At 44.9% G+C, this 57,671-nt stretch carries 57 protein-coding genes, 1 pseudogene, 1 riboswitch and 2 other annotated features (1 of these 61 running past the window's edge); of the genes and pseudogenes, 39 read left to right on the top strand and 19 right to left on the bottom strand.

The window, feature by feature from the left end; genetic code table 11:
- The 3 genes and pseudogenes from FFM78_RS03600 to FFM78_RS13790 form a co-directional block, all read left to right on the top strand.
- A pseudogene (locus FFM78_RS03600) lies at positions 1–712 on the top strand (YhgE/Pip family protein) (it extends 2,497 nt beyond the left edge of the window).
- A 148-nt stretch (positions 713–860) separates the two neighbouring features.
- Positions 861–1,232, top strand: coding sequence for an HIT family protein (locus FFM78_RS03595; RefSeq protein WP_137637075.1), 372 nt, complete (start codon positions 861–863; stop codon positions 1,230–1,232).
- A 142-nt stretch (positions 1,233–1,374) separates the two neighbouring features.
- Positions 1,375–1,542 (top strand): hypothetical protein, encoded by a 168-nt coding sequence (locus FFM78_RS13790; protein WP_171001828.1) that lies wholly within the window; start codon positions 1,375–1,377, stop codon positions 1,540–1,542.
- 95 nt (positions 1,543–1,637) lie between these two features.
- On the opposite strand, the gene FFM78_RS03590 is transcribed toward FFM78_RS13790, so the two are convergent.
- The 6 genes from FFM78_RS03590 to FFM78_RS03565 all read right to left on the bottom strand — a co-directional run bounded on the left by FFM78_RS03590 (position 1,638) and on the right by FFM78_RS03565 (position 6,005).
- Entirely contained in the window at positions 1,638–2,093 is a 456-nt protein-coding gene (locus FFM78_RS03590) for a MarR family winged helix-turn-helix transcriptional regulator (RefSeq protein ID WP_137637074.1), read from the bottom strand.
- A 209-nt stretch (positions 2,094–2,302) separates the two neighbouring features.
- Positions 2,303–2,467 (bottom strand): FeoB-associated Cys-rich membrane protein, encoded by a 165-nt coding sequence (locus FFM78_RS03585; RefSeq protein WP_137637073.1) that lies wholly within the window; start codon positions 2,465–2,467, stop codon positions 2,303–2,305.
- A gap of 15 nt (positions 2,468–2,482) precedes the next feature.
- Complete coding sequence (gene feoB, locus FFM78_RS03580) at positions 2,483–4,480, bottom strand: ferrous iron transport protein B (protein WP_137637072.1); 1,998 nt, start codon at positions 4,478–4,480, stop codon at positions 2,483–2,485.
- Complete coding sequence (locus tag FFM78_RS03575) at positions 4,477–4,713, bottom strand: FeoA family protein (RefSeq protein WP_137637071.1); 237 nt, start codon at positions 4,711–4,713, stop codon at positions 4,477–4,479. The genes feoB and FFM78_RS03575 overlap by 4 nt, the downstream gene beginning before the upstream one ends.
- Before the next feature lie 252 nt (positions 4,714–4,965).
- Positions 4,966–5,652: a hypothetical protein gene (locus FFM78_RS03570; RefSeq protein ID WP_137637070.1), complete on the bottom strand. Its 687-nt coding sequence runs from the start codon at positions 5,650–5,652 to the stop codon at positions 4,966–4,968.
- Between the two features lie 119 nt (positions 5,653–5,771).
- Complete coding sequence (locus FFM78_RS03565; protein WP_137637069.1) at positions 5,772–6,005, bottom strand: hypothetical protein; 234 nt, start codon at positions 6,003–6,005, stop codon at positions 5,772–5,774.
- Positions 6,006–6,133: 128 nt separating this feature from the next.
- On the opposite strand from FFM78_RS03565, the gene FFM78_RS03560 reads away from it, so the two are divergent.
- From FFM78_RS03560 to FFM78_RS03545, 4 genes are all read left to right on the top strand, one after another.
- Positions 6,134–6,658: a helix-turn-helix domain-containing protein gene (locus FFM78_RS03560; RefSeq protein ID WP_137637068.1), complete on the top strand. Its 525-nt coding sequence runs from the start codon at positions 6,134–6,136 to the stop codon at positions 6,656–6,658.
- An 88-nt stretch (positions 6,659–6,746) separates the two neighbouring features.
- The gene (locus FFM78_RS03555; RefSeq protein WP_137637067.1) at positions 6,747–7,112 is read left to right on the top strand and encodes an iron-sulfur cluster biosynthesis family protein; all 366 of its coding nucleotides are present in this window, start codon (positions 6,747–6,749) and stop codon (positions 7,110–7,112) included.
- Positions 7,113–7,269: 157 nt separating this feature from the next.
- Positions 7,270–8,088, top strand: coding sequence for a Cof-type HAD-IIB family hydrolase (locus tag FFM78_RS03550; RefSeq protein ID WP_137637066.1), 819 nt, complete (start codon positions 7,270–7,272; stop codon positions 8,086–8,088).
- A gap of 51 nt (positions 8,089–8,139) precedes the next feature.
- The gene (locus tag FFM78_RS03545) at positions 8,140–8,991 is read left to right on the top strand and encodes an aldo/keto reductase (protein WP_137637065.1); all 852 of its coding nucleotides are present in this window, start codon (positions 8,140–8,142) and stop codon (positions 8,989–8,991) included.
- A 432-nt stretch (positions 8,992–9,423) separates the two neighbouring features.
- Here the strand turns inward: FFM78_RS03545 and FFM78_RS03540 are convergent, their stop codons facing one another.
- Both FFM78_RS03540 and FFM78_RS03535 read right to left on the bottom strand, forming a co-directional pair.
- Positions 9,424–9,807: a DUF1634 domain-containing protein gene (locus FFM78_RS03540; RefSeq protein ID WP_137637064.1), complete on the bottom strand. Its 384-nt coding sequence runs from the start codon at positions 9,805–9,807 to the stop codon at positions 9,424–9,426.
- Positions 9,807–10,652 (bottom strand): sulfite exporter TauE/SafE family protein, encoded by an 846-nt coding sequence (locus FFM78_RS03535; protein ID WP_137637063.1) that lies wholly within the window; start codon positions 10,650–10,652, stop codon positions 9,807–9,809. The genes FFM78_RS03540 and FFM78_RS03535 overlap by 1 nt, the downstream gene beginning before the upstream one ends.
- Before the next feature lie 246 nt (positions 10,653–10,898).
- On the opposite strand from FFM78_RS03535, the gene FFM78_RS03530 reads away from it, so the two are divergent.
- The 3 genes from FFM78_RS03530 (at position 10,899) to FFM78_RS03520 (ending at position 12,804) form a co-directional block, all read left to right on the top strand.
- Positions 10,899–11,579, top strand: coding sequence for a class A sortase (locus FFM78_RS03530; RefSeq protein WP_137637062.1), 681 nt, complete (start codon positions 10,899–10,901; stop codon positions 11,577–11,579).
- A 17-nt stretch (positions 11,580–11,596) separates the two neighbouring features.
- The gene (gene hemH / locus FFM78_RS03525; protein ID WP_137637061.1) at positions 11,597–12,538 is read left to right on the top strand and encodes a ferrochelatase; all 942 of its coding nucleotides are present in this window, start codon (positions 11,597–11,599) and stop codon (positions 12,536–12,538) included.
- Positions 12,539–12,609: 71 nt separating this feature from the next.
- A complete protein-coding gene (locus FFM78_RS03520) occupies positions 12,610–12,804 on the top strand; it encodes an LBP_cg2779 family protein (protein WP_137637060.1) in 195 nt (64 codons plus the stop codon).
- Positions 12,805–12,844: 40 nt separating this feature from the next.
- Here FFM78_RS03520 and FFM78_RS13785 read toward each other — a convergent pair whose 3' ends face one another.
- Entirely contained in the window at positions 12,845–12,994 is a 150-nt protein-coding gene (locus FFM78_RS13785; RefSeq protein WP_171001827.1) for a hypothetical protein, read from the bottom strand.
- 88 nt (positions 12,995–13,082) lie between these two features.
- Positions 13,083–13,183, bottom strand: a riboswitch (SAM riboswitch).
- Between the two features lie 399 nt (positions 13,184–13,582).
- Between FFM78_RS13785 and pnuC the strand changes: the two genes are divergently transcribed.
- The gene (pnuC, locus tag FFM78_RS03515; protein WP_137637059.1) at positions 13,583–14,338 is read left to right on the top strand and encodes a nicotinamide riboside transporter PnuC; all 756 of its coding nucleotides are present in this window, start codon (positions 13,583–13,585) and stop codon (positions 14,336–14,338) included.
- A gap of 103 nt (positions 14,339–14,441) precedes the next feature.
- Here pnuC and FFM78_RS03510 read toward each other — a convergent pair whose 3' ends face one another.
- Positions 14,442–15,047, bottom strand: a complete 606-nt coding sequence (locus tag FFM78_RS03510) for a CadD family cadmium resistance transporter (RefSeq protein ID WP_137637058.1) — start codon at positions 15,045–15,047, stop codon at positions 14,442–14,444.
- Between the two features lie 124 nt (positions 15,048–15,171).
- Positions 15,172–15,419 (top strand) — a binding site (T-box leader).
- Positions 15,420–15,475: 56 nt separating this feature from the next.
- Here FFM78_RS03510 and metE point away from each other — a divergent pair.
- Both metE and FFM78_RS03500 read left to right on the top strand, forming a co-directional pair.
- A complete protein-coding gene (gene metE, locus FFM78_RS03505) occupies positions 15,476–17,764 on the top strand; it encodes a 5-methyltetrahydropteroyltriglutamate--homocysteine S-methyltransferase (protein ID WP_137637057.1) in 2,289 nt (762 codons plus the stop codon).
- Between the two features lie 23 nt (positions 17,765–17,787).
- Positions 17,788–19,641, top strand: coding sequence for a bifunctional homocysteine S-methyltransferase/methylenetetrahydrofolate reductase (locus FFM78_RS03500; RefSeq protein ID WP_137637056.1), 1,854 nt, complete (start codon positions 17,788–17,790; stop codon positions 19,639–19,641).
- Positions 19,642–19,836: 195 nt separating this feature from the next.
- On the opposite strand, the gene FFM78_RS03495 is transcribed toward FFM78_RS03500, so the two are convergent.
- From FFM78_RS03495 to FFM78_RS03480, 4 genes are all read right to left on the bottom strand, one after another.
- Positions 19,837–20,529, bottom strand: coding sequence for a YjjG family noncanonical pyrimidine nucleotidase (locus FFM78_RS03495; RefSeq protein ID WP_137637055.1), 693 nt, complete (start codon positions 20,527–20,529; stop codon positions 19,837–19,839).
- An 80-nt stretch (positions 20,530–20,609) separates the two neighbouring features.
- Positions 20,610–21,422 (bottom strand): Cof-type HAD-IIB family hydrolase, encoded by an 813-nt coding sequence (locus tag FFM78_RS03490; protein WP_137637054.1) that lies wholly within the window; start codon positions 21,420–21,422, stop codon positions 20,610–20,612.
- 142 nt (positions 21,423–21,564) lie between these two features.
- Positions 21,565–22,365 carry a Cof-type HAD-IIB family hydrolase gene (locus FFM78_RS03485; RefSeq protein WP_137637053.1) on the bottom strand — a complete coding sequence of 267 codons (801 nt, stop codon included), beginning with the start codon at positions 22,363–22,365 and terminating at the stop codon, positions 21,565–21,567.
- Between the two features lie 78 nt (positions 22,366–22,443).
- The gene (locus FFM78_RS03480) at positions 22,444–23,640 is read right to left on the bottom strand and encodes an aminotransferase-like domain-containing protein (RefSeq protein ID WP_137637052.1); all 1,197 of its coding nucleotides are present in this window, start codon (positions 23,638–23,640) and stop codon (positions 22,444–22,446) included.
- 253 nt (positions 23,641–23,893) lie between these two features.
- Between FFM78_RS03480 and FFM78_RS03475 the strand changes: the two genes are divergently transcribed.
- The gene (locus FFM78_RS03475; RefSeq protein WP_137637051.1) at positions 23,894–24,787 is read left to right on the top strand and encodes a LysR family transcriptional regulator; all 894 of its coding nucleotides are present in this window, start codon (positions 23,894–23,896) and stop codon (positions 24,785–24,787) included.
- 85 nt (positions 24,788–24,872) lie between these two features.
- On the opposite strand, the gene FFM78_RS03470 is transcribed toward FFM78_RS03475, so the two are convergent.
- Both FFM78_RS03470 and FFM78_RS03465 read right to left on the bottom strand, forming a co-directional pair.
- A complete protein-coding gene (locus FFM78_RS03470; RefSeq protein ID WP_137637050.1) occupies positions 24,873–27,512 on the bottom strand; it encodes a cation-translocating P-type ATPase in 2,640 nt (879 codons plus the stop codon).
- A 266-nt stretch (positions 27,513–27,778) separates the two neighbouring features.
- The gene (locus tag FFM78_RS03465; protein ID WP_137637049.1) at positions 27,779–28,552 is read right to left on the bottom strand and encodes an SDR family oxidoreductase; all 774 of its coding nucleotides are present in this window, start codon (positions 28,550–28,552) and stop codon (positions 27,779–27,781) included.
- Positions 28,553–28,893: 341 nt separating this feature from the next.
- Here FFM78_RS03465 and lepB point away from each other — a divergent pair, with 341 nt between their 5' ends.
- The 12 genes from lepB (at position 28,894) to hisC (ending at position 38,361) form a co-directional block, all read left to right on the top strand.
- The gene (gene lepB / locus FFM78_RS03460) at positions 28,894–29,451 is read left to right on the top strand and encodes a signal peptidase I (RefSeq protein ID WP_137637048.1); all 558 of its coding nucleotides are present in this window, start codon (positions 28,894–28,896) and stop codon (positions 29,449–29,451) included.
- Positions 29,452–29,582: 131 nt separating this feature from the next.
- A complete protein-coding gene (hisJ, locus tag FFM78_RS03455; protein WP_137637047.1) occupies positions 29,583–30,416 on the top strand; it encodes a histidinol-phosphatase HisJ in 834 nt (277 codons plus the stop codon).
- Between the two features lie 54 nt (positions 30,417–30,470).
- Positions 30,471–30,732, top strand: a binding site (T-box leader).
- A 57-nt stretch (positions 30,733–30,789) separates the two neighbouring features.
- On the top strand, positions 30,790–31,932 hold the full coding sequence (locus tag FFM78_RS03450) for an ATP phosphoribosyltransferase regulatory subunit (protein ID WP_137637046.1): 1,143 nt from the start codon (positions 30,790–30,792) through the stop codon (positions 31,930–31,932).
- The gene (gene hisG / locus FFM78_RS03445; protein WP_137637045.1) at positions 31,929–32,561 is read left to right on the top strand and encodes an ATP phosphoribosyltransferase; all 633 of its coding nucleotides are present in this window, start codon (positions 31,929–31,931) and stop codon (positions 32,559–32,561) included. Before FFM78_RS03450 ends, hisG begins: the two co-directional genes overlap by 4 nt.
- A 3-nt stretch (positions 32,562–32,564) precedes the next feature.
- Positions 32,565–33,851, top strand: coding sequence for a histidinol dehydrogenase (hisD, locus tag FFM78_RS03440; RefSeq protein ID WP_137637044.1), 1,287 nt, complete (start codon positions 32,565–32,567; stop codon positions 33,849–33,851).
- Positions 33,852–33,853: 2 nt separating this feature from the next.
- Positions 33,854–34,441 carry an imidazoleglycerol-phosphate dehydratase HisB gene (gene hisB, locus FFM78_RS03435; protein ID WP_137637043.1) on the top strand — a complete coding sequence of 196 codons (588 nt, stop codon included), beginning with the start codon at positions 33,854–33,856 and terminating at the stop codon, positions 34,439–34,441.
- On the top strand, positions 34,441–35,052 hold the full coding sequence (gene hisH, locus FFM78_RS03430; protein WP_137637042.1) for an imidazole glycerol phosphate synthase subunit HisH: 612 nt from the start codon (positions 34,441–34,443) through the stop codon (positions 35,050–35,052). The genes hisB and hisH overlap by 1 nt, the downstream gene beginning before the upstream one ends.
- Positions 35,049–35,771, top strand: a complete 723-nt coding sequence (hisA, locus tag FFM78_RS03425) for a 1-(5-phosphoribosyl)-5-[(5-phosphoribosylamino)methylideneamino]imidazole-4-carboxamide isomerase (protein ID WP_137637041.1) — start codon at positions 35,049–35,051, stop codon at positions 35,769–35,771. The genes hisH and hisA overlap by 4 nt, the downstream gene beginning before the upstream one ends.
- Complete coding sequence (gene hisF, locus FFM78_RS03420; RefSeq protein WP_137637040.1) at positions 35,765–36,523, top strand: imidazole glycerol phosphate synthase subunit HisF; 759 nt, start codon at positions 35,765–35,767, stop codon at positions 36,521–36,523. Before hisA ends, hisF begins: the two co-directional genes overlap by 7 nt.
- Complete coding sequence (hisI, locus tag FFM78_RS03415; RefSeq protein ID WP_137637039.1) at positions 36,520–36,873, top strand: phosphoribosyl-AMP cyclohydrolase; 354 nt, start codon at positions 36,520–36,522, stop codon at positions 36,871–36,873. Before hisF ends, hisI begins: the two co-directional genes overlap by 4 nt.
- Before the next feature lie 12 nt (positions 36,874–36,885).
- Positions 36,886–37,206 carry a phosphoribosyl-ATP diphosphatase gene (gene hisE / locus FFM78_RS03410; protein WP_137637038.1) on the top strand — a complete coding sequence of 107 codons (321 nt, stop codon included), beginning with the start codon at positions 36,886–36,888 and terminating at the stop codon, positions 37,204–37,206.
- 78 nt (positions 37,207–37,284) lie between these two features.
- Entirely contained in the window at positions 37,285–38,361 is a 1,077-nt protein-coding gene (gene hisC, locus FFM78_RS03405) for a histidinol-phosphate transaminase (RefSeq protein WP_137637037.1), read from the top strand.
- Positions 38,362–38,525: 164 nt separating this feature from the next.
- Here the strand turns inward: hisC and FFM78_RS03400 are convergent, their stop codons facing one another.
- The 3 genes from FFM78_RS03400 to FFM78_RS03390 all read right to left on the bottom strand — a co-directional run bounded on the left by FFM78_RS03400 (position 38,526) and on the right by FFM78_RS03390 (position 41,134).
- A complete protein-coding gene (locus FFM78_RS03400; RefSeq protein WP_137637036.1) occupies positions 38,526–38,909 on the bottom strand; it encodes a hypothetical protein in 384 nt (127 codons plus the stop codon).
- Complete coding sequence (locus FFM78_RS03395) at positions 38,893–39,798, bottom strand: isoaspartyl peptidase/L-asparaginase (RefSeq protein ID WP_137637035.1); 906 nt, start codon at positions 39,796–39,798, stop codon at positions 38,893–38,895. The genes FFM78_RS03400 and FFM78_RS03395 overlap by 17 nt, the downstream gene beginning before the upstream one ends.
- A 475-nt stretch (positions 39,799–40,273) precedes the next feature.
- Positions 40,274–41,134 carry an NADP-dependent oxidoreductase gene (locus tag FFM78_RS03390; protein WP_137637034.1) on the bottom strand — a complete coding sequence of 287 codons (861 nt, stop codon included), beginning with the start codon at positions 41,132–41,134 and terminating at the stop codon, positions 40,274–40,276.
- A 153-nt stretch (positions 41,135–41,287) separates the two neighbouring features.
- On the opposite strand from FFM78_RS03390, the gene FFM78_RS03385 reads away from it, so the two are divergent.
- The 13 genes from FFM78_RS03385 to FFM78_RS03330 all read left to right on the top strand — a co-directional run bounded on the left by FFM78_RS03385 (position 41,288) and on the right by FFM78_RS03330 (position 57,521).
- Positions 41,288–41,722, top strand: a complete 435-nt coding sequence (locus FFM78_RS03385) for a hypothetical protein (protein WP_137637033.1) — start codon at positions 41,288–41,290, stop codon at positions 41,720–41,722.
- A 111-nt stretch (positions 41,723–41,833) separates the two neighbouring features.
- The gene (locus tag FFM78_RS03380; RefSeq protein WP_137637032.1) at positions 41,834–43,159 is read left to right on the top strand and encodes a dihydrolipoyl dehydrogenase family protein; all 1,326 of its coding nucleotides are present in this window, start codon (positions 41,834–41,836) and stop codon (positions 43,157–43,159) included.
- A 181-nt stretch (positions 43,160–43,340) separates the two neighbouring features.
- Positions 43,341–45,020: an ABC1 kinase family protein gene (locus FFM78_RS03375; protein ID WP_137637031.1), complete on the top strand. Its 1,680-nt coding sequence runs from the start codon at positions 43,341–43,343 to the stop codon at positions 45,018–45,020.
- Between the two features lie 158 nt (positions 45,021–45,178).
- Positions 45,179–45,853, top strand: a complete 675-nt coding sequence (locus FFM78_RS03370; protein ID WP_137637030.1) for an NAD(P)H-dependent oxidoreductase — start codon at positions 45,179–45,181, stop codon at positions 45,851–45,853.
- Positions 45,853–46,023 (top strand): hypothetical protein, encoded by a 171-nt coding sequence (locus FFM78_RS13780; protein ID WP_171001826.1) that lies wholly within the window; start codon positions 45,853–45,855, stop codon positions 46,021–46,023. Before FFM78_RS03370 ends, FFM78_RS13780 begins: the two co-directional genes overlap by 1 nt.
- A complete protein-coding gene (locus FFM78_RS03365) occupies positions 46,017–46,781 on the top strand; it encodes a class I SAM-dependent methyltransferase (protein WP_137637029.1) in 765 nt (254 codons plus the stop codon). The genes FFM78_RS13780 and FFM78_RS03365 overlap by 7 nt, the downstream gene beginning before the upstream one ends.
- 387 nt (positions 46,782–47,168) lie before the next feature.
- A complete protein-coding gene (locus tag FFM78_RS03360; RefSeq protein ID WP_137637028.1) occupies positions 47,169–47,498 on the top strand; it encodes a hypothetical protein in 330 nt (109 codons plus the stop codon).
- Positions 47,499–47,653: 155 nt separating this feature from the next.
- Positions 47,654–48,772: an exonuclease SbcCD subunit D gene (locus FFM78_RS03355; RefSeq protein WP_137637027.1), complete on the top strand. Its 1,119-nt coding sequence runs from the start codon at positions 47,654–47,656 to the stop codon at positions 48,770–48,772.
- Position 48,773: 1 nt separating this feature from the next.
- Complete coding sequence (locus tag FFM78_RS03350; protein ID WP_137637026.1) at positions 48,774–51,893, top strand: AAA family ATPase; 3,120 nt, start codon at positions 48,774–48,776, stop codon at positions 51,891–51,893.
- 170 nt (positions 51,894–52,063) lie between these two features.
- Positions 52,064–53,152, top strand: a complete 1,089-nt coding sequence (locus FFM78_RS03345; protein ID WP_137637025.1) for an Ldh family oxidoreductase — start codon at positions 52,064–52,066, stop codon at positions 53,150–53,152.
- A gap of 458 nt (positions 53,153–53,610) precedes the next feature.
- Positions 53,611–54,213, top strand: a complete 603-nt coding sequence (apf, locus tag FFM78_RS03340; RefSeq protein WP_137637024.1) for an aggregation-promoting factor — start codon at positions 53,611–53,613, stop codon at positions 54,211–54,213.
- 347 nt (positions 54,214–54,560) lie between these two features.
- Positions 54,561–55,391, top strand: a complete 831-nt coding sequence (locus tag FFM78_RS03335) for a YitT family protein (RefSeq protein WP_137637023.1) — start codon at positions 54,561–54,563, stop codon at positions 55,389–55,391.
- A 138-nt stretch (positions 55,392–55,529) separates the two neighbouring features.
- Positions 55,530–57,521, top strand: coding sequence for a KUP/HAK/KT family potassium transporter (locus FFM78_RS03330; protein ID WP_137637022.1), 1,992 nt, complete (start codon positions 55,530–55,532; stop codon positions 57,519–57,521).
- Positions 57,522–57,671: the final 150 nt, after the last annotated feature.

The following is a 57,671-nucleotide window of genomic DNA, read 5'->3' as shown; positions in this document are numbered from 1 at the left end:
AGTTAACGGGATTCAAACAACAGCAAAAACGGCCGATATGTTTGCTAGTCCAACCAAACTCAGTCATAAATCATATAGTTACGTACCGAATTACGGTCATGCGTTAGCGCCATATGTTTTATCGCTAGCCTTGTATGTCGGTGCGATTGTCTTCAACTTTGCTTACCCAATTCGTAAGATTTCGACTAAAGGACAATCAGCAACTGCGTGGTTCTTCAGCAAAGTTTCTGTTGGGGGCGTCGTTGCGATTATGATGGCAGTATTAGAGGCAAGTTTGATGTTATTGTTCGGCTTGCAAGTTGATCATATTGGCGCTTTCTATCTGATCGCGATCATTTTCGCACTGGCGTCGATGTTTCTAGTCATGCTATTGTCAATGGCCTTCGATAACCCTGGTCGCTTTGTCGCTATGGTCTTACTGATGTTGCAATTAGGTGGTTCTGGGGGGACCTTCCCAATGGAAGTGACTAATTCGTTTTATAATGCGATCCACCCGTATATTCCGATGACTTATTCGATTCTAGGCTTCCGTCAAGCCATTACTTCTGGCCTAGGTAGCGGACAAGTTTGGAGTTCTATCGGTACCTTGTTAGGTATTTTAGGGGTCAGCTTATTACTACTTTGGTGGACTATGCGCGTTCTACAGAAAATTCATCTAAATGGCGTTTCGCAATTGGATGAAAATCAGCAGTTACAAAAATTAGAAGATTAATGGCAATTAAGAAATCAATTCCTAGTCGATTGATTTCTTTTTTTATGGCTTAAAGGGCGCCATTAAAAATAAGTTTAGCAGCCCTGGTCATTAATCTAAATACGCGGTAGCATAGGCATGATGTTGATAAATAAAAGGAGGCCACCTGTTGCTAGAAAAGGATTGTATTTTTTGTCAACCACAGAATAGAAATTATTTGTTAGAAAATCAAACGGCGGGTTTATTATTGGATATTCACCCTGTTTCACCAGGCCACGCTTTGATCATTGCTAAGCAACACTACCCAACTTTTTTTGATCTGCCCCTTAATGTGCGCATGGATATGAATACCTTGCTAGATGAGGCGAAAACTTATTTAGATCAGCGTTATCATCCAGCAGGTTATAACATCGACATTAATGTTGGTCCGGTAGGTGGTCAGAAAATTATGCACTGCCATATTCATCTGATTCCCCGTTATCATTATGAAGATCAACAACAGACTACTTTGCAAAAATATTTACCTCTAGATTTGACTTAATGAACGAATTACACCGCTGAAATCGATTACGTGGTGGCAACATCATGTATTGATTCTCGCTCACAGGCAACCTATAATAGAAACATCCAGCAAAAAAAGTACTACGAACTTGGCGGTTGAGCTCGTAGTTGGAGGCGAGAACATGCGGATTCACTTGAGAAGTCATACTAAAGACCGCAAAGTATCTGAAACAGGATCACATGATTTTAAAGATATGGTGAGACAGGCGCAACAATCAACTAGTGATTTTCGCCGCTTACAAGATAAATTTGCTAAGCTGACCGTTAAGTATAAAAAGAAGTCTAAATAAAAAGGTGAACGCATAAGTGCGTTCACCTTTTTATTGCCTGATAACAAACGGTCAAGGCCATTAATGGCCCTCCTAAGCAATTTTCGGTTCACTTTTTAAATTTCCATAGTGTGGTTGTCGGTGAATTGATGTAAATGTTCCGTGATCAGATCCACTTCAGACTTTAAGGAACGGTATTGTTCCGGTGAAAAATTTAGATGCGCTAAGCAACTATTGACCCGGGTGTAGATTTTATCCCGGTTCGCTAGGGCCTTCTGGGTCAGGTAAATCAATACCCGCCGTTCATCGGCCTTGTCCCGGCGCCGTTCGACCCAACCATCTTTTTCTAAACGCTTAAGTAATGGCGTTAAAGTGCCACTGTCTAAATTTAAATAGTGGCCTAGATCATTGACCGTCAATGTGTCATGTTCCCACAAAGTCAATAACGCAATAAACTGTGGGTAGGTCAGATGAAAGGGTGCCAATGCAATTGCGTAGTACTTATTGTATTGCTTTTGCGCTGTGTAGAGTGAAAAACAAAGTTGCTCCTCCAAACGAATCGGCTTAGTCATAATATATCCCCCTAAAATTGCCGGTCACAAAGCGCGGTAATGTGACTTAAACTGCCAATAAAACAAACAAACAAAATAGTTTAGCTTTCAAATACATTTTACACAATTTTATTGCTTTCGTCAGCACTTTTGCTTAACAAAGTTAAAAATTATAAACAAAAAAGGCCGTTCTAATTGAACTAGCCAGCCTTAGTTTGCCACACCTCATGTTAACTTGGCCGCCGCTTAGCGGTTAATGACATCTTTTTAGCTGCACATTTATAATCACAAGCCGCACATTTACCTTGTTTCGACTTGCGCACTACCTTAACGATCTGCCAAAAAGCTAAACCAACAATGGCGGCCGTGATCAGAATATTAACGATTAAAGCCATCAAGCTCACTTCTTTCTAATGAAAACCAAGTAACAAGCCACCCTGAAAAATGAGTACCGCGACGAAATAGGCGATAATTAGGCTACTGACAACGGAATAAGCGGCCCATTTCCAACTACCAGTTTCGGCCTTGATCACAGCGATCGTTGCGAAACAAGGGATGTAAAGTAAAATAAAAACTAAAAAGCTGTAAGCCGATAATGGGGTAAACATATGTGCCAATGAGGCCACTAACACAGTGCGCCCAGAAGTGTGATAAAGAACCATCAAGGTTGCACCGATCGTTTCTTTAGCAAGGATCCCGGTCAGCATGGCACTGATCGCTTGCCAAGAAACAAGCCCGATCGGAATAAAAATCGGTAAGAAGAATTGGCCGATCAAAGCAGTAAAGCTATCACCAATATTGTTGGCAATACCACTTGGACCGAAGTAACTAAGTAACCAGATCAAGACAGTACCACCAAAAATCACGGTTCCTGCTTTATGAATGAAGCCCTTACCCTTGTCCCAAGTACCATGCCAAATAATGGCTGGCTGTGGTAAATGATATTCAGGTAATTCGATCATAAAAACGGATTCGGATTCAGAATGAAAAACTTTTTGGTAAATTTTGGCCAACACCAAAGCGACTACAATGCCTAAGAAATATAATGATAAAACGATCACCGCTTGATTTTTAGCGAAAAATGCTGCGACGAATAGGCTGTAGATCGGTAAGCGTGCCGAACAGCTCATGTACGGTGAGATCAGTGAAGTGATCAACCGTTCCTTAGGTTGTTCAATGGTCCGTGCGGCCATGATCCCTGGTACATTACAGCCGAAACCAATGATCAAGGGAATAAAAGCCTTACCGTTTAGGCCGACTTTAGACATCAACTTATCCATCACTAATGCAGCTCGCGCCATATAGCCGGAATCTTCCAGTATAGAAATACAGGCAAATAAAGCAAAGATTTGCGGCATGAAGACTAAAACGCCACCAACCCCAGAGATCAACCCATTGACTATCAATGATCGCAAAAAAGGTAAAGCACCCACTGCCACTAACCAGTGATCAGCGGTTGAAGAAAGCGGGCCACTGACGAAAGCGTCAAGTAAATTGGATAATGGCGTACCGATCCAATCAAAAGTGATCTTAAACATTAAGAAAAAAATACCAACGAAAATCGGTAAGCCTAACACTGGATGTGTAACCACACGATCAATTTTAGCGGTGATATCGCGGACACGGGGATCAGCTCCCGCTTCACGCGCAGTTTTTAGAGTTGCTTCAATGAAACCTAAGCGCGCTTGATAAATTTTATCTTCAAAGTGCTGTGCACGGTAATAAGGCGCCTGATCCAGCAAGGGCTTTAATTCTTGGGCTTCGACAAAGCTAAGTACCGCGTCATTACCGTTCATAAATTGGATCGCCAACCATTTGGCATACCGGGGGTTGAAATTATATTCTGTAGTTAAACCTTCAACAGCCTGTTTGATCGCCTGCTGAATCGAACTTGGGTAAGGTAAGTCAAAATTAGTGGGCGGTAAGCAAGGATCCTCAGTTAGAATTTCCTGTTTCAATTCTTGGGTTCCTTTATTCCCCCGCGCATTGGTCATTAATACCGTACAGTCAAAGGCCTTAGCTAGTACATGTTGATTGTAACTGATGCCCATTTTCCGTAAACTGTCGATCATATTTAACGCAATGATCGTTGGTTTACCGTATTCTAGAAGCTCGATCGAAAGCAGCAGGTTACGTTTGAGTTGTGAAGCATTGGCAACGTCAACAATGATGTTTTGATCTTCCGTCAGCAAGAAATTGGTGGCTACTGCTTCGTCTTTAGTCAACGGATTAAGCGAGTAGATTCCGGGGAGATCCACAATTGCAAAGTTAGTATTCTTGATCACGCCAACCTTTTTTTCGACAGTGACACCGCTCCAGTTGCCCATGTAAGCATAAGAATCGGTCAACCGATTGAATAAGGTAGTTTTACCTGTATTGGGATTACCAAAAAGAGCTACCGTGGTCATTTACTCACCTGCTCTCCTTGAAGACAACTGACTAATTTACTGCGTAAACCGACTTGTTGGTGATCAAATGCAATAATAACCGGGCCATGGAAGGGATAACGTTGAATGATCGTAACTTCCTTACCGTCAATTAACCCCAGATCTTTCAGCCGATGCTGTGTTTTTGCATCGAGTAGTTGTAAATTTGTAACATGAAAAGTCTCTGGTTGTTGATGTACCTGAGCAAATTGCATAGTGATCACGCCTCCATCTTAAAATCACCCATGGTTAAATCGCAATTAATAAATTCAGTCTAGGTCAATTTGTTAAAAATATAAACTGTCAAGTATAACGCTTTCTTACCTTATAATACGCTATTTCTACTAGGTTTTAAAGACTTAATTGAAAATGAGAATCATTTGTAATTAAGTCGGCTGAGTAAATTTAGGCATAAAAAAAGCGCCACCCCCAAAAAATGGCGTAACGCATAATTTTTCTGTTTAGGCCTAATCGCGGCCAAATAGTCGTGCCCAGAAACTTTTTTTCGGGGAAGTGATCGCCGAAGAGCTAGCCATTGATAGACTGGAGGATGAAGTTGGTCGGTTATTTTGCGAGCTAGCCACACTAGTAGCTGAAGCAGCACTAGGTGCAATTACCGCACTGCTTGCTGCAGCTTGGCTAGCCGCACTCGCTGCAGTATTGCGGATTTTAATGGCCTTAAGCAGCTGCTCATAATTACTGTTGGTGGTGTCCAACTGTTCCTTTAACTGGTGGATCTGGGTGACGACTTCAGCGTTTTGGTTAGTTAATTGCTTTAAAGTGTAAAGGATCGGCGCTAAATTATCATCGGAAACTTGAGGTGTGGCGCTGGCGGCAGCCGCCGTTGGTAAAGTTGTTGCCGCAGACGTTGCAGCGGAAGCAGCCGATTTGATGATCTGCTGTTCAAAGACTTCGCTGATCGCATCTTTCAGGGTTTTACTATGTTCCTTTTTGATTTGATTAACTTGGGCGAGATCTTTGATGTTTTGAGCAGAATAAAGCCGACCATTATTTTGATCACGATGAAAGTAATCAGCACGGCCGGTTGTTTTTTCGACCAACCCTGAATAAGCGCGCAAAGTTTGCGGACTGATAGCTAATTCGTCCGCAGCTTGTCTTGGCGTTTGATATTCCTGACCAGAAACGTTTTTCATGAAAAATCATCCTTTTTAAATAATTACTGAGTTAAGCGCGCTTGAAACGGTGCTTGACTAATTATACCGCACTAACCACGTGTTGTCAGGCGGATTTGTTTGAATTAAGCTCAGCGCGCTTAGCTTTGCCGCTGCCGGTGGAAACTGATGATAGTCATTAAGATCACGAAGCTAAAGCCAAAAAATACGGCGCCTGCTTTACCGATAGTCACTAAACCAGCAATTTCTAGCGCGCAATAATAAGCAAAATAGGCGATCACATTGACAACTAGACTAGCCAGACTATTTAATTTAACCGTTGTGAGAATACCAATAACAATGAAACCAAGGGTACATAGTAAAGCTAAGATCATACTGAACGCCTCCTCGATAATTAGTTATAGCGTAACAGGCTTAGCAAAAAAATTCCATAGGCAGGTGTGTATCTGTTACAATATGGTAAGCGCTTCAGCTGAAATTCAAAAATTGTGAGGTTTTTTCGATGGCAGAAGTTTCGGGCATTGAAGGTTTGAGCAGACGGCAAGAGAATATTTTAGAACTTGCGGCGCAACTAGTTAAATTACGCGAACGGCGCGGGATCACTCGCGAAGAATTAGCGGATAAGACGAATATGACCCCAGCGATGGTGGCCCGGGTCGAAAATTTGGAATATTTACCTACATTAAAGACACTATCAAAAATGGCCGCTGGGTTAGATTTGAAATTAGGTTGGATCGACAACACGACCGGGCGGCAGTCGATTGCGAATGTTGAATTACCGGCAACTTGGAAGGACGAAAATTTAGCGATTGATCGAGTCGAGCTCGCACACGCCGAAGATAATTTGCACCGGCTAAAGGTACAGCCAACCGACTATTTAAGGGTCGTGCGCGCGCCAGTGCAGGCAGATGTAGCGGATCTAGTGCTCGAACAAACTGATCAGCAGCAGATCATTGCAAGTGCCATTCCCTTACTACAAGCGGAACTATTAAAACGACGTTTAACTAGAGAATATCAACTTAAGTAGGTCAGGCAAATCAGTTGCCGGTAATATTTGACTTGGGTACAATATATTTATTCAGTCGAAGCACTTTCGCTAGAATGGAGGAATGACGATGTTCTTAACCGTGACTGCAGCAGCCCAAGCAAAACTTGCTAAGTATTTAACGGCTGAGCGGCAGCTTATTTTAGATCTAGATGACGGGGTCGGCAAGTATTCTAAGCTGGGTTCGTGTGCATTGAACCTTAGTTACCGGCTTTTAGTAGTTGATGCGGCAACGGATATTAGTGAAGATTATTCAGGAATTTTGGCGAGTACGATCGGTCCGCTGCACATTAAACCCTATTCCACTGAATACCTTGCTGCTAACATGCGTTTAGACGTTAATCCGCGTTTGAATACTTTAGGTTTATTCAGTGAAAGTGAGCAGATGGATCCCAACGTTAACGTTATTGATATTACTAAAGAGATCAACGCTTAAAAGCTGGCAATAAGCTATTGACCAGTTTCTAGGGTTGCGTTTTGCCAACCTGGTAAAAGATTGCTTAAGGGCAATCTTTTTTATGTTGATTAATTCACGCCGCAGAATATGCTATGATTAAATCTATGAAAGCGGATCAATTTTGGAGGAAAATTAAATGTATAAATTAATTGTATGCGATATGGATGAAACCCTGTTGGATCGCGCTGCCCATATTTCTAAAACTAACGAAAAGGCGATCAAGACATTTGTTGCGCAAGGTGGGCACTTTGTGATCAATACTGGCCGGAGCTTTTTATCCGTGCAGGATGATCTACAACAATTAGGCCTGTACCAACAACCCGATCAGTATGTGATCGCTTATAATGGCGGTGCGTTGATCGAAAATGCCGGTAACCAAGTTTTGGCCACTAACCCGCTAGATTTTGCTACGGTTAAACAAATTTATGATTTTGCGCAAACAGAAAAAATCAGTGGGCATATTTACGCCCTGCAGCATTTATACTTATGGCGGCCAAGTGCGGAGGAACGCCACTATCTGGATCAACGTGGGGTCAACTATGAATTGCTGCCTAGCAAACGGCTTGATTTCTTGGAAAAGCAGCCATTGATGAAAATCTTATTGCAAGATGATGATCCGGCGCGGCGGCGTGAACTGGCTAAATTTGTGCCGCAGCAAGTCACAACACCATTGGCAACGACTTTTTCGTCCGATCGTTATGTTGAGTTTAATGATATTGCGGCGGATAAAGGTAAGGCCACAGTGCAATTGGCCGCTAAGTTGGGGATCGCCCTTGATGAAGTGATGGCGTTAGGCGATAACAGCAACGATCTGGCGATGATCAAAGCGGCTGGATTAGGGGTCAGTGTGCAAAACGGTATCCCGGCAGTGAAAGCAGCCGCTGATTATGTGACAAGCGCCGACCACCAGCACAGTGCAGTGGCAGAGGCGATTGAAAAGTTTGCGCTACGCTAAATAATTCGGTATTCTGAGATTGAACTTATTTATAGAAGGGATGTTAAAACCATGGGACAAACAATTCCGCAAATCACACTTAATAACGGGGTTAAAATGCCACAGTTTGGCTTAGGTGTTTTTAAAGTCGATAATGCTGCTGACGTTAAAAACTCGATCAAATGGGCGTTAGCAGATGGTTATCGTCTGATCGACACCGCGATGATCTATCAAAATGAAGAATGGGTCGGTGAAGCGATCAAAGAAAGCGGCGTTGCGCGCGCAGATTTATTTATCACGTCCAAGCTGTGGAATGCTGATCGCGGTTATGAAGAAACTAAGTTGGCCTTTGCGGCTAGTTTAAAGCGCCTAGGACTCGATTATTTAGACCTTTACCTGATTCATTGGCCGGCTGCAGGTTACGTTGAATCTTGGCGGGCCATGACTGACTTATATCATGAAGGTAAAATTCGGGCGATCGGTGTTTCTAATTTTCAGCCCCACCATTTAGCTGAGTTAGCGGCTCATTCTGATGTGGTGCCTGTGGTTGATCAAATCGAGACGCACCCAATTTTTCAGCAAAAAGAATTGCACCGTTATTTGACGGAACATCAAATTGCTCATGAAGCTTGGGGCCCCTTAGGTCAAGGTAAAACGGATATTTTAAGTGATCCGGTGTTGCAAAAAATCGCGACTAAATACGGTAAGTCAACGGCACAAGTTGTGTTGCGTTGGCATATTGATCGCGGTGTGATCATCATTCCTAAGTCCGTTCATGAACAGCGGGTCGCAGAAAATATGGCGATTTTTGATTTTAGTTTGACGCCTGCGGAAATGGCGGCAATCGCAGAATTAGATCAAAACAAGCGTTTAAGCCATAGTCCTGACGATACTGACTGGTTAGCGGCCACGCAAAAAGCATAATGTAATGTTTTGTACCAGAATTTAAACCAGGTGGACTAAACCTAAGGCCCTTGGTTAAGTTTGGTTAAATTCCCATAAAAGACATTAGATTCCATTCCAGCAGGCTGCAACTAGTCTTAAAACTATTTTTTGGGTAGTGGCAGCTTTAGGTAAACCATTCAAATTCATAATGCCAAAAGCACTGATGAGCAAGTGAATTTTCACTATTTTCATCAGTGCTTTTTTGGTGTAGCTGATTTAATTTTAGATTTGCGAATTACCGAAATTAGCGTTTATGTTCAAGTGGACTAACTAAGCGACTTAACGGCGAATGGTCAACGCTCAGTTATTACACAGCTGGAATCCGCCAGCGCCAAAATGGCACCTAACTAATCTTGTTTTTATACATTTAATAACCAGACTTGAGAATTTTAGCCGCCTGATTAATTTAGATCAAATATCGAGGTAACCTAAGACCATCCCGAACAATAAAATAATCAGGACCACAGTTGTGATTATCACGTACAGATGATCATGTTCTTTAGCAAAGGCATAGATCGAAACCACCACCCGCAACACTGGGGTCAGGATCAAGCAGAATAGTCCTAACATAATAATGGCGAACGGTTTTAGTTGAATGACCCCCCGAAAAATCGTACTGAAATGGGCTGGAAAAGTTGCGGCTGGGTAGCCACTGTGACCAGTAAACAATAATAGTAGCAACCCGATACCAATAATAATTGCTGAAACAATAACCCCGATCTGCAAAATAACGCCAATACTTTTTTCAACTTGCGCCATTTCAGTATGAGTTTGCTGTTCCTTTTGTGTTGCCATTAGAAGGTCACCCCGAATCCTTTAAGAATCATTTGACCGCCAATGTACAGCAACAGTGGTACAAAAATCATCCGAATCCAACGTGCAGGGAGCCGCTGCATGATCCGCGTGCCAAGCGTGGCGCCGATCAAAACACCAACCGCCAGTGGTGCCGCAATTTGTGGCAAAATGGCACCATTGAAAAAATAAACGGTGGCACTGGCAGCAGCGGTGACCCCCATCATCAAATTACTGGTGGCACTGGAAGGCTTCAACGGCATTTTCATAACGGTATCCATGGCCATTACTTTAAACGGCCCGCTGCCAATACCTAACATACCGCTGGCCAAACCAGCGCCAAACATAACGCTTAGACCGCCAGGAATATGTTCAACTTGATAGTCGACTTGTTGCTGCGTGTTTTTGTCAAAATAACTACTGTTTAGCCGGAGTTTGGCGGCAATTGGGTCAGGTTTAGTTTTATGCAACACTTCAACACCAGCACGTAATTTACGGTACATATTCCAAGAAGAGAATAAGAGCAACCCGCCAAATAAAACATAAAGAAAATTAGGCTGAACCACGCCGACTAAAACGGCACCGACGATCGCACCGATTGTCGTCCCAATTTCCAGGAACATAGCCACCCGCAAATTTAGTAAATCATCTTTGATATAAGCGATAGTTGCCCCAGAGCTGGTTGCGATCACGGAGATCACACTGGCGCCAATTGCGTATTTAATATCAAGGCCAAAGCCTAACGTTAGGATCGGGGTAATGATAATACCACCGCCGATCCCCAAAATGGCACCTAAAATACCAGCTAGTAAACCAACACCGAGAATCATTAATATAGTTTGTAACATAGTCACCCCTCTTTTTCACCTATTACTGGACACGCTTGATAGCTGGAAAATAGTTTTAAACTACCTTCTAGTTTAACATATTCATTCTTTGCCGGCCGCTTTTCCTGTTGGCCCTAACGATGGTGTTTTACGCGGTGGCGTGCTAAACTGAGTCTAAAAATTGGTAACGTTATCGTTGCTTTTTTGGTACACTATAGGGGAAGCAATTACAACGTGAAAGTAATTATTGAAGGGCAGTGAACATAAATGTCGAAGCGGGTGCGTAGGTGGATCGTTAATGTGGTGATCGGTGTGTTATTGGTCGTTGGCCTAGCTTTAATTTTTAATGAGCCGATCAAGAATTGGATCATTGATAATATGGCGCAGAATCATATTGAACAGTTGACCAAGAAAAAAGTGGCCACTAACACCAAAAAGAAAACGACCTTTGATTTTAGAAAAGTTAAGTCATTAGGTGTTAACGAAGTCGCTCACGCTGCGGTTAATCAAAACGGCATATTGACCATCGGCAAGTTAGCTATTCCAAGTGTCGGGATGCATTTACCGATCGTTAAAGGGTTGTCCAATGATGCTCTAGCCACTGGTGGCGCTACAATGAAGGCCAACCAAAAAATGGGTCGAGGTAATTACGCGCTGGCCGGTCACTACATGTTGAACAATGGGACCAACTTATTTTCACCTTTAGATAATATCAAGCTGGGGGCGGCAGTTTATATTACTAATTTATCGCGGGTGTATCAGTATAAGGTAACGGTCAAAAAAGTGGTCAATCCGTACGCCACTGAATTGATCGCTGACGTAGCAGGAAAGAAATTGATCACGTTGATCACTTGTGCCGATGGCGGGGTCAATCGGTTAGCGATTCAAGGTACTTTAGTGACCAGTGTCAAAGCGACTAAGACTAATTTAGCATTATTTAGTAAGTGATGAGGGTAGGCGGCAACGTGAAAAAAGGAATTTTACTGGTTAATTTAGGAACGCCAACGACACCGACAGCACCAGCAGTCCGCACTTATTTAGCGCGTTTTTTAGCTGATCGACGGGTGATCACGCTACCGCGGTGGGTCTGGCAACCTATTTTGCACGGTATGATTTTACCGACACGGCCGTATCGTTCGGCGGCTTTGTACCGCAAGATTTGGACTAAACAGGGGTCACCATTGCTTTTGTATACACAAAAACAGGCACAGCAATTACAGGCACTATTACCACAACAAGTTGTCCGCTACGCAATGTGTTACAGTGCGCCTACCGTACCAACTGCACTTCAGGAAATGCAGCAATTAGGGGTGACAGATTTAACGGTGATCCCGCAATATCCACAATATTCGACCACCACCGTTGGTTCAGTTTTTGATCAAGTAGCAGCGTTTTATATGCAGGCATCCGCCTTGCCGCAATTGCATTTTATAAGTTCTTTTTACCAGGCACCCCAGTATATTCAGGCTTTAGCAAATCAAATTAAGCGTGCGTTAGTGCGGCGGCCCAACGCACAGCTGATTTTTTCCTATCACGGCATTCCGCAGAAGTATGCTGACCATGGTGATCCGTATCCGCAACAATGCACGACAACGACGCAACAGGTGATGGCTTTGATCGGAAAAAACGTGCCGTACAGCCAATCTTATCAGTCTAAGTTTGGACCTGGGCAATGGTTGCGTCCGGCAACCATGCAATTACTGAAAACTTTGCCGCACCAGGGGGTCAAAGACGTGGTGGTGATTACTCCCGGCTTTGTAGCCGATTGTTTAGAAACCCTGCAGGAAATTGGTCATGAAAATCGGGGTTACTTTATGCAAAATGGTGGCCGTAGCTTTACTTATTTGCATCCATTTAATGGTAGTCCTACTTTTACACGTTTGTTGGCGACACTAGCGCAGTCGTAACTATTTGGATGTGATTGTGGTACACTTGGTTGTAAAGATGACATTAAATTAATGAAGGATGGTGCATTGACATGAGTGAATCACGGGAATTAAGCGCGTTGGCTGAACAGATTATTCAGTACCAAAAACGGCATGACCAAACTGATAATGAATTGGCATTCAGTAGTCACGTTTCGGTAGAACATATTCACGCTATAAAAGCGATGGAGATGACACCACCAGAAGATGACGTCAAACGAATTCAAGCGTACATTCAAGGCAAATAAGAAGCGCGGACTGAAAATTCAGCCCACGCTTCTTATTTTTTTATTCATCGCCCACTTTTTTAGTTTGATCATGGGCAACTAACGCAGCTTTAAGCGCCTGTTGGATCAAATAAGCCGCAACATCATTTTTGATTTTCTTGTCCGTTCGTCCCACGATTTTACCGCGGAAATTTTCTTCGCCTAAACGCATAATGAATTCCTCCAATCAGTTATTGGTTGAAAATAAAAACGCCCCTTGAGCCTTGGCTGAAAGAAGCGCTGGAATCATATGTTATCGCTCCTTATCTACTCAGCTACTTGCTGCTGGAATTAGCACCTTGCCTAAGGTAGGTTGCTGTGCGGTCAACGGGCCAGATCCCTCGTGCACTCTGGATAAAGACGTTCCTAATTTCACTGTAAGTGTAGCAAGTTATCTAGAGAATTGCAAGCGCTATCGCGTGCTGGTGCCTCGCTTTACTGGGCGCAGCTGCTGCGCCTGAATTTTTAAAAATTAATGTTTGTCACTTCTAGGTTTAATGAACTTTGATCAAAAATAGTATGGTCATTTTTACCGCTACTTTTGGTTGAAAAATTTTTAAAGCGAGCTTAACCGCTTTCTTCGCTGGTGTATTAATCATCTGCAATTTAGTCAGCAAAAATTAACCGCGCAGCGTTAAAAAATCTGTGCTATACTAGAAAACGTCGCGAACGAAAAACACAACATGTTGTGTCGAAAACTTAAATATAGCAATTTTATATACTATATATCTGGTTGCTGTTTATATAGAGGAGACACATAATGAGCAATTATATTAAATTCTTATCGCATCAGTTAAAGGGCTGGCCGCAGCAGAACTATTATCTATTTTTCTTCAGTTTAGGCTGTCAAGTCATGAACCTAGTTAGCAATAATATTACACCATTAACCGTTTTAACCTTTATCGGGACCACATTAGGGGTTTTATGTGTATTGGCGATCAATGCCGCTAAGTCGGTTAATGGTTGGCTCGGGATTTTATCCGCAATTTGTTTCATCATTACTGGTTATGCCGCTAAAAATTATCTGAGTATTGGTGAACAGATTGCCTATATGATCACATTGGATATTCCCGTTTTACTTAGTGCCAGTTGGAATGTCAATATGGCCGCAAAGATCCGCAAGTTTACTGCCGGTAGCTGGAGCATTGCGGTGATTGCTACTTTGATCGTTTATGGTGTTTCTGGGTATTTGATTCAAGCGTTGACCGATGATCCGCGGCCTTGGATCGATGCGATCAGCTTCTCAATCAGTTTGACTGCCGGCGTGATCTGTTTCTTACGCTTTAACAATCAGTATTTCTGGTGGGTTGCCTCTGGTTTAGCCCAGATGGTCCTTTGGTTCATCTCTTTCCGGCAAGGTTCGGCGACGTTAGCAATGTTTATCAATAGTTCAATTTACTTAGCCAACGATGTTTTGGCCTTCACCATCTCCCCATGGTACAACAAAAAAGAACGGGCACGGGTCGTTGCTCAAGAAACCAAGTATGCCGCTAATTTACAATTAGATAAGAATTGATCTGAAGGAGTTGCGCCTGCGATTTATGGCGCGACTCCTTTTCGGCCTCTCCACGCAAGCTGGCCCAACGTACTGGTACCCGTTATCGGTGTACGGGTCACTTTTAGTTTATAAAATGTTGCAACGTACCACTTTCCCAGATGATCAATCCGCCTAAACCGATGTAGATCAACGCCATGATCCAATTGCCATAGCGAGCAAGGAAAACTTTGACGAAACTGATGTGGACAAATTTTTCACCACAAAAAACCAATAAGTAAATGCAGATGATGAAGACCAGCAAGGTTACGGCCAGTTGCAGTAAAGTCAGCGAAACAAAATAGGGAACGAACAAACCAATATTATCGGCGCCGCACGAGGCCACGGTCATCAGTGCCACGGTGGCCAGCAAATTTTTATGCTGCCGTTGGGCTAATTTTTCGTCAACTTCTGCGGCTTCATCTTCATCGCTGATCAAATATTTGATCCCAAAAGCGATCGGGATCAGGCCGAGAAAACCGAGTAGCCATTTTTGCGGAACGTAGTGGAGCACAAAGGCAAAAAATAAACTGACCGCAATTAAGAACAGTGAGCCGACGTATTGGCCAATGTAAATATCGCGGCGAGCACTACGATCAGGATATTTTGAAAAAATCAGCATTAAAATCACTAATAAATCTAATGCTGTCGAAGCATATAAGATAATAGCCGTGAGAATTGTTTTTAGCATAAAAGCGTTCCTCCTGCGTTTATTATACTGGCTATATCCGGTGACGCCTAGTATTGAAAAAAATTATCATGGTTGACAAGTTAAATTTCTGGTGGTATTCTCTAGCCACTGATTAAAATTGAATGAGAACGTTAAGACGAGGAAAGTAATTGCTGAGAAAGCCTGCAGAGAGTTCCGTTAGTGAAAAGGAATGGCGCATCAGTGATGAAGATGACCCCCGAGCGTTTGGTAACGAGCTTCGGTTAGTTACCAACGGTTGTGCCCGATACCGCACCACAGTCTGTTGCCTAAGCAACGTACTGGTAGAGTTCAACACTGTGAGGTGTTGGAAAAATAAGGTGGTACCGCGAACGCAGAAGCGTCGTCCTTTGTTATACAAAGGCTGGCGCTTTTTTTGTATCGTTAAATACATAGGAGGATGAGAAATTATGGTAAAAAGTAGTAATCAAGGTTATCCACGGTTAGGTGAAAAACGGGAATGGAAGTTTTTACTAGAGCATTTATGGAGTCATAAAATTGATGAAACTGAGTTTACCGCGCAGACCAAGGCTTTACGTTTAGCTAATTTGAAAAAGCAACAAGTGGCTGGCGTTGATCTGATCCCAGTGGCTGATTATTCAAATTATGATCATGTGTTAGATACAGCAGTCGCTTTTGGTGCTGTCCCACAGCGTTTTGGTCAATTCAACGAAAAGTTGAGCTTGGCCGCTTATTACAGTGTTGCTCGGGGCACTAAGGAGGCCGTGGCCGCTGAAATGACGAAGTGGTTCAACACTAACTACCATTACATTGTGCCAGAATTAGATCATGTCCAATTCAAGTTATTGGATAATCGGTGGTTAACTTATTACAACGAAGCTAAGGCCGAATTAGGTATTGACGGCAAGCCCGTTATTTTAGGTCCAGTTAGTTTCTTAAAGCTCAGTAAGGTTAATGATGCTTACGTTAGCGGCGAACTTTTAAGTCAGTTATTAGACGAATTATTGCCACTTTATGTCCAAGTTTTCCGTGAATTAGCAGCTGCCGGGGCAAAATGGATCCAGTTAGATGAACCTACTTTGGTGACTACGGATAAGGCCGAAATTGCACTTTACCGGCATGCCTTGGAAGTTTTACACGAAGCGGCGCCAAAAGTTAACGTTTTGGTTCAGACTTATTTCGCTTCATTAGATGACTATTCGGCGATCGTTAATTTACCAGCCGAAGGTTTTGGACTTGATTTTGTCCATGATCATGGTGAAAACTTACAAGCATTACAAAAATATGGCTTCCCTGAAACTAAGGTTTTAGCTGCTGGGGTGGTCGATGGGCGTAATATTTGGCGCAGCGATCTAAGTGCTAAGCAAGAATTAGTCGCACAGTTGCGGGATAAGGTAGCAAGCGCGCAATTATGGTTGCAACCTTCCAACTCATTGTTACACGTGCCGATCACCACGGCTAACGAACACAAACTAGATCCAGTGATCAAAAATGGGCTAGCTTTTGCGGACCAAAAATTAGCGGAGATCGTTACTTTGACCAAAGCTGCTAACGGTGACGATGTTACTGCCGAATTAACGGCGAGCCAAGTGGCCTTAGACCAGCTAAATCATTCTGAGCATCGTAACAATCCGGAGGTGGCCAAAGCAGTCAAGGCAGTACTTGCTGCACCAACTGAACGCCATTCCGCTTATCCAGAACGGGTCAAAGCCCAGAAAGTATTGAACCTGCCGTTATTACCAACAACGACGATCGGTAGCTTTCCGCAATCGGCTGAAGTCCGTTCACACCGGAAAGCTTGGCGCAAAGGTGACTTATCAACAGCAGATTATCAAGCTTTCTTGGATCAAGAAGCTAAACGTTGGTTGAAAATTCAAGAAGATCTTGACATTGATGTGTTAGTTCATGGCGAATTTGAACGGACTGATATGGTGGAATACTTTGGACAGAAACTAAAGGGCTTTACAACCACGCAAAATGGCTGGGTTCAAAGCTATGGTTCCCGTGGGGTCAAACCACCAGTTGTCTTTGGGGATGTGCAATGGACTGAACCAATTACGGTACGCGATACGGTTTTTGCACAAAAACAAACCAATAAGTTAGTCAAAGGGATGCTGACCTCAGCGGTTACGATCATCAACTGGAGTTTTGTACGTGATGATTTGGCTAAAAATCTTGTTGCTGACCAAATTGGTTTGGCGTTGCGGCATGAAGTTAAAGCCTTAGAAGATGCAGGAATCAAGATCATTCAGGTTGACGAACCTGCTTTACGGGAAGGCTTACCTTTGAAACCGCGTTACCGCGCTGATTATTTAGCTAATGCCGTCAAAGCATTCAAGATCACTACCACAGGGGTTAAGGACGAGACCCAAATTCATACCCATATGTGCTATTCCGATTTTGAAGATATTTTGCCAGCGATCAGCGCGTTGGATGCCGACGTGATCTCGATTGAATCTTCGCGTTCACACGGTGAGAGTATTAAGGCCTTTGAACAAACGAAGTACGATAAGCAGATCGGTTTAGGTGTTTACGATATTCATAGTCCGCGGGTGCCTTCAGTTGCGGAAATCGAACAAAATATTGATCGTGCCTTGCAGGTGATCGATATTCATCAATTCTGGATCAATCCTGATTGTGGTTTGAAGACCCGCAAGGAACCGGAAACAATTGCGGCTTTGCGCAATATGGTGCAAGCACGGAATAATGTGCGGGCTAAATTAGGCGTTACCGAATAGTTCAGGGTGAATGGAGGAGTCAAATGAGTTTCAAGGAAGCCTTACAACAGCAAGTTTTGATCGCCGATGGTGCCATGGGAACGTTGCTTTATAGTCAATATGGCGTGAATTCCGCATTTGAAGGGTTGAATCTGACCCATGGCGGCGATATTCTCAAGATTCATCAAGCCTATATTGCGGCGGGGGCCGATGTGATCCAAACCAACACTTATGCGGCTAATCGGATCAAGTTAAATCGCTATGGCCTCGCCGATAAAACGAAGGCTATCAATGAAGCAGCGGTTAGTTTAGCACATACAGCCCAAGTTGCGGCGGAACATCCGGTTTACGTTTTAGGCACGATCGGTGGAATCGCTGGGATCACCGATACAGAGATTGAACCTTTGACGGCTGAAGAAATTGATGCTGGTGTGCAAGAACAAGCCGAATATTTATTGAATACCCAAGCAATCGACGGCATTTTGCTGGAAACTTACTATGATATTAACGAGCTGAAGCGGGCATTTAAAATTGTCCGCCAGTTAACGGATTTACCGGTGGTTGCTAACGTTACCATGTATGAACCGGGAGTGTTACAAGATGGCACGGATCTAAATACTGCCTTACAGGAGCTGGCCGCTTTAGGGGCCGACGCTGTTGGTGCTAACTGCCGCTTAGGTCCATATAACATGAGTCGTGCCTTTGAAAGTGTTAATTTACCAGAGAATTCGGTTTTAGCCGTTTATCCTAACGCTGGGTTACCTGATGTTCAGGATGGCAAAACAGTTTACGATAGTCCGGCGGAGTATTTTGAAAATTATAGCGCGATCTTCCAGCAGCAAGGAGCGCATTTGATCGGTGGTTGTTGTGGCACCACTCCAGCGCATATCAAAGGATTGGTTGCTGGCTTGCAATCGCGTCAACCGATCACAACTAAAATCGTGACCCCGCAGGCGGCTGTAACGCCACCGGCGGCCGCCGATCCGCGGCAACATGATTTTCTGCAACAAGTTCGCCAGGAAAAGGTTGCGTTAGTCGAGCTGGATCCACCAAAGACATTTGCCACGGCTAAGTTTTTTCGGGGAGCACAGGCATTAAATCAGGCCGGTGTCGGGGCCATTACTTTGTCGGATGGACCGTTGGCTAACCCGACGATCAGCAATGTGGCGTTAGCGGCGCAATTAAAATATCAGTACGGGATCACGCCGCTGGTACATTTAACAACGCGGGATCATAACTTGATCGGTTTACAGGCGGAGATCATGGGCCTACACACACTGGGAATTTCCAATATTTTGGTGATCACCGGTGATCCAGCCAAGGTCGGCGATCTACCGGGTGCCACTTCGGTTTACGATCTACATTCCGTTGAATTAATGCAAATGATCAAGAAATTTAATGCTGGTATTTCGCCAACTGGCCGCCATTTACAGGAAAAAACTAACTTTGCCGTTGGTGGTGCGTTTAACCCCAATGTGCGCAGCGTTGATCGTGCTTGTAAAATGATCGCTAAAAAGGTGGCTTATGGGGCTGATTTTATTATCACCCAGCCAGTGTTTGATATTGAAAAGGTGCATGCTTTGCGCACGGCCCTTGATGAACAAGGCATCACTACGCCAGTTTTTGTTGGCGTCATGCCGTTACTGTCTTACCGGAACGCTAACTTCCTACATCATGAAGTGCCAGGTATTCGTTTAGCCGACGATACTTTAGCGCGGATGCAACAGGCAGAAGCTGCTGGTAATGAACGTGAAGTCGGCATCCAAATCGCCAAAGAAACGATTGATGCGATCTGTGCCGATTTCAATGGGGTGCACATCAATACGCCTTTGCGGCATCACGAGATCTCGTTGGAATTGGTTAAGTATGTTCAGGCTAAAAACACGGTTAATGTGTGAAAAGGACTGAACAGCGATTTGTGATTAAAGCACACCATTAACTTGAATCAAACGGTCAACAACAATTTTAAAAACGTAAATAAATAGCGCCAGTAAAAGTAGTTTTTGCTACTTTTACTGGCGCTATTGCGTGCTGTAGCTTAATTGAAGTTAGCGGGTGTTTGGCAAGGTGCGCAGATTGGCGCATTATTTTCCTCATGCGGCTTGTAGCAGGTTGACTAGTTCCAGCAGGTGATCGATTTGATAAGTTGGTAGGATCCCAGTGCGGTTGGCTTGGAAGTGGGGATCATACCAGACCGTATCTAAGCCACTGGCAGCGCCGCCCTTGATATCAGAAGTGAGTGAATCACCGATCATCAGCGTTTGCGCACTTTTGAAGTTGGGAATTTGGGCTGCGGCGCGTTTGAAAAATTCCGGTGTCGGCTTTTGGGCCTGCAGCTCTTCGGACACAAAAATATCATCGAAATAAGTGATCAAACCTGAAGCAGTCAGGCGCTTGCGCTGCGTCTGACCGATCCCATTTGAAGCGACAAACAAATGGTAACCTGCCTGCTTCAGTGTTGCTAATAACTCAGTGGCCTCGGTTATTTTTTGATGGCCTTCAGCCAGTGACTGGCGATATAGTTTTTCATAAGCCGGTCCGTCGACGGTTTCACCTAATGTGGTAAAGAATTTTGTAAAGCGTGTCGCTAATAAATCCCTGCGTGTCAAGTTACCTAATTCGTAATCCTGCCACATTTGTTGATTCAGGTCGTGATACTGGGATCGCAGTGTTGGTGTTAGTTTGTGGTGTGTTTGCGCAAAAAGTTGCGTCAAAGCAGCATATTCCGCCGCCTGAAAATCGAGTAATGTATCGTCAAGGTCAAATAATAAAGTTGAGTAATGCATTTTAAACCTTCTGTCTTCTATGTTTTTTATGGTAGCAAAAAAGCGACCGCAGCCGCTTTTTCGATTGATCAGTACACATGTCAATCTGCTAACAACAGTTGTTCGATCGTATCTAATACGCCAAAATGATTATTATCTAAGCGTGTTGTGAAAGCGGCCTGTTTGCGCACTGCGGCTTCGGCATTAAGCATGGCATAGCCGTATTTAGCGCGACTTAACATTTCCAGATCATTATAATTATCACCAAAGGCGGCTACTTCGGCAGGTGTCAATTGCCAATAATCTTCTAGTTCTTGTAGGCCAACGCCTTTGTTAATGCCGGCTGGGATCACATCAATACCACCATAACCACTGGCAGTTGCGTGGAAAGCGCCAGGGAACTTGGCATTTAGATAGTCCGCTTTTTCTTTACTGGCAGCATGCTTCCAGGCCACGTTGACCTTGTAAATGTGGTCGGTGACCTGAGCAATATCGTCGACTAACTGCAAATTGCTAATGTAGTAACGAATTTCCGGAATATTGATATCTGGGTCGGTTCGATTCATATAGCTAGCGTGCTGACCAGATAAACGTACGGAATCTGGTTTTAGGAAGGGATCATCGTGAAGCGTTTTGAGTAATTGCTGCATGGTTAATAGCGGCAATTGTTTTTCGGCCACAACGGTGGAACCATCCATGATTAAGGCGCCGTTTTCGGCCATAAACGTGTTGATCCGTGATTTTGCCGTAAAAATATCCACCAGATGCCCATAATGGTTACCACTGGCAATAACAAAATGGATCTGACGCTGCTGCATGGTTTGCAGTAATTCATTGAAACGGTCGATCGCGTATTCGTGTTGATCGTTGAGAAAGGTACCGTCGATATCAGTGGCAATTAATTTTATAGGCATTAGCATAACCTCCAAAACTTGTTTAACTATATTGTAGCTTAGATAAGCCAATGAAAGCGATAATTTTATTTAAAATCAATTAAAAAAATAGCACAACAAGCGAAAAAGCAAACGAAACTTTTCACTGTTGCCCTAGATTTAATTATTTTAAAATTTGATCGATCGTGTCCAGTACGCCGTTGTGATTATTATCTAATCGGGTGATAAAGGCGGCTTCTCGTTGTACTTCCGCGCGGGCGTTCCGCATTGCGTAACTGTATTTTGCTCGGCGCAACATTTCTAGATCATTATAATTATCACCGAAGGCCGCAATGTTGTCTGCTGTCAGCTGGAGGTGATCTTCTAACTGTTGCAAGCCAACACCTTTGTTGACCCCAGCGGCGATCACATCAATACTACCAAAACCGCTGGCAGTCGCGTGGATCACGCCGGAAAATTTGGCGTTGAGGTAGTCTGCCTTATCTTTTAATTCAGCCTGTTTCCACACCGCATTTAACTTGTAAATATGATCATCGACTTGGCTTAGATCATCGACTAGCTGCAAATTATTGAAGAAATAGCGCACGTATTCATCAATGGTTTCTGTTTTCACCATATAGCTGGCGCGTTGGCCGGATAAGCGAATCGAATCGGGTTGTAATTTTGGATCGTCCTTTAATTGGCGTAATAATTGCTGAATCGTTGCGGCCGACAACTTACTTTCAGCAATGACCTGACCACGGTCCATAATTAACGCGCCGTTTTCAGCGATAAACGTGGTGATCGGTGATTTAGTCGCAAAAACAGCCTGTAAATGGCTATAATGATTGCTACTGGCGATAACGAAATGCATGTTGCGGCGCTGCATTTCTTGAAGTTGCTCGTTGAAACGCTGGATCTGATATTCGTGTTGATCAGTTAGAAACGTTCCGTCAACATCCGTTGCGATTAATTTAATGGTCAATGACTTGCCCTCCCAGATTTTCTGATAGTTTCATTGTAACGCCTAGTTGCTAGTGCGGCTATCAGAAACTTTAGGGACTTATAATTTAGCGTAATGTTTTTGGTGTAATGTTTGCGTTAGAATCTGACCTAAACGTTTTACGCCTAGTTCAATGGTCTCATTAGCTAGATTGGTAAAATTCAGGCGGATGCCGTTCGCTTGATGACTTACTGGAAATAAGCTGGCGCTGGGCACATAGGCTACTTTGGCGTCACGCAGGATCACTTGTTTAAGCAATTGGCCGGTATCAATTTCCGCAGGTAAGGTTAAATAAACGAAGAAGCCGCCGCACGGTTTGGTAAACGCAACTGTTGCCGGTAAATAACGGGCCAACGCGGTTAGCATAACGGTCATCTTTTTCGCGTACGCCCTGTTCATTGCGTTAATATGTGCCTTAATATCGTAGGTGGTCAAATAGTGATCAACTGCGTTCATGACTAGGGTCGAAGATTGGACATCGTTGCCTAGCTTTAAGGCCGTCAGTGGTTCCAACAGTTCTGGTGCGGCCACCAGCCAACCTAAACGCAGACCAGGAGAAAGAATTTTCGAAAAGCTGCCTAAACTGATCACGTGGTTGGTGGTGTCCAAGCTGGCCAGAGAAGGCAGTGGGGTACCGCTGAAACGTAGCTCACGGTACGGGTTATCTTCTAAAATGATCACATCGTAGCGTTGTGCCAAGCGTAACAGTGCGTGGCGTTTGGCCAAGGATAGCGTACAGCCAGTTGGATTTTGAAAATCGGGGATCGTATAGATAAATTTAACGGTGTGCGTCAGCAATATTTTTTGTAAAGCATTTAGATCCATGCCATCGGCGATCAAAGGAACCTCATAATAAGTTGGCTGATAAGCATCGAAGGCGGATAAGGCGCCTAAATAAGTTGGCGCTTCGACCACGACCCCATCGCCTGGGTTCAGCAACAATTTAGCCGTGAGGTCAAGCCCTTGCTGCGCACCTTGAGTCAACAAAATTTGTTCGGCAGTGAATTGACGTTGGGCTGTTGAAATGTGTTGGGCGATTTTTGCCCGTAAACTAGGTAAACCAGCGGCAGTGCTGTATTGTAAGTTGCACCGCTCGGTTAAGCTGGCATTAAAGGCCGTTTGAAGTGCTGCACGAGGAAATAATTGGTTATTTGGATAGCCGGCGGCAAAAGAAATCAATGCTGGGTCGTTGGCGTAAGTGAAAATATCGTTTAGTCCGTTGTCGCAAGGTTGAATTCGGTTTGCAAATTTTACCATGTTAATCCCTCCATTTATAACTTGTTGCCCAAAATAGCAATTAATGCACATTTACTAGTGGTTGTTTATTATGATAAAATGAACTGCATAATAAGTAAAACTCAACTTTTTCATAATTAAGTGAAATTAATTCATTGCAAATCATTTGCTTAAATCGTTGCCCAGTGTCAGGGCTGATTTTAGGTGTACTCAGTTAGTAAAACTAACTAAAAGATAATCCGCAAACCTAGTTTGGGCTGAAAGGAGTAGAAATATGTCAACTTTTTCTTATGAAATTTTTCATGAAGTGGTCGAACGTAAAACTTTTTATCAGGCGGCGGTGGCCCTCAATGTTACCCCTAGTGCAGTTAGCCATTCGATCACGCAATTAGAAAATGAGTTAGGCTTTCCGCTGTTTATTCGCAATCGTACTGGTGTTGAATTAACCAGTGATGGGCAGCGTATTTTGCCGATCGTACAGGAGATCTTAAATACTGAAGAACGACTGCGTCAAGAGGCCGCTAATATCAATGGGTTAAATGCCGGTTCGATTCGGATTGGGGCCTTTAGTAGTGTTTGTATCAGTTGGCTGCCACCGATCATTCAAAAGTTTAAGCAGCAATATCCCGACATTGCGATTAGCATCGTTCAAAGTAACTTTAATGATATCGTCAATCAAGCTAAGATCGGGACGATCGATATTGGTTTTTCCGCCTTGCCGATCGCGGATCAACTAGTGGTGACACCCCTGATCACCGATCAAATTTTTTGTATCACGCCCCAGAATTTTGTTCCCCAACACAAAACTTACGTGACCGCGGCTGATGTTGCCGATCAAGATTTTATTTTGCAACAAACCGATTATGATCGGGATACTAAGCGTGCGTTGGATCGCTACAATGTTCGGCCTAATTCGCTGCGCTATAGTATTGATGATCAATCAATTCTGGCGATGGTGGAAAGTGGTTTGGGGATGGGGATTTTACCGCAATTAGCCTTGCAGAAATTATCCGGTAATGTGAATATTTATCCATTTGATCAAGACTTTCATCGAACGGTGGCGCTGGTAGCCAACAAAGTGCAAGCAGTAGCCCCATCGACTAAAAAAATGTTGCAGGCGATCAAGGCTTATATTCAGCAAAATTATGAAGAAAATTTATTGGCATAAAAAATGTGGCTCGCAATAACGCGGCCACATTTTTGTTTACAGCGGTATAGGTGCTTGCTGCGCAGCGTATCTTCTTAGTATTTCGTTAGTCTAGTTCGTATTCAGGTGACGCTGAATTTTGGCGTGCTTTACGTTTTAAGCGGAAATACTTGGTGAGCTCTAAACAGAGTAGCGAACCGAAAATAGCGGGAACTGTGATCCACCAAGCACTTGCTGTCAGGTCAGTTAGGCCAAATGCTTTTTGTAAGAATGGAACTAAGGCAACGGCTAAAACTAGACTGATAGCGATCACGACACTGATGTTTAAGGCGCGATTGTGTTTTAAGGTGCGCCAACTTAACATTTGTCGCGTTTTAATGGCGTAAACGTCGATGACTGAACCTAAAGCTAATACGAGAAAGGCCATGGTCATACCTTGCAGCTGTGAGCCGTCGTTCAGACCGAAACGACCCCAATAGTAGACCCCGCCAACTAGAATAATGAAAACCAACGCACGAAGGGCTAACCGCCAGCCTAGGCCATCGGCAAATAGTGAGCGATTTTTGCTAACTGGCGGATGTTGCATATTATCACGATCGCCAGGCTCTGCACCAATATAGAAGCCAGGTAGGCCGTCAGCCAGGACGTTGATCAGTAATAATTGTTCGGCGATCAGGATTGCTCCCCAACCGAGACTGACACTAAATAGCATGAGGAAGATCTGAGCGAAATTGACCCCGACCAAAAATTCGATCGCCTTGAGAATATTATGGTAAACCGTACGTCCTTCTTCAACAGCATCAAGGATCGTTGCAAAATTATCATCGGTCAAGATCATATCAGCGGCATTTTTGGAAACATCGGTGCCGGTGATCCCCATAGCGATACCAACATCGGCGGCCTTTAGTGCTGGCGCATCGTTGACGCCATCACCAGTCATCGCAATGGTTGCGCCATTGGCCTGCCAGGCGTTAATGATCCGTAATTTATCTTCTGGCGAAACGCGGGCAAAAACACTGTAGTCGGTGATCTGTTTCTTTAAGGCGGCATCACTTAGTTGGCGCAACTCCGCACCACTGATGGCTTGTTCACCAGGCCGCAAAATACCGATATCACTGGCGATCGCTTTGGCGGTGGCTAAATGGTCACCGGTGATCATTACCGGTTTGATTCCAGCGGCGTGGGCTTTGGCGATTGCGGCCGGTACTTCGGGCCGTGGTGGATCGATCAAGCCGATCAGGCCCACTAAAGTTAATTCTTGTTCGATTTGGGCCCAGTTTAATTCGGGTTTAGTTGTGAATTCACGATAAGCGATGCCAAGAATACGTAAGGCGCCGGCAGCAAATTCATCATGGATGGTGGTCGTTTTGTGCGGGCGTTGTGCTAATTGCAGGCGATCCAATGCGCCTTTAACGATGACCAGATAATGACCATCTGGGGTTTCATGTAAAGTGGCCATTGTTTTCTTATTGGAGTCGAAGGGGTTTTCCGCTAAACGGGGATAATCTTGTTCTAGTGTGGTTCGTTTCAGGTTATATTTTGCTAATAAGTGAACGATGGCTAATTCAGTGGCATCACCGTGGGCTTCACCATCAGCTGTGACCTCGGCGTTAGTAGCCAGTCCCATATAAGTGAAGGCTTGGCGCTGCTGCGGCGCCAACTTAGTTAAGGCAGCGATTTTTTGAACTGGCTGTCCGGGTTGCCAGAATTGAGTGATCGTCATTTTATTTTGCGTTAACGTTCCGGTTTTATCACTGGCGATCACATTCACATTACCGATGGTTTCTACAGCCGTTATACGGCGAATGATCGCGCGGCGCTGGGCCATTTTACGTACACCATGGGTCAAACTCAAAGTGACGATCACCGGCAAAGTTTCCGGCACAGCGGCTACAGCCAGTGACACACCGATCAGTAAACTATCGGCTAAATTATCTTGATAAAGGAAAAAATTTAATAGGAAAATGACAACACCAGCAACTAAAGCAATCGAAGTTAGACGTAAGGCCAACTGGGCCAAGCGCTGCTGCAGCAGTGTTTTTTGCTTTTGTGTTTTATTTAATAAAGCGGCAATTTTACCTAATTCTGTGGCCATTCCGGTGGCGGTGACGATAAAATAACCGTTGCCTTGCGTCACTGCAGTACCGGAGAAAACTAAATTCAGATTATCACCGATACTTTCTGGCTCCGTGGCCATCGGGGCTGTTTGTTTACTGATCGCTTCACTTTCACCGGTTAAAATCGCTTCGTCAATGGTCAAGTTTTGTGCGCTAAGTAAGCGCCCATCGGCAGGAACGGTGTTGCCGGCAGTTAAAACGACGATATCACCGGGAACTAGTTCTGGTGCAGGCAAGGTGGTTTTAGTTCCGTCACGGATCACGGTAACTGTCGGCACGTGCATATCTTGTAAGGCTGCTAAAGCCTTCTCAGCGTGGTGTTCCTGAAATAAAGTGATGACAACGTTCAAAATAATGATCGCACCGATCACGATCACTTTCAGCCAGGAGCTGTCACTGGTCAGGGCTAAGTAGGCGGCGATCCCTGTGGCGATCAATAAAATAATTGACGTGATATCAGTGAGCTGCTGAATAACTTTACGCCAAAGTGGAGTTGGCGGAACCGCGGCGAGTTCATTCTGGCCAGCACGGCTACGTTGCTGCTCGATTTGTGCTGCGGTCAGGCCTTGTTCGGGGTCAACTTGATAGTCGCGGCAAATGTCACTGCCGCTACGAGTGGCATGCGTCATAGTGAGTCGCCTCCTTTGCGAGCAAATGGTAAAAACCTATAGTTTTATTGTAACAAGCTAGTGATTTTGCCGTCAAAATATGTACTAGGTGGCCCAGCAGTCTGCGCTAATATATTTAAAAAAGGTGCGCGTCAGCAAATAGCAACGGCGCGCACCTTTTTTGCGGCCACGATAGTTGCATCGTGAGCCCTAAATTATTTTTGATCTAGTTATGGTAGGAAGCTGTTAGCCAATGGATTTAAATGTTGGCGCTAAACTGAATGGCCTTAATTCATGTGGAGACCGCCATCGACGGCGATCGTTTGCCCAGTGATGTAGTCTGCACGGTCACTGGCCAAAAAAGCAACTAAATTAGCAGCGTCACCAGGCTGTTCGATGCGATTTAAAGCGATTCGTTCTTTAAATTGTTTTAAGGCCAGCTGGCGGCTGTCTTGATCTAATTTTTCGACTTGGGCATTAACGATATCCCACAACGGGCTAGCGACAATGCCCGGTGAATACGCATTGACGTTGATGTGGTAGGGGGCTAATTCCTTGGCGGCGGCTTGGGTTAAACCGCGTACTGCAAATTTACTGGCCGAATAAGCGCTTAATAGCGGCATTCCTTCCATTCCCCCTAAACCGGCGGCGTTGATGATCTTGCCGCCAGTTGGCTGCCGTTTCATAAACTTAGCCGCTGCCTGAATGCCAAATAAAACGCCTTTAACGTTGACTGCTAACAGTTCGTCGACTTCTTTATTGGTGATTTGCTCGATCGGGCCGACTTTGACGATCCCAGCATCGTTGACCATAACGTCAATGTGACCATGTTCGGCAACTACCTGCTCAACTAACTGTACTAGATCGTGTTGGTAGATCACATTGGCCTGATAAGCCGCTGCTTGATGATGTTGTTGATGAATTTCGCTGACCGTGCGTTGTGCGGCGGCCATAATAATATCGGAAGCAGCAACGAAGAAGCCATCTGCGGCTAATACTTTGGCGATTGCCCGGCCGATTCCCTGGCCAGCGCCAGTGATCACAGCAATTTTTTGGGGCATAATATTTCCTCCTTAGTCAAATTAAGGGATGTTTGAAAACGTGGTTAGTTTTCAAACACGGACTGGTCGAATTAGTTATGAAACGACCAAATATAAGGTTTTAATAGCGCCTGGCTTTTACAAAGTTAGGCTACTTTAATAAATTATTAAAAGTCAGACGAAAATAGCTTTAAGTCTTTCCTTTAGTATAGCATTTCGACCATAAGAATGGCGGTCTTGCTTGTCAAAGCAGGCCTGACAGCTTATACTAAAAAGGATCATAAAAGTTCATCAGTTGATGAACGTCACGTATGACTAGATATGTATAATTATAGATATTTTTGAATGGGAGTCATGAATAAATGAAAAATGAAACAGTTAAATCATGGCTATGGGTCGTGATCGATGTTGTGGTCATTGTCGGGGTTGCCTTGTTATTGCGCACCTTCTTGATCACGCCGCACAATGTGGACGGTCCATCAATGGAACCGAACTTTATGGATAAAGATCGCGTTTTAGTCTGGCGGCATCCCACGCTGAAACGTGGCAATGTAGTTATTTTACACGCACCAGACGGTTCATTGTATATCAAACGAATCATTGGTTTGCCGGGGGATACTGTCACTTCTAAGGATGATGTGATGTATGTTAACGGAAAGAAGTACAGCGAGCCTTACTTGAATAGCTATAAAACCCAGTGGGCTGATGATAACAATGGCTTATTTACCCAGAATTTCTCGTTGAGCACGCTGAAGGCAACCAATTACGCGAAAAAAGTACCTAAAGGTGACTACTTTGTCATGGGGGATAATCGGCCGATCTCTAAGGATAGTCGACTGATCGGCTTTGTACCCCGGGCCAAAATTGAAGGTAAAGTTGTCTGGCGGTATTGGCCACTTAACAAATGGTCGGTTTACTAGCAAATCATTTTAAAACACAGGTTAATAAGTTAGAGCAGTAACGATTATGTTGTGGCTCTTTTTTATTTGCGGTTGTTTTCGGCATGAACGCGTGCTAAAGTCAAACTAATTTAGCGAAAGTGGTGATCAGTGTGAAAAAAGAAGGGCACAGCCATACCGAGTTTTGCCCACATGGTAGTGGTGATGACGTTGAGTTAATGATCCAAAAAGCAATTAAATTTGGTTTTACTGAATATAGCATCACTGAGCATGCGCCTTTGCCGCCGGCGTTTAAACAGGACTATGCGGGGACACTGACTGGGTTAACCGAAGCTTCAATGGCGCTTAGTGATCTACCCGCTTATTTCAAAAAATGCCGCCATTTGCAAACTAAATATCAAGCACAACTTAAAATAAATATAGGTTTTGAGCTGGATTTCTTGCCGACACAACTCGCCTGGACACGTGATTTTTGGGCCGAATACGGGCCACAAACACAGGATAACGTTTTGTCAGTCCATTTTATGCAGGGAACTGCCGCCAAGTTTTGGTGTGTTGATGATACATTGGCTGATTTTAAAACTGGCTTACTTGATCCCCAAAAAGGGAACGGACAAGCGTTATACGGACAATATTTACGGGCCTTGCTGGTAGCAGTGCAAACTGATTTAGGAGTTAACGCACCACGGCGTTTAGGCCATATGACTTTGATTAAAAAATTCCAAGATTATTTTAATTTACCGGCCAAGTTCAATGCCGCTAATTTAGCGTTAGTTGATCAGTTATTTACCGTGTTAGCCCAACGTCATTTTGCGTTAGATCTCAATGCCGCTGGTTTGTATAAGCCTTATTGTAACGAAAGCTACCCTTATCCAGACTTGATCGTAGCAGCTAAAGCAGCCAGTATTCCGTTAGTTTATGGTTCGGATGCCCACAGTATTGCCGAGATTGGTCAGGCTTATCATCAATTGGAAAAATTTATTTAAGTAGGCTTGACTTTTCTGCCGCAACTGCTATTATGAGAACAACATTAAAAATAAAATGAAGTTTTGATTAGAAAAAGTAGTGAGCTAACGTTTTTTGAGAGAGTATCCATTCGGCTGTGAGGGTATAGCGTTGCTGACGAACACACATCTATGAACTTTGGTGCTGAACTCAGTAGGTGCCAACGCAGGGTCTGCGTTAAAAACTGTTACAAGTTAATTCATGAAATGAAAACTAAAAGACTTAATTTGCAACTTGAGGTCTGGCCTGCAAGGTCCAGATAAACTTGAGGTGGCACCACGATTATTCGTCCTCGTAAGCATAGCTTACGGGGACTTTTTGTTTAGCAAATTTTAAAAAAAAGGGGCGTTGACAATGTTCAATCGTAATTTACCGATCGGTACGCGGGATGAATTTGGCGCATTGGCACAAGCCAAGGAAAAAATCACTGACCAGATCCAAACTTATTTTCGCAAGCGCGGGTTTCAAAAACTGACCACACCGTTATTGGAATACAAAGCAGTATTTAGTTCCATGGAGCAGCAAACTTATCAACCGTATCAGATGTTGGACGAACATGGTGAAACCTTAGTTCTGCGCCCCGATCTAACTTTACCGGTGGCGCGGGTGATGAGTACTACCGGTATTAAAACGCCAGTTAAATGGTATTACAGTGGCGAGGTTTTCCGGGTCAAGCGGCGTCTATCCGGCAGTTATAATCAGCAAACGCAGGCGGGTATCGAAATTATTGGTTATCGTTCGTTAAAGGCCGAGTGGGAGTGTTTGACGGCGGCAATTGAGCTGTGCCAACAACAGGCAGTGAATGATCTTCACGTTGAATTAGGGCATGCGCGCTTTGTTAAAGCAGTGCTACAGGCTTTACCTTTGAATACTTTACAACAGGCAACTTTGCAGCAGGCTTTGTTCAGCAAAAACTTAACGGCTTACCAAGCAGTGATCGCCCCGTTAAGCACCGATCCCTTTTATCCCTTTTTACAGACGTGGCCGTGGCTATTCGGAGATTTTGCCAAGGTGTTGGATCAATTGAAATTGTTGCCTGAGGTTCCTGAATTACAATCGATCATGCAGGAATTAGCGGCAACACAAGCCTTTTTGACCCAGCAATTTCCGCAGCAACGCATTGAGTTAGATTTGTCGATCGAGTCACCGCAAGCTTATTATACCGGCATGATCTTCCATGGTTATAGTGATTCTACCGCCGAGTTTTTATTCAGTGGTGGGCGCTATGATCAGTTACTTTCCAGTTTTCAAAATACGTTGCAACCGGCAGTTGGCTTGGCCTTTGAAGTTGATCAGCTGGCGCAATACACCACGGCGACTGCTACAGCGCCAACTACTTTGATCTATTTCGATGCAGCTAGTTGGCAGGCAGCGCAACAAGCCTTGCTACAAAATCCTGCTAGTAGCTTATGTTTAGCGGAAACTAAGCACGAAGCGGAACAAATTGCCCAGCGCACACACAGTAAGTTACTGGACGTCACGGAGGTGCAGCCATGAGTGCTTTGAAAATTGCCTTAACTAAAGGGCGAACGGAAAAACAAGTTGTGCCGTTACTGGAAGCCAGCGGGATCGACTGTACGGCGATCCGGAATAAACAGCGGCGGCTGATCTTTAATGATTTACCTGCTTATCATTTTATTCTCGCCAAAGGGCCTGATGTACTGACGTACTTAGACCGCGGCGCCATGGATATCGGTATCGTCGGTAGCGATATTTTAGAAGAGCAGCACAACGAACAATACGAAATGCTGGACTTACAAACTGGTAAATGCCACTTTGTACTAGCCTCAACACCAGAATTTGATCCGCATCAGGTGAAACGGAAGATTATCGCCACCAAATATCCCAGCATTACCCAGCGTTATTTCCGTAGTATCGGCGAAGATGTGGAGATTATCAAGATCGAAGGTTCCGTTGAATTAGCACCATTAGTTGGTTTAGCGGACGCCATCGTCGATATTGTGGAAACCGGCACCACCTTACGGGAAAATAATTTACAAGTGTTTGCTACCTTACAGTCCGTTTCCACACGTTTGGTGGTCAACCGCTTATCGTTAAAGCAACATCAAAATGAGATTCAACAACTGATCACTAATTTGCAGCAGACAATCAAAACGGAGGTCTAGAGCATGGAAATTTTACAACAATCATTGGCGGAACTTAAACAACAAGTTAATCGGCGGACCCAACAAGCCACCCACCCCGAAGTTGAAGCTAGTGTGGCGGCGATCTTAGCCGCTGTACAACAAAATGGTGATACAGCCTTACGTCAGTACAGTCAAAAATTCGATGGTGTGACCTTAAACGCTTTACAAGTACCGCAAGCTGAAGTTGACGCGGCCTATAACAATTGTGCTCCTGAATTATTGGCTGCTCTTAAGTTAGCGCAACGCAATATCACTTCCTTCCATAAAAAAGAAATCAGTTATGGGTTCATCGACAGCGAGCGTGCTGGTGTGATCCGCGGTCAAAAAGTGACCCCGTTAGCTGCTGTTGGTTTATACGTGCCTGGTGGGACTGCTGCTTATCCGTCAACAATTATGATGAGTGCGATCCCAGCTAAATTAGCCGGCGTCAAAAAAATCGTTATGGTGACGCCACCGCAAAAAGATGGCATCAATCCGGCCGTATTGACTGCTGCTAAGTTAGTGGGGATCGACGCAATTTATCAAGTAGGTGGGGCTCAAGCTGTTGCCGCTTTGGCGTACGGGACGGAATCTATTCCACAAGTTGATAAAATTATGGGTCCCGGCAATATTTTTGTCGCCACTGCCAAGAAACAAGTTTTTGGCCAAGTCAGTATTGATATGATCGCTGGGCCATCCGAAATTGGTATCATTGCGGATGAAAACGCGCAGCCAGCTCAGGTCGCCGCTGATTTATTATCCCAAGCAGAACATGATAAAATGGCGCGCCCAATGTTGGTCACCACGAGTTTAACGCTAGCCAACGCGGTCAACGCTGAATTAGAAAAGCAATTGACTACTTTGCCCCGGCAAGAAATTGCCCGGGCCGCATTGAATCAGCAAGGTTTTATTGCGATCGTAGCTTCGCTAAATGATGCGTTTACCTTGATGAACGCCATTGCACCGGAACATTTAGAAGTACAAGTCGCGGAACCGACGCAATATCTTGCTCAAATCGAAAACGCAGGTTCTGTTTTCTTAGGGAGCACAGCCTCTGAGCCTTTAGGTGATTACGTAGCTGGTCCAAACCATATTTTACCTACTAGCGGCACGGCACGTTTCTTTTCACCACTGGGCGTTTACGATTTCGTTAAGCGCACGCAATTTATTCAGTATACAAACGCCGCATTACAGCCGGAGGCCAGCGCCATCACCACTTTGGCACGTACAGAAGGTTTGGAAGCCCACGCTCGGGCAATAGAAGCCCGTTTTCCCAATCAGGAGGTGTAATTATGACTCGGCAAGCAAAAATTACGCGTAATACTCAAGAAACTCAGATTACTGTCGATTTAAATCTAGATGATGCCAGCACCATTAAAATTGATAGCGGTATTGGTTTTCTTGATCATATGTTGAACGCCTTTGCGAAACACGGGCGTTTCGGTTTGATCGTTAAGGCCAACGGCGATCTAAATGTTGATCCCCATCACACCACTGAAGATATTGCCATTGTTTTGGGCCAGTGTTTTAAACAAGCATTAGGCGATAAAGCCGGCATCGAACGCTTTGGGACCGCCTTTGTACCGATGGATGAAACCTTGGCGCGGGTGGTCATTGATCTTTCCGGACGCGCCTATTTAGTGTTTGACGCTGAATTGCCTAACCCGCGTTTAGGTACCTACGACACCGAAGTCACCGAAGACTTTTTCCAAGGTTTCGCGTTTAATGCCGAACTTAATTGCCACGCCACCGTTTTATACGGCCGTAATACGCATCATAAAATCGAAGCGCTGTTCAAAGCGCTGGGGCGGGCGATGCGAGGTGCAGTCGCAATCAATCCGGAAGTTAAAGGCATTCCGTCCACTAAAGGGGTGATCTAATGATCGTTGTCGTCGATTATGACACGGGGAATACCCGTAATCTAAAAAAAGCACTGGACTATCTGGGTATTGCTAACCAATTATCCAGTGATCCCGCAACGATTCTAGCGGCTGACGGGTTGATTCTGCCGGGTGTAGGTGCCTTTCAAAAAGCAATGGCTGCCTTGGAAGAACGGGGACTAGTGACTGTTTTACAAACTGCTGCTCAACAAGGCAAACCGATTCTGGGGATCTGCTTAGGCATGCAGCTGTTAGTGGAAACCGGCTACGAATTTGGTGCTGCCCGCGGGCTTGGTTTATTGCCCGGTGAAGTTGTACCAATTCCGACTGCCACTGGTTTAAAAGTGCCCCATATGGGTTGGAATACCAATGAGGTGTTACAGGCCAATCCAGTTGCCGATGTATTCGCTGGTCAAGCAACTTACTTCGTGCACTCATTCTACGTTCAAACGGCAGCAAAGAATATTCTCGCCCAAACCGATTACGGTGTGAAAATCCCCAGCATTATCCAACAAGATAACGTGATGGGCATGCAATTTCACCCCGAAAAAAGCGGCCAAGTTGGTCTGCAAGGCTTGGCGCGCTTCAATAAGGAGTTGGTCTTAGCATGAACTTGTATCCGGCAATTGATTTGAAGAACGGCCGTAGCGTCCGCTTATATCAGGGACAGTTCGACCAAGAAACCATTGTTAATGACGCACCGCTAGCTCAAGCCCAACAGATCGCAGCAGCTGGATTAACTAATTTACATTTAGTCGATCTAGATGGTGCCAAAAATGGTAAGCCAGCCAATCAGGCCACGATTGCAGCAATCGTTGAGCAGACGCCATTACAAGTTGAAATTGGTGGTGGTATTCGAACGTTGGCGCAGATCGCAACTTATTTAACGTTAGGTGTCTCCCGCGTGATCATTGGTTCGGCAGCATTGAAGGATCCTGAGTTAGTGACTGCTGCCGTTAAGAAATTTGGGGCTAGTAGAATTGTTGTGGGTATTGATGGCAAAAACGGTAAGGTTGCCACGGAAGGTTGGCTGGCGCAAAGCGAGGTCGCCATGGCTGATTTGGTGGCTGCAATGCAGGCAGTCGGCGTGCAAACCTTCATCGTAACTGATATCGAACGTGACGGGACTTTGCAAGGCCCTAACCAGCAACAGTTAGTGACGTTGGCAGCGCAGTTTCCAGCGGCGACCTTTGTTGCTTCCGGTGGTGTCCGCGACGGCAAAGATCTGCAGGCGCTGGCCGCAGCAGGCATCGATCACGCTATCGTTGGTAAGGCGTTATACGCTGGAACCGTTACTTTAGCGGAATTAAGGAGGTTGGCCACATGTTAGCAAAACGAATCATTCCTTGCCTTGACGTAGATCACGGGCGGGTCAAAAAAGGTGTTAATTTTGTTGATCTAACCGATGTTGGTGATCCTGCAGAAATTGCTGCAGCTTATGAGCAACAAGGAGCCGATGAGTTAGTCTTTCTCGACATTACTGCAACTAACGAGGCGCGTGGTGCTATGGTCGATACGATCGAAAAAGTGGCGGCCCAAGTCTTCATGCCGCTGACGGTTGGTGGCGGTATTAAAAGTGTCGCCGCGATGCAAGCTTTATTAAAGGCCGGTGCCGATAAAATTGCGTTGAATTCGGCTGCAGTCACCCAGCCGGAGCTGATCCACGCTGGTGCCGAAAAGTTTGGTAGTCAATGTATTGTGGTTGCAATTGATGTTCGTTGGGACGAAGTGGCGCAGGAATACCGGGTTTACGTCAATGGTGGCCGTCAAGCCACGGAGCTAGAGGCCATTAGCTGGGCCAAAAAGGTTGTTGCGCTAGGAGCAGGGGAACTGTTGGTGACCAGCATGGATCGTGATGGCACTAAATCCGGGTATGATCTAGCGTTGTATCAGGCTCTGACCGCTGCCGTTAACGTGCCCATCGTCGCGTCCGGCGGTTGTGGTCAGCTAACTGATTTCACTGAATTATTTGCTGAAACCGATGTTGATGCTGCCTTAGCGGCTTCAGTATTCCATTACGGTGAGCTGACAATTCCACAAGTGAAAACCAGCTTACGCGAACAGGGAGTGATCGTACGATGATCCAACTTGATTTTAGTAAATTACCGCAGCAACTGTTGACCACTGTGATCACTGATGCGAGTAATGGCGAAGTGTTAATGGTGGCTTATATGAATCAAACCAGCTGGCAAAAAACGCTGGCTACTGGTGAAACTTGGTTCTGGTCGCGCAGTCGCCAAGAGTTATGGCACAAAGGTGCAACTAGTGGTAATACGCAAAAGGTGGTCGCCATTCGCGTTGATTGTGACGCCGATACGTTATTGATCAGTGTTGCTCCCGCTGGACCAGCTTGCCATACTGGGCATTACAGTTGCTTTTATCGCGATATTGCCGGCAACGATTTAGAAAAAAACAACAAGAAATTAAATTAAGAAGGCTAAATTATGCAAACAGTTGAAGAACTATATCAATTAATCTTACAACGGAAAAGTAACCCAGAAAAAGGCTCATACACCGACTATTTATTCACTAAAGGGTTGGATAAGATTTTGAAAAAAGTCGGTGAAGAATCTACTGAAGTGATCGTGGCCGCGAAAAACCCTAGCGACGAAGAATTCGTTTATGAAGTGAGTGATCTTGTCTATCATGTCCTTGTTTTAATGGCTGATCGTGGTATTAGTGTTGACGATATCAAAAAAGAATTGGCGAAACGCGAAGGCCTAATGAGTAAAACGCAAGAACGTCGCGAGATCGACAAACTTTAAAATAAAGAAGAAGCTCAGCGTGCAGATCGGTGTTTCGAGTCTGCAACTGGATCTTAATTATGAACAGGAGGAACCGCGATGCTGAAAAAAACTGTCAGTCAATTGCAGCCATACGTACCGGAAACACCATTACCAGAGCTGGAAAAAAAGTTAGGTCTGACTTCAGTAGTCCGCTTATCCGCTAACGAAAACCCGTTTGGCACTTCACCACAAGTTCAGCAGGCGTTGCAGGATTGGGATTTTAGTAATAGTCGTTACTATCCAGATGGCGATGCTTCAGCGTTGCGCCAAGCGGTGGCTGACTACGTTAAGGTGGCGCCAGAGCGATTGCTATTCGGCAATGGTCTTGATGAAGTGATCGAACTCGTTTCACGGACTTTTTTAGAAAACGGTGATGAAGTCTTAGAGTTAGGACCGACCTTTTCTGAATATAAGTTACACGCGCAAATTGAGGATACCATTGTCCGGGATGTACCAGTGCAAAGTGATGGCAGCGCTGATCTACCGGCGTTGGCTGCGGCGATTACGGCGCAAACCAAGTTGATCTGGTTGTGTAATCCGAATAATCCTACTGGGACCGCCGTTACTTGTGCTGCGATCGCTAAGTTTATGGCGCAAGTACCACAAAATGTGTTGGTGTTGATTGATGAAGCCTATATGGATTTCGTTGACGATCTGGCCACTTATACGGCGCTACCATTGTTAAATGATTATAGTAACTTAATGGTGTTACGCACTTTTTCTAAGGCCTATGGTTTAGCTAATTTTCGGGTCGGGTATGCTGTGATGCCGCCTAAGTTGGCCCCTAGTCTGCAGTCAGTGCGCCTGCCGTATAATTTAGGTGCCGTCGCGCAATTAGCCGCGCAAACGGCCTTAGCTGATCAGGATTTTTTGCAGTCTACGGTGACGCGGGTCAAAAAAGCCCGCCAACAATGGCAAGCCTTTTTACAGCAGCACGACTTTACTTTTTATCGGTCCCAAGCTAACTTTACTTTTTTCCAGGCACCTAATGCTCTAAAATTAGCGGACTATTTATTGCAGCATGGCTTCATTGTGCGCACAGGATTACGGCCTGACTGGTTACGGATCACCTTTGGGACCAGTGAACAAAACACACAGCTACAACGGCTGATTTTGGCCTTTTATCAGAAATAATGGCTACATTTTTAGCCTTAAGCTGTAGAAAATAAATAACGCCAGTAGAAATAGCAAAGCGCTACTTTTACTGGCGTTATTATGCGTTGCAATAAAGCTATAATTTACATTGAACTAGCCGACTTCTGGCGGAACTAAACAAAACATGTCCAGGCTGCGCAGGTTCATTTTGTCCAAATTGTCACTTGATAATCTAAAGGGCTTTGACTGCCTAAAATAACGAGTCGTTGTTGCGGCAAGCGGGGTAAAGGAACAAAGCTGCTTTGCTTACCATAGCGCCAAGTAAAGCCGGCTATTGTACAAGTGACCAGCAAATATGGTGCAACCGCCGGTAACACCCAGCTTTTGTGCTGGTGATTGGTGAATAAGGCTAACCGCTGCGCCGTGACCTTAAGTTGAACGGGATATTGGCGTTGATTATCGGTGGGCAAATATAAAAGCGCCTGCTGATCAGCAGCAAACGCTAATTTTAACTGAAATTCGGCTGGCGCTGGTGCCAATAAAATACGCTCAGCACCATTTAGATAGCCGCTAAAGGCGTGCTTCATCAATGGTAGTTGTGTTATGGGAACCGCGTTCTGCTTTAAAAACAGTTGGTTCCAATTGATCGGTAGCGACAACAAAAGTGAATTCGGTGTTAGTCGCCACTCCCCAGTTACCTTCCTTATCTAAAGCAACTACGGAAACGGCACCAATATGACCACTACGATGATAAAGTTCATCAACAAACGGATAAACGGCTTGATCGCAAGCCGCTTGGGGTGTAGCGCCACTGCGGATCAATTCATTGATTTTAAAGGGTAACATGCCCTTCATCAAATCTTCACCGAGGCCAGTAGTAACCACACCAGCAACCTGGTTATCGCAATAAAAACCGGCGCCAGGCAAAGGGGCGTCCCCAACGCGGCCTTTTGCTTTCATGAAAATACCAGTGGTAGAAGTACCAGTATGTAAGCGGCCGCGATAATCGAGGCTAATTGCTGATACCGTATCATGGGTATTCAAAACATCATGGCGGGTCGCATTTTTACGAACTTGTTTGCCCCAGAAAGCTTGCATTTCTGGTGTAAGCATATTTTTACTGGTAAAGCCGTGCCGTTGGGCATAAACGTCAGCGCCACTACCGGCTAAAAAGTTATTTAACTGTTCATGCGATAGGTTACGGGCGACTGCGATCGGGTGGGCGATATCGTGAATAGCCGTTACTGCGCCAATACTTAATGTGTCACCATTCATGAAGGCAGCATCCATTTCCACGGCTCCTTCAGCGTTAGGCAAACCGCCATAGCCCACCGTGTTGAAAGCTGGATTACTTTCGACATCTTCAATTGCCGTTTGGACCGCATCACCACTGGGCCGACCATCGCGTAACTGTTCTGCAGCCTTTGTAACGCCAGCTAGGCTCATTTGCCAAGTTGAAATAATTCCCCAAGTCATATGGATTCCCCCTTAAAATAAGGCTTAATTTTAATATCGTTGTTAAGATTACGGCTATATTTAGTATAACAATTTTTGCAAAGAATTATAGCTTAGAATGTGTTTGGAAAAACGATCAGCTTCTTCAGGCACTGGCTAGATTTGGCAAGCGTTTTTGCTTCTCACCGGCCCGCAATGCCAAAATATAGCCATTTTTAACGATCAAGGTATAGCGGATATTGATGTGTAACTGTAAAGGTTGACCGCAATAATTATAAATTGGTAAAGCTGTATTTGTAGCAATGTTCAGCCCCTTTCATTCGGACTACCTCCATTGTACTGATTATTTTAGAAAATAGCAGTGATTTAGCCGCTGATTTAGTTTACAATTTGGTAACATTTTGAGACTTCAGACTATTATTAAAATAAGCAAGTCAGGCAATGCTTTGGCCTTTAGCAATTATTGGTACCTTTGGAGCCTTTAACGAAAACTAATTCAGTCAGCGATCACTTCGATCACGATTTTACCCTGCGTATTACCTGCTTCCAGGAGCCGGTGAGCGGTGATCAAACTTAATTCGGAAAAAGGTAAACACCGACTGAGTGTCAGTTGTAACTTGTTATGACTAAGCAGATCGACTAGATGCTGTAACTCGGTGCCATTGGCCTGCACGGTGAAGCCTTGTTGGGTCGCCAAATAGTGGCCGGCCGGCGCTAATTCGGCGGTAGTGAGTGGTTCGGCGGTTAAATCCAGCACGGCGTCGTAATGCTGCTGCGCTGCCGTTGCGGCAGAAACTAAGGTATACGCGGTTGTGCTGGTGGTATCGGCAGCAATAGCGGTTACCTTTGCACCAATTCCAGCAGCTAATTGTGCTGCTAACTGGCCCGCACAAGAAGTAAGATCCGCGATCAGTACCTGCTGCGCCTTTTCAACTGCTAGATGAGTTACGATGGTTTGCCAAGCGGTTAAGCCGGCTGTAGGTAATGCCGCTGCGCTGTGAAAGTCAATGTTATCCGGTTTATAGGCTAGATCGGCTGCTTCAACGGCTACATATTCGGCTGCCGCACCAGGTGTGGCCAATGGTAAATGAGCCAAAACAGCGTCAGCAACTAGAAAATCCGTGACCGCATTGCCGACTGCCACGATGGTTCCGGCTAGATCCCAGCCTAAAGCGAGGGGAAAGGTCGGCGGCACTTGCTGTGTCAACTGTCCTGTTCGCAGTTGCAGATCCAACGTATCAATGGAAAAAGCGTGAACTTTGACCAACACCTGTGTTGCGGAAATCTCTGGTTGTGGTCGTTCCGCCAAAGTTAATACTTTTGCCGTACCAAATTGATTAATTACCATTGCCTGCATAACCCAATAGCCTCTATTCGTCATTAGTTACGTACTATTATTATACAATTAGCGGTAGATGTCCAAAATATTAGTTGGTATGCGTTTTTATTGCCAGTATTTTTTATCAATGGTACTTTATTCTTATTAAATCAATAAGATAGAGGTGCGACAATGAACGATTACGATATTCAAAAACGCTATTTACAATGTGTTACTTTTATGATTACCAAGTTAAAAATGTTTGATCAAGGGTTCCATGATTATGAAGGGCATTATTTGAATGTGATGGAAACGCAAGCGGCAACTGCGACAGAATTGGCTGAGCTTAAGGCTAATTTCAAACGCAGCCTGCTTAATTTCGGTTATTTAGTTGATCGGTTTCAGGAACTTGAAGCACCAACGATGTACCAGCGCCAACATCAACATTTGATTCGCATTTATCGCGATTACGCTGCGGCTGTTTGTGAATTGATCACTGCCTTTAATGTCACTGACCATGCTATTTGCCATCTTAAACAAGGTGCGGGTCACGCACAACGCACGCAGAGTTTGAATCAGATCAAGCAATTATTGACCGAAGACTATCAATTAGCAGCCACGGTTTAAAAAAGTTACGCAAGCTGGGTCTATAGCGTTTTTTAGACGCTGCTACTGGCAGCGTAGCAGGCGAATTCTACCGACCGTGCTAACTTGAAACAAACAAGGGAGGCAGATAAAATGTTTGATGTCCTTTTTATTGGTAGCGGTCAAGGTGCTTGGAATGGTGCGATCCCTATGAGCCAAGCGGGTTTAAAAGTAGCTGTAGTCGAAGAAGGCCTATTTGGTGGTGTCTGTAGTAATCGCGGGTGCAACGCGAAAATTACATTGGATAAACCAGTGGAATTAGTACGCAATATTGAGCAATTGCAGGGGCGCGGATTTGACAGTGTTCCCCAGATCAACTGGCCGGATTTGATGGCACATAAGCATGAAGTGATCGGACGGCTAGCTGCAAGCAATGAACAAAAATTGGTTAAAGCTGGGGTACAAGTGATCAAAGGCCACGCCACTGTGACGGCTGCCGATACCGTCACCGTGGGAACAACGGAATATAAAGCAGAAAAAATTGTGCTGGCACTTGGCCAGTTGCCCCATCGTTTGGCTATTCCTGGTCAAGCATATCTGCGCGATAGCACTGACTTTATGGCGTTGCCCCAGCTGCCGCAACGGGTGACGATCATTGGTGCTGGTTATGTGGGCATGGAATTTGCGGCGATTGCTAATGCAGCCGGTGCCGAAGTCAATGTAGTGGTACAAGGTCATCAGCCTCTACGCGAATTTTATCAGCCGTATGTTGAACGGTTAGTTGTTAGCTTACGCGAATGCGGCGTACGCTTCTTCTATGATCAGCGAGTTGAGTCAGTGACGAAATCAACAGCGGGCTTGTTACTACAAGGGGCTAACCAATTTGCCTTGGAAAGCGACTATATTCTTGATGCCACTGGTCGTGAGCCACACGTGACGGGAAGTGGTCTAGAAAACATCGGTATTGCAACCAATAAAGATGGGATCGTGGTGGACGATCATTTGCAAACCAACGTTGCTGGCGTTTATGCGACGGGGGATGTGGTGGCTAAAACGCAACCGAAGATCACGCCAGTTGCTATCTTTGAATCACAGTATTTAGCCCAACTATTTACCGGGCAAACAACCGCGCCGATCAATTATCCTAGTATTGCTACGACGGTCTTTACTTCACCACGAATCTCGCAGGTTGGCATCAGTCCAACCGAGGCGGCTAAATCGCTAGCTCAATATACAAGCGAAACTTTTGCGTATGCTGAAGATTGGTTCCGCCAAGTGCAAAATGAAACGGATGGCAGCCTGACCTTGGTTTTTGATCAGGAAAATATTCTGGTGGGTGCAGTGGAGTATAGTCATGAAGCGGTTGATACGATCAATGGTTTATTGGAGATCATTGAATTACGCTTGACCCATGAACAAGTTCAACGCTTTATTTATACTTTCCCTAGTCTGCAACATAGCTATTTTCGTAAGGTTTAAGTATACGGGAGTTGTGATATCAGTTATTTATGGCCCAGCTTGGCGGTTTTTACTGCAGAATAAGCAATGCTAGAAGTAGTAAAGATTATCAGAATGAAAAGCAACCCTTGCTGTGAAGTAGTTGCCCATATCACACAGGCTTTTCTTGTGCTAAGATGGCATTAAAAGGGCGGTGTTAGCGATGAAACCACGTGAACGGGCGCGCTTATGGCAAATTATTAAGGTGCTGCGTCAATATAATGTGTTGCACAACTTTACCCAGCAAACACATCCGGAGCAGGTGCGGCAGGCTTTGACCGAGTTGGGGCCGACCTTTATTAAGGTTGGGCAAATGTTGTCGGCGCGAACCGATTTGATCACCCCTGCGTTTGCTCATGTGCTGAAGGGACTGCAGGATCAAGTGCCCGCCGATGATTTTGCGGTGGTCAAAGCAACGCTGGAAGCGCAGACGGGTAAAAAGCTAACTGCGCAATATCAGCAATTTGATACGCAGGCCTTTGCTTCAGCGTCGATGGGGCAGGCGCACCACGCAATTACGCGGTCAGGCCAGCACGTGGTGGTCAAGGTTCAGCATCCCCATATTCGCGCGAATATTATCACTGATCTGGCGCTGTTTCAAAAAGCGGTCAGCCTGCTAAAATTTGTGCCAGAGGCCAGTGTGATCGACCCCCAGGCAATGTTTCGTGAAATCAAACGGGCCTTGTTTAATGAACTGAACACCGCGCTGGAAGTAAAAAATGGCCAGCGTTTTTACGAACTAAATAATGCTTGGGATATTATTCGGGTGCCACAAGTCGATACGGAACTTTCACAGGGGACGGTGTTGGTCAACCAGGCCATGCCGGGCAAGCGCATCACTCATTTTTTAGCAAATATGCCAACTGAACAGCGCCATTATTTGGCCCAAACGTTGGTGCAGAATTTTTTGAAGCAAGTTTTTACGGATGGTTTTTTTCACGCCGACCCCCATCCAGGTAATATTTTATTGACCACTGAGCCATTATCGCCGGTCACCAAAGTTAAGCACGCTTTTCAGCGCGCTGACTTTACGGCGACCCAAACCGAAACGTTACCACCGTATCGCTTAGTTTATCTTGATTTTGGCATGATGGGGCAATTAGCACCAGCGATGATCACCAGTTTAGCTAATGTTGTGATCGCGATCACTGGTAAGGATAGTCGCCAAATTGGCCAGGCTTTGTTAGCGATTTGTAATCGAACTGGCACCGTGGATGAAGAAAGTTTTTATCAGCAATTAGGTGCTTTTATGCAACCGTATTTCAACGCCGGTTTAGGTGAAATTGATTTTGAGGCGTTGCTATATGCCATCATTCAGCTATGTCGCGCTAATCAACTACAAATGAAACCGGAAGTAACGTTGTTGCTTAAAGCATTTGGCGCGCTAGAAGGTACCGTTGCACAATTGGACCCTGAACTGTCGATGCTGACTGTGGCCCGCCATTTTGCCCGTGATTATTTCCGGCAGCACTTCGATTGGCGCCAAGAAACCGCGGCCAGTGCAGTTAAATTGTGGCAATTTGCAAAAACAGCGCCGCAGCTACCAGTGAAATTACTAAGCGCGCTGGACGTGTTCGAGCGCGGCGGGGCTAAAGTTAATTTAGAGCTAAAGCAGCGGGACGCGCTACTGGATTGTTTGGAAAACATTGTCAATCGGTTAGTGATCGCGATTATTTTAGCGGCCGTGATCATCGGTTCTTCACTATTAGTGCAGGCCCGCGAAGCCAACGACCTGATCGCCCGTTTAGGAATAATCGGTTATAGTGCCGCATTATTGGTGATCATTGGGCTAGTGATCAGTAGTTTATACCGGCGCTACCAACGCTGGCGCCACAAGCACTAGTTGTTGTTCAAGCCGCGTTTTTATTGTCTTAGGCGGTGCTGGTTTTTACAGTTAACATAGGTGCAATTTAAAAATTGGTTAGTAACGGACAAAATCGCGCTTAACGGCGTGATTTTTTGTTATAGTTAGGGTAATTATTTTAGACATGAGGTGAGTGGATGCAAACTTTAATTATTGTAGCTCATCCAGAAATAGCTGCCTCCAGTACACAGCAATTTTTAAGGCGTGGCGCTGAATTAGTGGCAGCGGACTGGCAACCGTTAATGTCGGAGTTTAATGTTGCCACCGAGCAAGCTAAACTACGTGCAGCTAAGCGGATCATTTGGCAGTTTCCCCTTTATTGGTACAGCGCACCGGCGATATTGAAAGCTTGGCAGGACCAGGTGCTGACCAGTAAATTTGTTTTGCACGAGCATGGCCTAGCGGGAAAAGAGCTGGGGATCGTGGCGACCACGGACACTAAAGCAAGCGACTATCAGTCAGGGGCAGCCGAACAATTTACCATGGCTGAATTATTGCGGCCGTATCAGGCGTTGGCGAATAAGGCCGGCATGCACTGGTTGCCACCATTTGTGCTTCACCAGTTTAGCTACCAAACGGAAACACAGCAACAGCAGTTACTGATCGCTTACCAACAATATCTGACTTTGCCGCAACCAGCGACCTTTGCGCAGCGCCAACATTGGTTTGCCCAGCGGCTGCAGCAAATGATCGCCACTGCCACCGGTGAGCGTAAAACGCAATTAACATTGATTGCGCAACAACTGGCCACCAAGCAGGACGAGTTGGCAGAGTTGCGGTGGACGATTGAACAAATGCGAGGTGATGACTAATGGATCCGTGGTTATATCAAACGACCCAGCAGTTAGCTCAAGAGAGTACTGCTTACGAAGAGCGCGCTTTTTTTCAAGCATTAAGCCAATTAGCCTTAGAGCAGGAAAAACGGATTACGCAGGCACAAGGGGAGATCGATGGGCGCAGTTGGGATGAAAAGGCATGGTGAAGACGACGGACGACCAAGCAACGGCAGCGTTCTGGGATGACTTTGCGCCGGATTATGTTGCGGCGCAGAATGAATCGCGGTTACCGATCACGGCCGACTTAACCGCTTATTTGACCCAGCAAAATATTTTACCGCTGACCAGCGTGTTGGATGTTGGTGGTGGTGCTGGACGGTTTGCCTTGCCCTTTGCCCGTGTGGCCCAGCAAGTGACGATCAGCGATATTTCACAACAAATGTTGAATTTTGCCCAGCAGGCGGCTATGCAGGCTGGCGTGACTAATCTAAAACTACAGCACGAAGCCTGGTCGCAAATACCGCCACAGCCGCAAGCTGACGTTGTTTTTGCCAGCATGTTGCCGCTGGCGCCGACTGAGCTACAAAAATTTAGTCAGTTAGGCCGGCATTTTGCGGTGCTCAATCGGGCGGTGACCCACACCGATAGTATTTCAACGGCGTTGCAGCAGTTGCTAGATTTGCCGCCAGTGGCTGAGCCAACGAATGACGCCGCAATTTTTTCTGAGTACGTACAGGCGGTTCGGCAACTAGGTTATCAACCCTGGCAGCAGACGTTTACCTACCATTTAACTGAGCAAGTGACCCGGGAAATGTTGGTCGCCGAGTTAGCTGATGAGCTAACGCCACCACAACAGCGGCTATTTCAGCAGTGGTTGGCAGAAAAGTTCGCCCAGCGCGATGAACTAACGGTACAACAGACTTATGTGTTCAAAACGTTACTTTGGCGGGTCGAGTTGCAGTAGCTTATTTAGCGTAAGGCGGCTATAATGTAAGCAAAGTAATAGAAAAATAGTTGTGAACCAAGCTACTTGCGGTCCGACCTAGACCATGAAAATGGTTACTGGCGCCCGTAACAGCAGAAATTTTTTGATAAAAAAATAACCACGATATGTGGAGTAGAACCATGTTTCTTGCGGTCCGATTTTTGCCACAAGAATGGTTACTGGCGCTCGATCTTAACAACAATTTTTAGCAAGTATCGGAATGTAGTGTTTGTTCGCTAAACAGGACTTGCTTTCCGATGTCGATTAAACTAATGCCGAAGACCGGCAAGTTTAAGTCGCATCGTCCGTAACATCAGAAATTTTTTGATAAAAAAATAACCACAATATGTGGAGTAGAGGTGCAAAATGATGACGGTATTTGACGTGCTAAAGATAGTCACTATCAATCATATGCCGGTTGATATCCAGCAAATTGTTATGACGGACACGAAAGGTAAACCAAATAGCGTTTTAACCGACCTGCTAAATGACGTTTTAGGAAAAGTTCGAATTTTTATCGACTTACAGGAAATGACTAGCGTCGGTCAATTAGTCGATGAATTAAAAATGTTTACGCCGTTGCCAACGGATGTGTTAAGTGAATATACGAAAATTCTAGAGCAACCCGTTAGCAGCATTAATTTTGCACCGCGCAAGCAGCAGATCGAGTTAGTTTACGACGAATATACGTATTAAATAACTAAAGTGAGGTTACGGCAGAATTTTTGTCGCGACCTCACTATTTGTTTTCTATTATAGTAGAATTTATTTTAGCAAACATAGGTTCCCCAAGACGCGATTTCATGGTATAGTTTGATTATTAAAACGAATGCAAAGAAAGTGGGTGCAAAATGCGCTTTTTACATACGGCCGATTGGCATATTGGTAAAAAATTACATGGATATGAATTGTGGGCCGAACAACAGGACGCTTTTCAGCAGATCTTGGCCTTAGCTCAGCAAAAAAAAGTTGCTGCCGTTGTCTTAGCAGGTGATATTTACGATCGTGCGCTGCCCAGTGAGCAGGCTGTGGCAACGGTCAATCAAATGTTGCAACAAATTAATTTGACGGCGCGGCTGCCTTTATTGGCAATTTCCGGTAATCACGATAGTGCGATTCGGCTGGAAACCGGTAGTCCCTGGTTTACGGCCACCGATTTTTATTTGAATACTAAGCTGGAGCAGGCATTTACACCGATCGAACTTGCGGATACGCAATTCTTCTTGCTGCCTTATTTTGAACCGTTTGCCGCCCGCCAGTACTTTGGTGATGACAAATTGCGAACCATCGCGCAGGCAATGCCGAAAATCGTGGCGGCAATGCAAGAAAAATTTAAGGCCGATAAGAAGCATGTTCTTGTCGCCCATTTTTTTGCGGCCGGTAGCCAGCAAAGTGATTCGGAAACTAAAGTGACTGTGGGCGGACTAGACGCTGTGCCAACGGATGCCTTGGCGGCTTTTGATTATGTGGCGTTGGGCCATTTGCACAATGAGACGGCGCTGCATGCTGAACGCATCAAATATAGTGGCTCACCATTAAAATTCTCGGTTTCGGAGGCCCAGCAGCAAAAAGGGGTTTGGTTGGTCGATACCGATCCGTTTCAGACCGAGTTTCTACCATTGAAGCCGTTGCGTGATGTTGCGGAAGTGACGGCTAGCTTTGCGCAGCTCACTGATCCGGCCTATTATGCGCAATTGGCGCGGAATGATTATTTGGCGATCAATTTAACGGATACCAGGGTTATTCCCAATGTGATGCAAGAACTACGTAAAATCTATCCTTATATATTAAGTCTGACCCGTGAAAATGGGCGTGAAGCGACTGCAACGGCAACACCGCAGATTCGAACGCTATCGCCGCTGGCTTTGTTAACCGATTTTTTTCAAGAAACAACGACACAGCCGCTAACGGCTAAGCAAGAAAAGTTAGCGGCGGTGGCACTTAAAATCGCACAAAAGGACGGTGAGTAGGATGCGGCCCTTAAATTTGACTATGATTAATTTTGGCCCTTACGCCAATGAAACGATTGATTTCACGAAATTTCAGGAGCTCCCCTTATTTCTGATCAGCGGCAAAACCGGCAGTGGGAAGACAACGATTTTTGATGGCTTGTGTTATGCCTTATTTGGGGTGACTTCTGGACAAGAGCGGGATGGCAAAATGTTGCGTTCTGATTTTGCGACTGCAGCTGATCTGACCCAAGTTAGTTTTCGCTTTTCTCATCGCAACCGGGAGTATCTGATCGTTCGGCAACCCGATCAGTTGGTGGCCAAAAAACGCGGCACTGGTTATCGTGATCAGCCAGCCAAAGTAACGTTAACAGTTTATCAACAAGGTAAAGAAATTCAGGAATTGACTAAAAAAGGTCAAGTGGCTACCTATATTCAAGACCTACTCCATTTGGATGCCAATCAATTTGCCCAGATCGTGTTATTACCGCAAGGAGAGTTCCGTAAATTTCTAATGTCGGATAGTAACGATAAAGAAAAAGTGTTACGCAATCTTTTTGGCACGCAAATTTATGAGCGCTGGGCGCAAGTCTTAAAAGATCAACGCCGAACGGCTGATAAAGCTTTTGCCGATGCTAATCAGCAAGTTAATGTGATCTTACAGCAAGCTTTTTGGTTACCGGAATTTCAAGCTGCCGCAGACAGTTCAAACCCAGATGATGTGTTGGCTGCTTTACAGCAGCAATTGCCAGAGCTGACTCAACGAGCAACCGTAGCAGAACAGCAAATGCAGGCCGCGCGCCAAAGTGAACAGCAACACCAGGCTGCTTTAACGACAGCCCAACAGCAGGCCAAATGGCTCCAAGAGCAGCAGGCTAATCAGGCGGCCTTGGCGGCGTTAACGGAGCAGGAGCCTGCCATGGCCGCCTTACAGCAACAAATCAAAGCATTAGAGTGGGCGCGAGGTGTTCAGCCTGTGGCGCAGCAATGTCAGCAGTTAACGGCACAGCAACATGAATTAGGCCAGAATTTAACGACTTTGCGGCAACAACAACCGCAGCTTAAGGCCGAATTGTCCGCAGCCAACACACAACTAAATACGTTGCAGGCAATGAGTGAACAACAGACCAGCCGCCAGGAGCAATTACATCAGGGCCAAGCCTTACTGCCGCTTTATCAAGAAGTTACTGAATTGACCCAGACAATTAAAAAGACCACTACGGCTGCAAAGCAGGCGCAGCAAGCTGAACAGCACAGCAACACTAAGCAACAACAACTGATTGGCGAACAAACCAGATTGAATGATTTACTGGCAACTGGTGGCAAGTTAGCGCAGGATATAGCGGAGTTGACGAGTCAGCAACAGGCACAACAACAAATCCACCAGCAGATCACTGCTTTGCAACAACAAGCCACCCAAATAAAAACCGCGGAAACTGATTTGGCCCAGCAACAGACTAAGCTAACCGATTTACAAACGGCTAGTGTCCAGGCCGAAACCAACTTTTTACAAATTAAAAGTGACTGGGCGGCGACGCAAATTGCCCGTTTACAACAGGAGCTACTGCCGGGGCAACCCTGTCCTGTTTGCGGCTCTTTGGAACACCAAATTGTGGCGCCAACACAAACTAAGGTGGTCAGTGAACAGGACTACCAAACGGCGGAAACAACATGGCAACACGCCCAGGCAGCCGCAGCCCGGTTAGCAGGGCAAGTCACCACTACTGCAGAAAATGTTAAGCAGCAACGAACGACTTGGCAAACAGCGGTAGCAGCTTTGCTTAAAACGACAGCTACCACCGCAACTGATTTAACCGAATTAATGGCGATCGGGGCGCAAACCCAACAGAATTTAGCCCAGCAATTGGCCGCTAAGCAACAACAACAAAGTCAATTAGATCAAGCGACGCTACAATTAACAAAATTAAAGGCGGCCTTGCTTACTAATCAGACAGTTTTACAGCAGCAACAACAGCAAAGCCAAGCGTTAACGCAGCAGTTGATCGGCTTACAAACTCAGCAACAAAATAAACAGCAACAATTACCAGCAGCCTTTGCGGATCAAGCGGCCTTACAGCAACAACTTGAGCAGTTACAGCAAAAGATAACCCTTTTTGAGCATGAGCTCGCGGCAGCAACCAAACAGCAACAGGCTGCTAGTGAAGCTAGTTTAGTCAACCAGACGCAGATAGCGGAACAGGATAAACAATTGACGGCGGTGACCCAGCAGTTGACGCAACAGCAAGCAGTGTTGGCGCAGACTTTAGCGACTGCAGGGCAAACTAGGGCTCAATTACAGCAATTATTAGCCCTTTTGCCGCAATTAGATGAACAACGGCACCAACTGCAAGCATTTAACGATCAGCGCTTGCAGTTAGAAACGCGGCAGCAAAGTTTGACGACACAGTTAACGATCACGGCCCCGCCTGATTTAACTGCACTTAAGCAACAGCTTGCGCAAGCAACAGCTAAGTTGCGGCAAAACGAGCAAAGCTATTATCAATTGAAAGAATACTGTGAACGTGATCAGCAAGTTTTAACCCAGGTCACCCAGAAATTAGCGGGTATCAAGCAACAAATGGCGGCGTTAGCTGAATTGACGCAATTAGCGGAAGTTGCTAACGGCGATGGACCCCAGAAACTAAGCTTGGAACGTTATGTTTTACAAACTTATTTACGTGAAGTATTACGTGTTGCGAACCAACGTCTAAGTCAATTGACCCAAGGACGTTATCAATTTCAGTTGCGAACTGTTAATGGTAGTTTTCGAACCAATACTGGTTTGGAAATTGATGTTTATGATGATAATTGTGGTGCTATTCGCAGTGTCCATACGCTTTCTGGTGGCGAAAGCTTTATTGCTGCATTAACGTTGGCATTGGCTTTAGGTGAAGTGATCCAACAAGAAGCGGGTGGCATCGAGATTGAAGCCTTATTTATTGATGAAGGTTTCGGTTCTTTAGATGAAGATGCGTTGGCAACTGCGTTGGATGCGTTAGAGACAGTTGAAGGTAAACACCGAATGATCGGTATTATCAGCCATGTTAAGGAATTACAGGAGCAGGTCCCTGATCAGCTGCAAGTGCGGACCAATGGTAACGGACAAAGCCATGTGCGTTATCAGTTAGGATTTGAAGTATAGTTATTTCTCATTAATTAAACTGATTAAATCACGATTAAAAGCTTAACCATTAATTTAATATTAGGGATAGATTAAAAAATAATTTGACAAGTAACGCTATGTTACTTACCATTTATTACATGGTGTGGATTCTTGGATCCACCAATAAACTTAATGGTGTGGTGAATGTAGTGGTAAAAAGATATGATAGTGACAAAATTAAAAAGTTAGTTTTCAATATTTATCAAGCTTATGGATTTTCAGCGCCGGAAAGCCAAAAAGTGGCTAATACGTTGATCTATACTGATCTTCATGGGATCGAATCACATGGTGTGCAACGCTTAGTGATGTACGATCATTTTATTCAAAATGGAAAAATTCGTGTCCACAGTAAACCGGAGATCGTGAAGGAGACGGATGTCAGTGCAGTGGTGGACGCTAATTTTGGCATTGGCCAGTTAAACGGGATCTACAGCATGAATTTAGCCATTGAAAAGGCCAAAAAGCATGGTATTGGGATTGTCACCACGCGGCGTTCCGGGCATTACGGCATTGCTGGCTACTATGCAGATATGGCAGCACAGCAGGGTTTGATCGGGATGTCGTCGTGTAATTCGCGTCCCGCAATGTTACCAACGCATGCAACTAAAGCTTTTGTCGGCACTAATCCAATTGCGTTTGCGATGCCAGCCAAACCGCACACCTTCATTTTTGATGCGGCAACAACAACGGTACCGCAAGGCAAAATTGAAGTTTATAATAAGTTAGAAAAGGATCTGCCGGCATTGTGGGTGGCTAAAAATGGTGACGAGCCCGTTTATGATCATACACAAACCGCTGACTTCAAAGCGCTACGCGATCCTGATTCTAATGTTGGTTTGGCGCCACTTGGTGGGGTCTCCGAAAACACTGGTAGTCATAAAGGGTTTGGTCTAGGTATTATTGTAGAAGTCTTCACTTCTATTTTATCGATGGGCAATATTTCAACAGAAATTACGCCAGAAGACTTAAACGTTGGCCCGTGTCAAAGTTTTACCGCCATTGATCCCGCAATTTTTGGTGATAAAGAACAAATTATTGACCGTTTCTCCCGTTATTTACAGGATATTCGGGAATTACCGGCCATTCCAGGAAAGACGATCTATGTTCATGGTGATAAAGAAGCCGCGGCGTATGCGGATCGCAAAGCCAACGGCATTGAAATTGATGATAAAACATTGGCAGAAATTGAAGCCATTGCCAGCCGCTTAGGTATTGAATATGCAGATTTAGTTAAATAGGTGGCAACGTACTAAAACTTCTATCTAGAAATTAGATAGAAGTTTTTTTAGGCTTCATTTCAGGGTTTCTGTAAGTTAAAAAAGGCCAATTTCCATGGAAACAACTAAAAATAACGACTTCTAATCATTTTTTAATCTAAAAAATAAAAGTTTTTCTTCGTTTTTGCGGGAAAAAAGGTGATTTTGTAATCTAAAAAAAACAAAGCGGAAGGTTAGCAGATCAAGAACACACGGTCTGCCTGAAAAAAATGTATTGCAAGAGATTACAGCGGTATGACAATATTGCGTAAAAATCCCGTTCTGTAATGGTTTAGGTATTTGTTTGTCACAGCGAGTTGCTATAATCAGTCTCGTTGATTGAATTAAGTCAACATTCACGTGAACGGTCGTTATTTACAAACAAATCTTACAAACCCAATTTAGGAGTGATTTTTATTTTATTAAGTAACCGTATTAAAATGGTAGTTTTATCCACTGTTGGTGCCGCTAGTCTATTCGTTGGTGGCGTCGCTCAAGCAAGCGCGGCTACCGTAACCGCTCAATCAGGCGACACAGTCGCTAAGTTAGCTAACGCAAACGGAGTTTCCGTTACAGCATTCGAACAAGCTAATGGGATCAGCTCAAGCACACATTTGATTTATGCGGGCCAAACTTATACGCTTCCTGGTAGTACACAAACGACAACAACTACTGCGCAACCAGCAGCAACGACAACACAAACAACACAAACAACGCAGCCAGCAGCGTCGACACAACAAACAACGCAAGCTGCTTCAACTTCAACGGCCGCAACAACAACGGCGGCAACTTCAACGACTTCAACGACTAGCGCAAGCTCTTCAGAAGCAGCAGCTAAGGCTTGGATCGCGAACAAAGAATCTGGTGGTAGCTACACCGCAACAAACGGTCAATATGTTGGTAAATATCAATTAAGCTCTTCATACTTAAATGGTGATTACTCAGCTGCCAACCAAGAAAAAGTGGCTAATAACTATGTTACTACACGTTATGGTTCATGGACTGCTGCCCAAGCATTTTGGCAAGCAAACGGCTGGTACTAAACTAAACTAGTCTTAATTAAATGATCAAATATCGGAGTTGCGCCATAAGTAATTTATGGTGCAACTCCATTTTTGTACTTTCGGACAATACAATGTGTTCCACTAGGCAGCTTTTTTCGCTTGCTCTATTTCAACTTGGTGGTTTTTACCTCAGTTGAATGGTTACTGGCGCCCGTTTTCGGCAATACTGTTTAGCAAGTAAGCGGGTATCGTACTAATTCAGTAAAGGCATTGTGACCTAGTCTCTTTTTGTTAATCATTTTTTGCGGGTAAGCACTAGTGCAAGTCAGCAATTAAATTGTATTTCTGGCATAATGGAAACTAAAGTAAAGAAATGAGGTAACTGAATGCCCCAAATAACACGTGGCCAAGTGCGCCAATTTGTTTTGATGATCGTCGCCTTAGAAATTATTGCTTTAAGTATTAATTTATTCTACGCCCCCCACGCCGTAGCTGCTGGTGGGGTGACGGGGATCGCTATTTTAGCCGAAGCGGCTTTAGGCTGGCCGGTGTCAACGGTGGTCTTAGTCTTGAACATTGTTCTATTAGTCAGCGCGTATTTTTTCTTGGAACGTGCAACAGTTGCGCGAATCGCCTTTGGCAGTTTTGTTTTGCCGATTTGTTTGGCTTTGACCCCACAAGTAAAGCTGGTACAAGACCGTTTGCTGGCCGTAATTATCGGTGGCGTTGTCTTTGCGTTAGGCGTATCGCTATTATACCGAATGGATGCCTCTAGCGGAGGAACAACCGTGCCACCGCTGATCTTAAAAAAGTATTTTCAAATCAAGCCGGCAGTCAGTTTATTGGTGATTGATGGGTTGATCTGTGTTGGTAATTTAATCACCGCTAATTTTGAAGTTTTTGTATCGGCTTTACTGTCGCTGGTGATCACGTCGCTACTAATGAATTACATTGAAACTGGTTTAGACCGCAAGCGCGTGATCTACGTTATGAGCGAGCAGGAAGCGGCGATCAAGGCAGTGCTAGTTGATGAAATGGCACGTGGTTTGACCGCCTTACAAGTAACTGGCGGCTTTAGTGGTGAGGCCCGGGAAATGCTGATGTTGGTAGTGGAAAATCAAGATTATCCCCATGTGATCAAGCGTATTCATAGCATTGATCCAGCCGCTTTCTTGATGGTTCACGATATTGCTGAAGTCCACGGGGGCATTTTATGAAACGCCAGCTTGGCTAAGCAGCCTGAGCTGGCCTGTGACCTTTAGCGCAGCAATAACTTTGGCCACACTCACTAATGAAAAAAGTGTTATTATCAAAGCACAAAGTTAGAAATTTTCAGAAATTAGTAGGTAAGATAAATGCAAAAAAATAGTTTACGTAACAAATTATCAATTGCTGGCGTGTTGGTTACGCTGGGAATTGTCTACGGGGATATTGGTACGTCACCGCTCTACGTGATGAATGCGATCGTTGCTGACGCTGGCGGGTTACAACACGCTACCCCGGACTACATTATTGGCAGCATTTCCCTGATATTTTGGACGTTGATGTTAGTGACTACCGTTAAATACGTGCTGATCGCGTTGCGGGCTGATAATAATGGTGAAGGCGGTATTTTTGCCTTGTATGCCTTGGTGCATAAGCACGCGCGTTGGCTGATGATCCCTGCGTTGGTAGGCGGTGCGGCCTTGTTAGCCGATGGGACTTTAACACCTGCAGTGACGGTGACTAGTGCGGTGGAAGGCTTAAAGGGCCAAGCTTTTGGAAAGTTGATTTTTAGTCAGAATCAAAATGTTGTGGTGGGGACAACGATCGTTATTTTACTTTTGCTATTTATAATTCAACGTTTCGGTACTTCCACCATCGGTAAGGCCTTTGGACCGATCATGTTTTTGTGGTTTGCACTGATCGGGGTGATCGGATTTGTCAATATGTTACCGAATCTTGAAGTTTTGAAGGCTTTATCGCCAGTCTATGCCCTTAAAACACTGTTCAGTCCGGCCAATAAAGTGGGCGTGTTCATTCTTGGTAGTGTCTTTCTAGCAACAACTGGGGCGGAAGCGTTATATTCAGATATGGGACATGTTGGTAAGAAAAATATTTACGCCAGCTGGCCTTTTGTTTACAGCATGTTGACCCTTAGCTATTTTGGCCAAGGCGCATGGTTGATTCGTAATTATCACTCGCAGGCGGTCACCGGCTTGACCAATCCATTTTTCGCGGTGGTTCCAGCAAATATGAAGTTATTTGTGATCGTGATCGCAACTTTGGCGGCGATTATTGCTTCGCAGGCCTTGATCACCGGGTCTTTTACCTTGGTGGCAGAAGCGATTCGTTTGAAGATCTTACCGCGGATGTTGATCAAGTATCCCAGTACTGAACGGGGCCAAATTTATATCGGCAACGTTAATTGGTTGTTGTGTTTGGTCACTTTAGCGGTCACCCTATTTTTCCGAACATCCGAACATATGGAAGCAGCCTATGGTTTGGCGATCACAGTTACGATGCTGATGACGACGATTTTATTGCACACTTATTTGGCCCAGAAAATCAATCGGGTGGTTGCCCTACTGATCGCACTTTTCTTCGGAACAGTGGAAACCGTATTTTTCGCGGCTAGTATTGTTAAATTTGCTCATGGCGGCTACGTTACGGTTTTGATCACGTGCTTAATTTTATCAGTGATGGCGATCTGGTATTATGGCAATAAGATTCGCGATCGGCATGAATCTGAGCGGGAATATGTGTCGTTATTAGCTTACCGGAATCAATTGGTTGAATTATCCGCTGATGAAAAGGTACCGTTGTACGCGACTAACCTTGTGTACATGGCAAAAATGAAGCCAGGACATATGATCAAGCGCAGCATGTTGTATTCAATTTTAGATAAGCGGCCGAAACGTGCGCGGGTCTATTGGTTTGTTACTGTAGTGATCACGGATGAGCCGTACACGCAGAACTATAAGGTCGACACAATGGGGACTAAAAGTGTGGTCAATGTCACGTTGTATCTTGGTTTCCGGCGCAACCAGTGGATCAATGTGTATATTCGGCAGATCATTCAGGATTTAATGCGTGAAGGTAAAATCGACTACCAGCCCCAGCAGTATACAACGATTCCTAACCGGCACGTAGGTGATTTTCGTTTTGTAGTCTTACATGAATTATTATCACCAGCAACTAATATTTCTAATTGGGAAAAGTTGATCATCGGGGCACGTATTTGGCTGCAAAACCATACTGCTACACCAGTTCAATGGTTTGGCCTGGAATTTAGTGATGTGACCATCGAAGCAGTACCGCTGATCCTAGGCAAACGTTACCACATTAAATTAAAGCAAATTAAGTAAAAAAATAGCTACGGACAACGAAGATTTTCGTCGCACGTAGCTATTTTTTTAGGCTCTATACTTTTTCCTGTTGATCGTTTACAAAGTGGTAAGCTATTAACAGGATTTTTTGTGCAAAAAAGAGCCCACAGCCCCCATCCAAAAAATCCA

The sequence above is a fragment of the Loigolactobacillus binensis genome (assembly GCF_005405165.1).
Lineage (GTDB): Bacteria > Bacillota > Bacilli > Lactobacillales > Lactobacillaceae > Loigolactobacillus > Loigolactobacillus binensis.
The sequence above is the reverse complement of the archived record's forward strand: the minus strand, read 5'-3'. Positions and strand labels throughout refer to the sequence as shown.

Bases quoted from the DNA above. Each gene is read 5' to 3' on its own strand.
- FFM78_RS13790 (WP_171001828.1), top strand. From the start codon at position 1,375: ATGCGGATTCACTTGAGAAGTCATACTAAAGACCGCAAAGTATCTGAA.
- FFM78_RS03590 (WP_137637074.1), bottom strand. From the start codon at position 2,093: ATGACTAAGCCGATTCGTTTGGAGGAGCAACTTTGTTTTTCACTCTAC.
- FFM78_RS03585 (WP_137637073.1), bottom strand. From the start codon at position 2,467: ATGGCTTTAATCGTTAATATTCTGATCACGGCCGCCATTGTTGGTTTA.
- feoB (WP_137637072.1), bottom strand. From the start codon at position 4,480: ATGACCACGGTAGCTCTTTTTGGTAATCCCAATACAGGTAAAACTACC.
- FFM78_RS03575 (WP_137637071.1), bottom strand. From the start codon at position 4,713: ATGCAATTTGCTCAGGTACATCAACAACCAGAGACTTTTCATGTTACA.
- FFM78_RS03570 (WP_137637070.1), bottom strand. From the start codon at position 5,652: ATGAAAAACGTTTCTGGTCAGGAATATCAAACGCCAAGACAAGCTGCG.
- FFM78_RS03565 (WP_137637069.1), bottom strand. From the start codon at position 6,005: ATGATCTTAGCTTTACTATGTACCCTTGGTTTCATTGTTATTGGTATT.
- FFM78_RS03560 (WP_137637068.1), top strand. From the start codon at position 6,134: ATGGCAGAAGTTTCGGGCATTGAAGGTTTGAGCAGACGGCAAGAGAAT.
- FFM78_RS03555 (WP_137637067.1), top strand. From the start codon at position 6,747: ATGTTCTTAACCGTGACTGCAGCAGCCCAAGCAAAACTTGCTAAGTAT.
- FFM78_RS03550 (WP_137637066.1), top strand. From the start codon at position 7,270: ATGTATAAATTAATTGTATGCGATATGGATGAAACCCTGTTGGATCGC.
- FFM78_RS03545 (WP_137637065.1), top strand. From the start codon at position 8,140: ATGGGACAAACAATTCCGCAAATCACACTTAATAACGGGGTTAAAATG.
- FFM78_RS03540 (WP_137637064.1), bottom strand. From the start codon at position 9,807: ATGGCAACACAAAAGGAACAGCAAACTCATACTGAAATGGCGCAAGTT.
- FFM78_RS03535 (WP_137637063.1), bottom strand. From the start codon at position 10,652: ATGTTACAAACTATATTAATGATTCTCGGTGTTGGTTTACTAGCTGGT.
- FFM78_RS03530 (WP_137637062.1), top strand. From the start codon at position 10,899: ATGTCGAAGCGGGTGCGTAGGTGGATCGTTAATGTGGTGATCGGTGTG.
- FFM78_RS03520 (WP_137637060.1), top strand. From the start codon at position 12,610: ATGAGTGAATCACGGGAATTAAGCGCGTTGGCTGAACAGATTATTCAG.
- FFM78_RS13785 (WP_171001827.1), bottom strand. From the start codon at position 12,994: ATGCGTTTAGGCGAAGAAAATTTCCGCGGTAAAATCGTGGGACGAACG.
- pnuC (WP_137637059.1), top strand. From the start codon at position 13,583: ATGAGCAATTATATTAAATTCTTATCGCATCAGTTAAAGGGCTGGCCG.
- FFM78_RS03510 (WP_137637058.1), bottom strand. From the start codon at position 15,047: ATGCTAAAAACAATTCTCACGGCTATTATCTTATATGCTTCGACAGCA.
- metE (WP_137637057.1), top strand. From the start codon at position 15,476: ATGGTAAAAAGTAGTAATCAAGGTTATCCACGGTTAGGTGAAAAACGG.
- FFM78_RS03500 (WP_137637056.1), top strand. From the start codon at position 17,788: ATGAGTTTCAAGGAAGCCTTACAACAGCAAGTTTTGATCGCCGATGGT.
- FFM78_RS03495 (WP_137637055.1), bottom strand. From the start codon at position 20,529: ATGCATTACTCAACTTTATTATTTGACCTTGACGATACATTACTCGAT.
- FFM78_RS03490 (WP_137637054.1), bottom strand. From the start codon at position 21,422: ATGCCTATAAAATTAATTGCCACTGATATCGACGGTACCTTTCTCAAC.
- FFM78_RS03480 (WP_137637052.1), bottom strand. From the start codon at position 23,640: ATGGTAAAATTTGCAAACCGAATTCAACCTTGCGACAACGGACTAAAC.
- FFM78_RS03475 (WP_137637051.1), top strand. From the start codon at position 23,894: ATGTCAACTTTTTCTTATGAAATTTTTCATGAAGTGGTCGAACGTAAA.
- FFM78_RS03470 (WP_137637050.1), bottom strand. From the start codon at position 27,512: ATGACGCATGCCACTCGTAGCGGCAGTGACATTTGCCGCGACTATCAA.
- FFM78_RS03465 (WP_137637049.1), bottom strand. From the start codon at position 28,552: ATGCCCCAAAAAATTGCTGTGATCACTGGCGCTGGCCAGGGAATCGGC.
- lepB (WP_137637048.1), top strand. From the start codon at position 28,894: ATGAAAAATGAAACAGTTAAATCATGGCTATGGGTCGTGATCGATGTT.
- FFM78_RS03450 (WP_137637046.1), top strand. From the start codon at position 30,790: ATGTTCAATCGTAATTTACCGATCGGTACGCGGGATGAATTTGGCGCA.
- hisG (WP_137637045.1), top strand. From the start codon at position 31,929: ATGAGTGCTTTGAAAATTGCCTTAACTAAAGGGCGAACGGAAAAACAA.
- hisD (WP_137637044.1), top strand. From the start codon at position 32,565: ATGGAAATTTTACAACAATCATTGGCGGAACTTAAACAACAAGTTAAT.
- hisB (WP_137637043.1), top strand. From the start codon at position 33,854: ATGACTCGGCAAGCAAAAATTACGCGTAATACTCAAGAAACTCAGATT.
- hisH (WP_137637042.1), top strand. From the start codon at position 34,441: ATGATCGTTGTCGTCGATTATGACACGGGGAATACCCGTAATCTAAAA.
- hisA (WP_137637041.1), top strand. From the start codon at position 35,049: ATGAACTTGTATCCGGCAATTGATTTGAAGAACGGCCGTAGCGTCCGC.
- hisF (WP_137637040.1), top strand. From the start codon at position 35,765: ATGTTAGCAAAACGAATCATTCCTTGCCTTGACGTAGATCACGGGCGG.
- hisI (WP_137637039.1), top strand. From the start codon at position 36,520: ATGATCCAACTTGATTTTAGTAAATTACCGCAGCAACTGTTGACCACT.
- hisE (WP_137637038.1), top strand. From the start codon at position 36,886: ATGCAAACAGTTGAAGAACTATATCAATTAATCTTACAACGGAAAAGT.
- hisC (WP_137637037.1), top strand. From the start codon at position 37,285: ATGCTGAAAAAAACTGTCAGTCAATTGCAGCCATACGTACCGGAAACA.
- FFM78_RS03400 (WP_137637036.1), bottom strand. From the start codon at position 38,909: ATGAAGCACGCCTTTAGCGGCTATCTAAATGGTGCTGAGCGTATTTTA.
- FFM78_RS03395 (WP_137637035.1), bottom strand. From the start codon at position 39,798: ATGACTTGGGGAATTATTTCAACTTGGCAAATGAGCCTAGCTGGCGTT.
- FFM78_RS03390 (WP_137637034.1), bottom strand. From the start codon at position 41,134: ATGCAGGCAATGGTAATTAATCAATTTGGTACGGCAAAAGTATTAACT.
- FFM78_RS03385 (WP_137637033.1), top strand. From the start codon at position 41,288: ATGAACGATTACGATATTCAAAAACGCTATTTACAATGTGTTACTTTT.
- FFM78_RS03380 (WP_137637032.1), top strand. From the start codon at position 41,834: ATGTTTGATGTCCTTTTTATTGGTAGCGGTCAAGGTGCTTGGAATGGT.
- FFM78_RS03375 (WP_137637031.1), top strand. From the start codon at position 43,341: ATGAAACCACGTGAACGGGCGCGCTTATGGCAAATTATTAAGGTGCTG.
- FFM78_RS03370 (WP_137637030.1), top strand. From the start codon at position 45,179: ATGCAAACTTTAATTATTGTAGCTCATCCAGAAATAGCTGCCTCCAGT.
- FFM78_RS13780 (WP_171001826.1), top strand. From the start codon at position 45,853: ATGGATCCGTGGTTATATCAAACGACCCAGCAGTTAGCTCAAGAGAGT.
- FFM78_RS03365 (WP_137637029.1), top strand. From the start codon at position 46,017: ATGGTGAAGACGACGGACGACCAAGCAACGGCAGCGTTCTGGGATGAC.
- FFM78_RS03360 (WP_137637028.1), top strand. From the start codon at position 47,169: ATGATGACGGTATTTGACGTGCTAAAGATAGTCACTATCAATCATATG.
- FFM78_RS03355 (WP_137637027.1), top strand. From the start codon at position 47,654: ATGCGCTTTTTACATACGGCCGATTGGCATATTGGTAAAAAATTACAT.
- FFM78_RS03350 (WP_137637026.1), top strand. From the start codon at position 48,774: ATGCGGCCCTTAAATTTGACTATGATTAATTTTGGCCCTTACGCCAAT.
- apf (WP_137637024.1), top strand. From the start codon at position 53,611: ATGGTAGTTTTATCCACTGTTGGTGCCGCTAGTCTATTCGTTGGTGGC.
- FFM78_RS03335 (WP_137637023.1), top strand. From the start codon at position 54,561: ATGCCCCAAATAACACGTGGCCAAGTGCGCCAATTTGTTTTGATGATC.
- FFM78_RS03330 (WP_137637022.1), top strand. From the start codon at position 55,530: ATGCAAAAAAATAGTTTACGTAACAAATTATCAATTGCTGGCGTGTTG.